The sequence below is a fragment of the Mycolicibacter kumamotonensis genome, from assembly GCF_002086285.1.
In the GTDB taxonomy this organism is placed as follows: domain Bacteria; phylum Actinomycetota; class Actinomycetes; order Mycobacteriales; family Mycobacteriaceae; genus Mycobacterium; species Mycobacterium kumamotonense.
In genome coordinates, this window is record NZ_MVHU01000023.1 from 1 (window position 1) to 55,977 (window position 55,977).

Below are 55,977 nucleotides of genomic sequence, written 5' to 3' on the forward strand. Positions count from 1 at the left end.
TCTGGACCAAAACCGCCGACCAAATCCTGACCAGCATCGGAAACTACTGCACCAAAATTAATGACTCAGGACACTAGGGATGTCCGCGCAGTCAGCCGCTCCACCGGGCGGTGAATGCGGCGAGCGAGCCCGCGGTTCGCTCTCGCACACCGTCGGGATCCGCTAGCGCGGCGGCGAGGCCCTCGACCGCCCGGTCGGCGCGCGGGCGCCAGACGTCGATCCAGGCGTCGATGACCGCGCGGTTGGTCGAGTTGGCACCCAGCGCGTAGCGGGCCAGGGCGGCGTGCCAGGCCTGATTGCGGGTGGTGTCGACCCGGGACTCCGACAGCAGCGCCGCTGTCAGGCCGTCGCCGTGGTCGGTGGCCAGCTCGGCGAACGCCTCCTTGAACAGCGCGTCAAGCACCGGCTTGACCACCAGGTTCAGCGCGGTGAACGCCTCGCCCCAGTCGTAGGCCACCAGCAGGCGTTCCAGCACCTCGCGGGCCGGCTGCCAGGCCTCGTCGGTCTCCCAGATCCGCCGTGTCGCTTCGGAATTGGCCAACTGGATGTCGTGGCTGCCCGACAATGACTTAACGCGATAGGCGATCCACTGCAGTGCCCGCAGTTCGTCGGCGGCTTGGAAGAACGCCGCGTTGGTGATGTAGGCGCTCGGCGCCAGTTGCCCCAGGTAGAGGCTGGTGATCTGCAGGACGTGGAACAGGTAGCGGGCGGGCGCATAGATGCGGGCCAAGGTCTCGATCCAGCCGGGTTCGAGTGTGTCGTCGGCGGCGAGTGCCTCGTAGTGGTCCACCACGCCCTCGGCGTAGATCTCGCGGTCGTGCTGCAGCGCGATGTAGCGGCGGTAGTTCAGCGCGGCCGGGTCGCGGAACCCTTCCCAGCCTTCGGCCTGCAGCGGTGAGCCTTCGCGGTGTTTGAGATACCACCTGTTGATGGGACTGCGGGGGTCGAGGTCGAAGGGAGCCGGTTGCCGGTTGAAGTGATAGTGGAACCGGCCGGTGACCGCTTCGTACTCGGTGGGTTTGCGCCGGGTGTCGCCGGCGATGCTCCAGGTCTTGAGCGGCCGGGCTTTCGCGGTGGTCATGTGTCAGTCCTCTCGATCCAAGTACCAGTGCAATTCGTCGTCGCCGAGATAGCGGATCCGTCCGGCGAACGCCACCAGCGCCGGTTCCAGGGTTGCCAGCGGAAACGCTTGGCCCGCAGCTTCTTCCAGGCTCGCGCGGGTTACCCGCAGGGATCGCGGCGCGTGGATGCGGACGTAGCCGGCGTGGTCGTCGATGGTGATGGAGGCGTCGGGGTTGTCGGTGAGGATGGCGTCGGTCAGGGCGGCGACGACGTCGGGGTCGAAGCCACGGACTACCGGGCCGACGAGTTTGTCCTGTTCCACGGCGGTCATCGGTGGTCTCCTTCGGTGAGCAAGATGGTGATCTGGTCGCCGTCGAGGCGTACCGGATGGCTGCGTAGCCGGCAGTTGGCCGGGTTCACCCCGGCGCCGGTGGTCAGGTCGAATTCCCAGCTGTGGGCGCCGCAGGTCAAAATGTCGTCTTCGACATCGCCGTCGGCCAGCGGAAAACCGGCGTGCGGGCATAACCCGTCGTAGGCGCGGATCTCGCCGCCGCGCAGGTGGGCGATGAGGATCTGTCGATCGCCCACCGCGAATTCGGCCACCTCGCCCTCCCACAGCTCATCGAGGCTGGCCACCGGGGTCCAGGTGCTAACGCTGGTCATAGAAGGCCTCGACATGGTCCAGCGGGCCGACGCCGGCCGCGCCGATTCCCAGCGTGGGTTCCAGCACAGTGCCGTTGTGCCGCAGCCGGATCGGGGCATCGCGTTGCGCGACCCGGTGGCCGACCACGTGATGGGCGATCACCGCGCCGACGGCTTCGACGGTGTCGGCGTCATCGACCGGGATGAGCAGTTCCAGTACGTCGCCCTCGAACAGCGCGGTCAGGGGAAACAGCGCCATGATCCTCAGCTCCTCGATCCATTGCGGGCGTTGAGCGCCCACCGGTAGTTGTCGGCGTCTTGGCCCTGTTCCTCGGGCGAGAGCCCGAAGTACTGCAGCACCGTGCCCAGATCCGGTGGGCTGATCTCACCGGAGAGCACCCGGTCGATCAGCGACTGGTGGCCGGCGAACCGGTCGGGCCGTTGGGTGAAGATCCACCGGCACGGCTCCGAGCAGAACAGGTACTTGCGGTCGTTGTGCACGTGGGTCAGCGGGGCCGCGTCGGTGTGTGCACCGACGATCACCCCGGCGGCTCGCACGATGGGCAGTTGGCACAGGTTGCAGGTGATCGGCAGGGTTTCGGGCAGGGTGGCGGCGATGTCGCCGCCGCGGACGTTGTCGGTGATGACGTCCCAGTGCTTGCCGAAGTCGCGGTTCCACCCCGGGTATTTCTCCTCCAGCCACAACCGCTCCTCTGCGGAGACCCCGGCGTCAGGGTTCCACCACACCGTGGGCCGGTAGTACCACACCCCCAGATGGATGGCATGGTGATACCAGGTCAGCTCGTTGATGAATTCTTCCCAGTACCAAGGTAATTCGAGCCCATAGTCGCGGAACTGGTCGGCGAACTGCTTGACCACCCAGTCCTCGATGAACTCCTTGAAGCTCATTCGCCGACTCTCCAGCGGGGTGTAGTAATCCATCGACAGACCGGTCAGCAGGGCGAAGATGCGCCACGACCGCCAGAACATGTGGTCGATGAGGAACTGCCCCCACGCGGCCTCGCCGCTGTCGTTGAGCACCTTGATGGTGGGTTCCCCCTGCTGGGCGTGGCGTGCCTCGTCGGTCTGGATGGAACTGATCAGGGCGCCGAACTCCAGGTCTCCGACGTCGATGGCGTCGGCGGCCATCCCGAGGAACTGCAGATTGGTGAACCCGGTCTCCAGGGTGAAGGTCAGCTGCAGCGCGACCGACAGGGCGTCGTTGGCGACGAACATGTCGTCGAACAGATAGCGCACCGCCAGCACGATCCAGTTGTTGGTGTGAAACGCCTTGAGCGCCCAGTCGCCTCGCGGCTCCTTGTCGAGCAGGCCGTAGGGGAAGAACGCCTGGATCTGGCCGTGCCGGACCTCGTCGAGGGTGCCGAAGGTCGCGGTGTTGCGCCAGGCCGCCGAGCGGCCGAACCTGCCCATCCGCGCTTCACCGATCGAGGCCAGGTACTCGGGCATGGTGATGGCGCCGTAATGCGCCACGATGACCGACTTCCAGCCCGGGTCGAGTTGCTCGAACAGCTTCGATCGTCCGATGGCGTTCTTCAGCGAGTAGGTGGTGGTGTCCTTGGTGACCTGGTTGTGCACGTATTCGCGGTAACCGATCTTGTAGGGCTCGTCCCACTTGAGCCAGGCCTCCGCGGGGACCCGATGCGTTCCCGACAGGTCTTCGGGGAACACCTCCTCCTCGGTCACATAGCGAAACGTCCAGTTGGTGTCGCGCGCCAGGTCGTACCAATCACTGCGGGAAAGTTTGGGCATGTGTCGTCCTCGGTCGGGCATGAGCTGCGATCGCCAGCCGCGTCGAGCTGTGGTGATCGCCGGACGACACCATGATGCAGCAATTCCCGAGGACTCCTAAGTATTAGGATCACCATGATTCGCACCATGGGGTCCGGCCCGGGCGGCGGTTAGGCTCCGAGCCCGACACCACGCCGCCGAAACCGTGCACACGAGGGAGGTCGTGCTCTGAAATCCGAAGGCGCACGCCACCGAAGCCTGGACTCCAAGATCGTCGCCGCGCTCGACCGGGTCGGCGATGCCCTGCACGTGTTGGCCAGGCGGGCCGCCGAAAGCCACGACCTATCGAGTACCCAGATGCGGGTTCTCCATTGGCTTTACGTCGGCCCACCGCCCGCCGCGCACGCCAGCACGCTGGCCCGCGAACTCAACGTCTCCGAGCCCACCGTGAGCGACGCCATCGCGGCACTGATCCGCAAAAACATGGTGGTGCGCACCCCGGACCCCGATGACCGCCGCCGTCACGCTCTCGCCCTCACCCGGGCCGGTCGCAAGACCGCGGCCCAGCTCGCACGCTGGACCGCACCCGCCGAGATCGCCACGTCCAAACTCGACCACGCCGAAGCCGAACAGCTGCTCGACACGCTGCTGACCGTCATGGCGCGCCTGCATGACGCGCAGTTGCTGCCCGTCACCCGGGCCTGCAGCACCTGCACGCAACTGGAAACCCTCCAGGCCGGCCGCCGAAGCTACCGCTGCAAGTTCTACGACACCCCGATGACCGTCTCGGACCTGCGCGTCGACTGCCCCGACCACGTCCCAGCGTAGCCGGCCGTGCCTCGACGAACCCGCTAAGCGGCCAACACCGCGTCCAGCGCCGAGTAGAACAACCCCAGGCCGTCGTCACTGGGCCCGGTCAGCGCCTCGATGGCGTGCTCGGGGTGCGGCATCAGCCCCACCACCCGGCCGTCGGCCGAGCTGATCCCGGCGATGTCGCGCAGCGAGCCGTTGACGTTGTCGAGGTAGCGGAACACCACCCGGCCTTCGCCCTCCAGTTCGTCGAGCACCGCCTCGGAGGCCACGTAGCGACCCTCACCGGACTTCAGGGGCACCAGCAGGTCGGCGTCTGCGTCGAATCGGGAGGTCCAGGCCGTGGTGTTGGACGTCACCCGCAGCCAGACGTCGCGGCACACGAAGTGCAGCCCGGCATTGCGGGTCAAGGCCCCCGGCAGCAGCCCGGCCTCGCACAACACCTGGAAGCCGTTACAGATGCCCAGCACCGGCAGACCGCGCCCGGCCGCCGCGACGACCTCGCCCATCACCGGGGCGAACCGGGCGATGGCGCCGGCGCGCAGGTAATCGCCGTAGGAGAACCCGCCGGGCACGACGACGGCGTCGACCCCTTTGAGGTCGGCATCGGCATGCCAGAGGCTCACCGGTTCGGCACCGACGAACCGGACCGCGCGGGCGGCGTCGACGTCGTCAAGGGTGCCGGGGAAGGTGATGACACCGACACGGGCGCTCACGGCGTCTCCCGGCTGACGGTCCAATCCTCGATCACCGTGTTGGCCAGCAGCGTTTCGGCGATCTCGGCCAGCGCGGCATCGTCGACCGAATCGTCGACCTCGAGTTCGAAGCGCTTGCCCTGCCGCACGTCCGACACTCCGGTGTGTCCGAGCCGGGATAGCGCGCCGACGATCGCCTGACCCTGCGGATCGAGAATTTCGGCTTTGGGCATCACGTGCACAACCACCCGGGCCACGCGCGCTCCTACTGTCGACGGGAATCGGTCGGCTCAACAATACCGATGCCCGTCTGAGGCGCCGGAGCGCACAATCGATGGCATGCGACTGACCCACTTCGGCCACTCCTGCCTGCTCGCCGATTTCGTCGACACCACGGTGCTGTTCGACCCGGGCAACTTCTCGCACGGCTTCGAGGGCATCACCGGGCTGTCGGCGATCCTGATCACCCATCAGCACCCCGACCACGTCGACGTCGAGCGGTTACCGGCCCTGATCGACGCCAATCCGGAGGCGGCGCTCTACGCCGACCCGCAGACCGCCGCCCAGCTGGGGCCGCCGTGGCGACCGGTGCACGTCGGGGATGCCTTCGAGCTCGGGTCGCTGCGGGTGCGCGGGGTCGGTGGACAGCACGCGGTGATCCACCCGGAGATCCCGATGATCGACAACATCTCCTACCTGGTGGGCGACGCCGGGCATCCGGCCCGGTTGATGCACCCCGGCGATGCGCTGTTCGTGCCGGGCGAGCCGGTGGATGTGCTGGCCGCCCCGGCCGCCGCACCGTGGATGAAGATCTCCGAGGCGGTCGACTACCTGCGCGCCGTGGCGCCGCGCGCGGCGGTGCCGATCCACCAGGGCATCATCGCCGCCGACGCCCGCGGCATCTACCACGGTCGGCTGGCCGAGATGGGACGCACCGATTTCCAGGTGCTGCCCGCCGAGAGCGCCGTCGCCTTCTGACCCCCATTCCGCCCGACCCCCATTCCGCCGAGCGTGCGTGTTCGTCCGGCGACACGCCGGGTTAGAGCGTGCATCTACGCACGCTCGCGGCAGCGGCGAACCCCGATTCAGGCGATATCGCGGGCGGCGCCTCGGCCCGCGGCGCGGCCGGAGAAGATGCACCCACCCAGGAAGGTGCCCTCCAGCGCCCGGTAACCGTGCACCCCGCCACCCCCGAAGCCGGCCACCTCGCCCGCCGCATACAGCCCATCGATCGGCTTGCCGTCGGCGCCCAGCACCCGCGAGTCCAGGTCGGTCTCCAGACCACCCAGGGTCTTGCGGGTCAGGATGTGCAGCTTGACCGCGATCAACGGACCGGCGGCCGGATCGGTCAACCGGTGCGGGGCGACCACCCGGCCCAGGCGATCGCCCAGGTAGGCCCGGGCCCCGCGGATCGCGGTGATCTGGCCGTCCTTGCTGAACCGGTTTGCCACCTCGCGGTCGCGGGCGGTGACCTCAGCCTCAACCTTCGCGTAGTCCAAGGGCAGCACGTCGGGCAGGTCGTTCATCGCCGCGACCAGGTCACGCAGTGACGACGCCTGCACGAAGTCCACCCCGCGATCGACGAACGCCTGCACCGGCGGCGGCGGTCCAGAACGGACCCGAGAAGCAACCAGCTGACGCAGGCTGCGCCCGGTCAGGTCCGGGTTCTGCTCCTGACCCGACAGCGCGAACTCCTTCTCGATGATCTTCGCGTTCAGCACGAACCAGGTGTAGTCCTGCCCGGAGCGCGCGATGTGCTCCAAGGTGCCCAGGGTGTCGAAACCGGGATACAGCGGCCCGGGCAGGCGGGCGCCGGTGGCGTCGAGCCACAGCGGCGACGGTCCTGGGATGATCCGGATACCGTGGCCCGGCCAGATCGGGTCGTAATTGGTGATGCCCTCGGTGTAGTGCCACATCCGGTCGCGGTTGATCACCCGCCCGCCGGCCGCCTCGGTGATACCGATCATCCGGCCGTCGACGTGGGCGGGCACCCCGGCCAGGAGCTGGGCGGGGACGCGGCCCATGCGCTCCGGCCAGTTCTGCCGCACCAGGTCGAGATTGCCGCCGATGCCGCCGCTGGTCACCAGTACCGCCGAAGCGCGGAATTCGAACTGCCCCACCGTGTTCCGTGACGACGCCGCACCGCGCGGGGCGGACGACGGTTCCAGCACACTGCCCCGCACGCCGGTCACCCGGCCGTCTTCGACGATCAGCTCGTCGACCCGGTGCCGGTGCGCGAAGCCGACCCTCGACCGGCCCCGCAGCCGGCCCGCGAAGATCTCGACCAGGGCGGGTCCGGTCCCCCAGGTGATGTGGAACCGGGGCACCGAATTGCCGTGCCCGATCGCGCCGTAACCGCCGCGCTCGGCCCAGCCGACCAGTGGGAAGATCTTCAGCCCGCGCGCGGCCAGCCAGCTGCGTTTCTCACCGGCGGCGAAGTCGACGTAGGCGTGCGCCCATTGGCGCGGCCAGTGGTCGCACGCGCGGTCGAATCCGGCGGTGCCCAGCCAATCCTGCAGTGCCAGTTCGTGGCTGTCGCGTACCCCCAGCCGCCGCTGCTCGGGGCTGTCGACGAAGAACAGGCCGCCAAAGGACCAGAACGCCTGCCCGCCCAGGTTCGTGCTGTTCTCCTGGTCGACGATCAGCACCCGCTGGCCGCGGTCCACCAGTTCGCAGGCCGCCACCAGGCCGGCCAGACCCGCCCCGACGATGATTGCGTCGGCGTCCGCCCTATCGCTCATGGCGAACCAGGGTAACCAGTCAAGCGATCAGCTCGGAGGCCACGTCGGCCGCGACCGGCCAGCGGTAGCGCTCCGGCCGGCAGCCGTGACCCAACGCCGCATCCACCGCGTCCAGCATGGCCGCCACCACGCCCGGTTCGCTCAGCCGGCGAGCGCCCACTGACAGCCGCACCACACCGCCGCGTCGTGCGATGCGCTCGCTGCTCGCCACCACCATCCGGCACCACCAGGGTGCGCTCAGAAAGCCGGCCCCCACGCCGATCACCCGGGCTCGCACCGTTCGGTCCAGCATCAGATCGGTCACCGTGTGCAACCCGGCGAGCAGACGGAACCCGTTGCGCGGCAACACCCGCACGGTTCCCGGTGAGACGTTCCAGCCGGGAGCGGCGAACAGCCGGGTGCGCAAGCCCAGGTGCTCCAGCACGCGATCCGCCCCGAGCAGCCGCAGGTTGGCCTCGTGGGCCGGCAGGGTCGCGAACTCTCCGCGCCGTCTCTTGGTGGCGGCCTCGTCGAACCCGTGCAGGACGATGGCGGCGCCGTCGGCCCGCCGGCGCGTCAGCCAGTCGACGGTGCGCGGGTCGCGGTCCAGGCGGTAGTCCGCCCCCAGCCGCGGCGCCACCAGCAGCGACACCGGTACCGCACGCGCGTCCAGTTGCGCGCAGAACGCCTCGGCGTCGGCGCAGGTGCGTTCGCCGATCCCCGAGACGGAGACGATCAGCTGTCCGGTCACATCACCAGTGTGGCCGGCGCAGGTGTCCGGCCGGTGACATCGAGGAATACGCCCGCCGGCGCTACGGGGAGGTCCGGCGGCGACGGCTGTGGTTGGCCGGGTCGGTGCTGTTGGCGGCGATCGCCCGAAGTCGGGCCAGATCGCGGGGATGCAGATCCGGCGCTTGAGCCAGGGACTCCATCAGCAAGTCGGCCTGCTCACGCAGCGCGGGAATGTGTTCGGGCCGGCCCTGTTCTTCGACGTGGACGACCAACATCCGCACCACCCGCAGGATCGTCGCCGCCACCAGGGGCTGAGACGGTGCGACGTGACGGAGTTGATCGAAGCCGTGCGCGATGTACTCCTGGGCGTTGAGGCCCCACGGTCGCAGCAGTGTCCGACCCTCCGGTCCGGCCACGGCCACCGCCGGCAACGGCACCACCAGCAGGCGGCGCAGCAGGCTGCCGACCCGCAGCGTGGCCTCCACCGCGGTGGTGGGGTCGTTGATCGCCGAACTCAGCGCGCGCAGGCCGATATCGACGAGCTGGCGGAACGCGAAGTCGATGTCCTCCTGCATGGTGCGGCTGCCGCTGACGGCGATCGCCCGGGTCAGCTTGTGCCGCACCCGGTCTGGATGCGTCGGCGGCGGCCAGATGGTGACCAGCGGCTGACCCAGGTGGATGTAGGCGCCGACGCGTGTGTCCAACCGGATCTTGGTGTTCGGCGGGATGGCCGCCAGCAGCCGCTGCGTGTCGACCCGGCTGATCCAGCCGTTGCCCGGCGAAGTCAGCCGCAGCGCATCCGGCGGCGCGTCCATATCGGTTTCGGGGGCGGGTTGTTCGTCGATGGCGGCGGCCACCACGGTGTCGATCACCGCTGAGCCCTCCGCGGCGATCTCCCGCACCACCTGACCCACCTCGAGCCGATGAGCCAGGTGGTCGATGTGGGCGATGATGGTGATCACGGTGACGATCGTCAGCACCACTGCGACCGTCACCGTGACCGGTGGCGCGGGGATCGGCGAGGATCCGTCCAGATCCGGCAGGCTCAATACGCAATACACGAATGTGGCGACCAGCAGGCCGATCACGACCTGGCTGAGCCGGTCCCGGATGAACCAGCGCATCACTCGCGGGGACAGCTGCGTACTTGCCAGCTGCAGGCTCACGATGGTCAGCGAGAAGATGACCCCCGCGGTGGTGATGGTCGCACCGGCGATCGTGGACAGCAACGTGGTGGCGACCCCGCTGTCCATCTTCAGCAGGAAGCGGGGCGACGGCCCGATGCGCCGATCCACCGCGCGGGACAGAATGGCCAGCAGCATGCCGCCGAACACGATCAGTAACGGCAGGAGAAAAAGGCTCTCGCGGAACCGGTAAGCCAGCGCCAACGCCCTGATACTCGGGAAGCGCTCCGAGCGGGCGCGCATCAGTTCGGCAGTACCGCCTCGATGGCGGCGATGACCTCAGGCGCGTCCGGCACCGTGGTGGGCCGGAACCGATTGGCCACCGTCAGTCCCGGCGCGAGCAAGAACTTCTCAAAGTTCCATTGCACATCACCGGCGGAGCCCTCGGCGTCGGCGGTCTTGGTCAGTTCCGCATACAGCGGGTGCCGGTCATCGCCGTTGACGTCGGTCTTGGCCAGCAGCGGAAACGTCACCCCGTACGTGGTGGAGCAGAAAGTCTGGATCTCCGCAGGCGTTCCGGGTTCTTGGCCCATGAACTGGTTGCAGGGCACGCCGAGCACGGTCAGCCCGCGATCGGCATAGTCGCGGGCGAGCTTCTCCAGGGCGCTGTACTGCGGGGTGAGTCCGCATTTGGAGGCGACGTTGACGACCAGGACCGCGCGGTCGGCGAAGTCTGCCAGCGAAGTGGAGCGGCCGTCGAGGGTGGTCAGGGGGATATCAGCGAGGCTCATGGCCGCGAGGGTACCCGGTAACGGCGCCGGGGTCGCGGTGTTCGGTCGCCGCCGCGACCCGGGTGCCGTCGGGGCGGCATCGAACGGCGGCGGTCGGTTCGCCGGGTCAGGGTTCGCGCGTGACGTCGCAGCCGGCCGTCGCCAGCAGCCAGGCGTATTGGAAAGCGATCTCTTTCCAGCGTTCGTAACGCCCGGAGATGCCGCCGTGGCCGGCGTTCATCTGGATTTTCAGCAGCACCTGATTGGCGTCGGTCTTGGTATGCCGCAGCGCCGCAACCCACTTCGCCGGCTCGACGTAGTAGACCCGGGTGTCGTGCAGGGAGGTCATCGCCAGGATCGGCGGGTACTCCCGGCGGGCGATGTTCTCATAGGGCGAATAGGACTTCATATAGAAGTAGACGTCCTTGTCGTCCAACGGGTTTCCCCACTCGTCCCATTCGGTGACGGTCAGCGGCAGTGACGGGTCCAGGATGGTGGTCAGCGGGTCGACGAACGGAACCTGCGCGACCACGCCGGCGAACAGTTCCGGCGCCAGGTTGGTCACCGCACCCATCAACAGCCCGCCCGCGCTGCCGCCCATCGCCACCAGATGCGCCGGCTTGCAGATCCGGGCCTCGATCAGGTGGCGCGCCACGGCGACGAAGTCGGTGAAACTGTTCTTCTTCTCCAGCAGCTTGCCGTGTTCGTACCACAGCCGGCCCAGCTCGCCGCCGCCCCGGACGTGCGCAACGGCGAACACCATGCCTCGGTCCAGCAGGGACAGCCGAGCGATCGAGAACTGCGGGTCCTCGCACATCTCATAGGCGCCGTAACCGTAGAGCAGTGTGGGGGCCGGCAGTTCGATCCCGGCCCGGTGCACGACCGACACCGGCACACGGGTGCCGTCCTCGGCGTAGGCCCAGTCCCGGTACTCGACGTAGTCTTCGCGCCGATACTCCCCGAGCACCGGCTGCTCGCGCAGCAGGGCGCGTTCGCCGGTCGCGAGGTCGATGTCGTAGACCCGCACCGGGGTGATGAACGACGTCGCGCCCACCCGCAGTTTCGGGCAATCCCAGTTCGGGTTGGCCGCCAGGCCCGAGGAGGTCAGCTCGGTGTCGAACGTGATCTCCTGCGGCGGTAGGTATTCGCCGTCGTCGCCGATCGGCCACAATTGAAGCCGCGGCAGCCCCTCGGCGCGGTAGCCGACGACGAGGTGGTGAGCGAAGGCATCGACGGTATCGAGTCGCACATCGTCACGTCCGGCGATCAGGGTCTGCTGCGCGGTCGGATCATCCACCGGTGCCTGCACCAAGGTGAAGTTGACCGCACCGTCGTTGTGCAGGATGAGAAACCGGTCCCGGCCGTCGAGGATCGCATGCTCCACCGAGTACTCGACGCCGTCACGCCGCGGCAGCACCACGGTGAACTCCGCCTGCGGGTCGGTCGCGTCGGCATAGCGCACCTCGGAGGTGATCGACGAGCCGGCCGCGATCAGCACGTAGGCGTCGCTGCGGGTGCGCCCCACCGACAGCCAGAACCGTTCGTCTTCTTCGTGGTAGACCTGCTCGGCGGGCTGGCCGGCACCGATCCGGTAGCGCCACACGGTATCCGGGCGCCAGGCGGCGTCGACGGTGACGTAGTAGACGGTGCGGTTGTCGGTCGCCCAGGTCACCCCGGCGCCGATCCCGGCGATCTCGTCGGGAAACAGTTCCCCGGTGGATAAGTCCTTGAATCGCAGCGTGTACCGCTCGTCACCGACGACGTCGACGGAGTAGGCCAGGATATTGCCGTCCGGGCTGACGCCGGCGGCGCCGAGCGCGAAGAAGTCATGGCCCTGCGCCTCGGCGTTCTGGTCCAGCAGTATCTGCTCGGCGGGGATCTCGATGGCCTCATCGAGTCGGGGCGGGTCCCAATCGTCGGGAGAACCTACGGGACAGCGGCATTGGACGCCGTACTGCTTTCCCTCGAAGGTACGCGCGTAGTACCACCAGTCGCCGCGCCGGGCGGGCACCGACAGGTCGGTCTCCTTGGTACGGGCCTTGATCTCGTCGAAGATGCTCTGCCGCAGCGGTTCCAGGTGCGCTGTGGCGGCATCGGTGTAGGCGTTCTCGGCTTCCAGGTGGGCGACCACGGCGGGGTCGGACTTGTCACGCAGCCATTCATAGGGATCGACGAAGACGTCCCCGTGGTGGGTTCGGGTGGTTTCCACCCGCTTGGCCGAAGGGGGATCCGGCAGCGCGTGTGCGACGTCGGTCATGCCCCCGGGCCGACCCAGTCATCGAAGGACAGACCTGAGATGCGTTCGTAGGCCTCGACGTAACGGGCGCGTGTGGCGGCGATGATGTCGTCCGGCAGGGGCGGGGGCGGTTCGGTCCCGGCTCGATCCCAGCCGGATTCCGGACCGATGAGCCAATTGCGCACGAACTGCTTGTCGAAGCTTTCCTGCACGACGCCGGCCCGGTAGTGATCGGCGGGCCAGTACCGCGACGAGTCGGGGGTGAACACCTCGTCGGCCAGCACCAGATTGTCATGTTCGTCCACGCCGAACTCGAACTTGGTGTCGGCGATGATGATTCCCTTCGTCAGTGCGTGGTCGGCCGCCTGCACATAGGTCTGCAGGGTGCGGTCGCGCAGCTGGCCGGCCCGCACCGGCCCCACCAGGTCGATCACCCGCGCGAACGGGATGTTCTCGTCGTGCTCACCGATCTCGGCCTTGGTGGCCGGGGTGAACAACGGATTGGCGAACTTGCTGGCCTCCACCAGCCCGGGCGGCAGCGGGATGCCGCACACCGAGCCGCCGCGCTGGTAGTCCAGCAGGCCCGAGCCGGTCAGGTAGCCGCGCGCCACGCACTCGATCGGCATCATCTTCAGCTGACGCACGACCAGCGCGCGGCCCAGCACCTCGTCGGGGATGCGGGGGTCATCGGGCGGGCCGGCCAGGTGGTTGGGCGCCTCGACGAGGTCGAAGAAGAAAACACTCATCGCAGTCAGGATGCGGCCCTTGTCCGGGATCTGGCTGTCCAGGATGTAGTCGAACGCCGAGATCCGGTCGGTGGCGACGAACAGCAGGTGCTTGTCGTCGACCCGGTAGAGTTCGCGGACTTTGCCGCTGGCCAGGTGCTGGTAATCGGAGAGCGCGGGACGCGACATCAGGCCAGCTTAGCGGCGGTCGCAAGCGCGGCGGAGCCGGGCGCAGCGGGCCGCCGCCACCAAACCAGCGGCGGTCGCAAGCGCGGCGGAGCCGGGCGCAGCGGGCCGCCGCCATCGAAATCACCAGCACGAGACGGCGCGGGGTGTGTTGGGATCGGATCCATGAGCTCACGGTTGCTGCCCTACGCCACCTCCCCCGGCCGCCTGTTGGCCCAACTGCTCAGTGACGCCGTCGTCGCGGTGTGGACCTTCCTATGGGTGCTGGTCGCTCTCGCCGTGCACGGGGCGGTAGCCACCATCGCCGGGGTCGGCCGGCAGTTCGAGCGGGGCGCCAACGGCGTGGCCGAGAGTCTGGCCTCGGCCGGGCAGAGCGCGGATCGTATTCCGCTGGTGGGCGATGCGGTGAGCAAGCCGCTGACGGCGGCCGGTGAGGCGGCCGTCGACATCGCCGGCGCCGGCCACAACCTGAACACCACCGCGGGCTGGTTGGCCTACCTGCTGGCGATCGCGGTCGCCGCGCCGCCGATCCTGGCCGTGGCGATGCCGTGGCTGGCGCTGCGGCTGCGGTTCTTTCTGCGCAAGCGTGCGGTGCTGACACTGGCCGCCACCCCGGCCGGTCAGCAACTGTTGGCGCTGCGGGCGTTGACCAACCGGCCGCTGGGTCGACTCACCGCGGTCAGTCCCGATCCGGTCGGTGCGTGGCGGCACGCCGACGGTGCGGTGATCGCGGGCCTGGCCGCATTGGAGTTGCACTCCGCGGGTCTGGCCCGGCGGTCTCGGCGCGATCCCGCGCGTTAGCCCGCGCGGACCAGATCGCGCCGGAATCGCAGCAGCCCGGCGACCGCCACGATCACCCACGCGGTCAACGCGTTCCAGAAGAACACCAGCGACATGGTCTGCAGGGCGGGCACTTGTAGCTCCGCGGCGATGGCACCGGTGGCCGCCGAGTACATCCCCAACGGGAAGATCAGCGCCCACCAGGCGCCGGTGAGTTGCAGGACCGCCGGACGCCGGTTGACCCGGTGCAGCACGAAGTAGACCAGCGGCGGGATCCACCCGCCGGCCACCAACCAGGTCACGACGGTGACGACGCGCACCGGCGCGGCCAGCCAATCCGCTGTCACGCCACCGATGGTGTGACCGGCCAGGCTGGCGATCGCCAACGCCCCCATCAGGATCCAGTCATCGGGCTCGAAGCCCTCACGGTCTTTGCGTTCATGGGCGGTGCGCCACAGGATCAGCCAGGTCATCATGGCGTAGATCGCGATCGCCAGCAGCCAGACCATTACCGCGATCACCGCCCAACCGCGATCACCGGTGTGCCGGGCGACCTGCGCGGCGACGATCGCCAGCCCCGATGTGCCGACACCGGCCAGTTCCCAGGCGCCGTGGGCGCGAGCGCGCAGTTCGGCCAGGTCACGTGAAACCATGTTGCGGCAGGTCAGGGCCGTCAACGCCAGCCATGCCGTCAGCGCCAGTATGCCCAGGCCGCGCACCACCACCGGGTGGGCGACCAGCCGGGAATCGAGCACCGCGCAAGCGGCGACGAAGGTGAACAGCCGCAACGTCACGTCGGGGTCGCGAAGATCCCAGCGGCGAACGGCCCACACGGCGGTCACCGTCAGCACCATCAGCGCGATGGTCGCCAGCACGCCCAAAGTGTCGGAGAGCCAACGGTAGTGGTGGTCGAGCGCGGCGATCGACAGAATGCCGGTGGCCATCACCGCCGCAAAGGCATCCGGTGCCGGCCACCGCGTCACGCCCATGCGCGGTTAGAGAATCGCGCCCGGGGTGTAGGCGGCCGCCCCGGGATACCGGTCGGTCAGTTCGTTCACCGCCGCGGCGACCTGGTCGACCTGGTCGGCGGCCGCCCCGGTGAACGCCTGCCGGTCGGCGACCGCGGCCTCCAGCGCTTCCCGGCCCAGCGGCAGCCGCTCGTCGGCGGCCAGCCGGTCCAGCAGATCCGGTTCGGCGCCGCGTTCGCGCATCGCCAGGGCGACGGCCACCGCGTGTTCCTTGATCACCTCGTGCGCCGCTTCACGGCCCATCCCGGCACGCACCGCGGCGATCAGCACCTTGGTGGTAGCCAAGAACGGCAGGTAACGGTCCAGTTCCCGGGTGATCACCGCCGGGTAGGCGCCGAACTCGTCGAGCACGGTGAGAAACGTCTCGGTCTGTCCGTCGATGGCGAAGAACGCGTCGGGCAGCGCGACGCGGCGCACCACCGAGCAGAACACATCGCCCTCGTTCCACTGGGCTCCGGCCAGCTCGGCGGCCATCGACGCGTAGCCGCGCAGCACCACCTGCAGGCCGTTGACCCGCTCGCAGCTGCGGGTGTTCATCTTGTGCGGCATCGCCGAGGAGCCGACCTGGCCGGGCGCGAAGCCCTCGGTGACCAGTTCATGTCCGGCCATCAGGCGGATGGTGTGGGCCAACGACGACGGACCGGCGCCCAACTGCACCAGTGCGGAGATCACGTCGTGGTCCAGCGAACGCGGATAGACCTGCCCGACGCTGGTCAAAACGCTTGAGAAACCTAGGAATTCGGCGACCCGGCGTTCCAGTTCGGTGAGTTTGGCGGTGTCGCCGCCGAACAAGTCCAGCATGTCCTGGGCGGTGCCCATCGGCCCCTTGATGCCGCGCAGCGGGTAGCGGTCGATCAGCTCGCGCACCCGGGTCAGCGCCATCAGCGTCTCTTCGGCGGCCGAGGCGAACCGCTTGCCCAGCGTGGTGGCCTGCGCGGCGACGTTGTGGCTGCGCCCGGCCATGACCAGTTCGCGGTAGGCCACCGCGTGGTTGACCAGCCGGACCACCACCGCCAGCCCGTGGCTGAACACCAGTTCCAGCGACTGGCGGATCTGCAGTTGTTCGACGTTCTCGGTGAGGTCGCGGCTGGTCATCCCCTTGTGCACGTGCTCATGGCCGGCCAGCGCATTGAACTCCTCGATGCGGGCCTTGACGTCGTGGCGGGTCACGCGCTCGCGGGCGGCGATCGACGCCAGATCGACGTCTTCGAGGACGGCTTCGTAATCGGCGATCGCCTGTTCAGGTACCTGCACGCCCAACTCGGCTTGGGCGCGCAACACCGCCAGCCACAGCCGGCGTTCGGCGACGACTTTGGCCCGCGGCGACCAGATGTCGGTCATCGCGGTGCTGGCGTAACGGGCGGCCAGCACATTGGGGATGCTCACGAGCAGCTACCCTATCGCGATCGCCGTGTCCTACAGCGCGTGCAGGATGTCCTCGACCCGGTCTTTGGCGTCGCCGAACAGCATGGCGGAGTTCTGCCGGAAGAACAGGGGGTTCTGCACGCCCGCGTAGCCGGAAGCCATCGAGCGCTTGAAGACGATGACGTTGTCGGCCTCCCACACGGTCAGCACTGGCATGCCCGCGATCGGGCTGGACGGGTCTTCGGCGGCGGCCGGGTTGACGGTGTCGTTGGCGCCGATCACCAGAACGACGGAGGTGTCTTCGAAGTCGTCGTTGATCTCGTCCATCTCCAGCACGATGTCGTAGGGCACCTTGGCCTCGGCCAACAGCACGTTCATGTGCCCCGGGAGCCGGCCGGCGACCGGGTGGATGCCGAAGCGCACATTGACGCCGCGCTCACGCAGCTTGCGGGTCAGTTCGGCGACGCCGTACTGGGCCTGCGCGACGGCCATGCCGTAGCCCGGGGTGATGATCACCGAGTCGGCGCCGGACAGCAGCTCGGCCACCCCTTCGGCGGTGATCTCACGGTGCTCGCCGTAATCGGTGTCATCCGACGGGCCCGCCTCGATCCCGAAGCCACCGGCGATCACCGAGATGAACGAGCGATTCATCGCCTTGCACATGATGTAGGACAGGTAGGCACCCGAAGAGCCGACCAGCGCACCGGTGATGATCAGCAGGTCGTTGGAGAGCAGGAAGCCCGAGGCGGCCGCGGCCCAACCGGAGTAGCTGTTGAGCATCGAGACCACCACCGGCATGTCCCCACCGCCGATGGAGGCCACCAGGTGCCAGCCCAACGCCAGCGCCAGGACGGTGACCACGATCAGCAGCCACAGTTGTGGTTCGCGCACGAACCACACCGTCAGCGCGAAGAACACGATCAGGGCGCCGACGTTGAGGAAGTTCTTGCCGGGCAGCATCAGCGGGGCGGACTTCATCCGCGCCGAGAGCTTGAGGTTGGCCACGATCGAGCCGGTGAACGTCACCGCCCCGATGAACACCCCGATGAACACCTCGGCGGAGTGGATGCCGAACATGCCCGTGGCGGCCAATTCGCGGGCCGCGGACCCGTACGGACGGTGCTCGACGTGAAGGTAGCCGTTCCAGCCGACCAGCACGGCGGCCAACCCGACGAAGGAGTGCAGCAGCGCGATCAGTTCGGGCATGCCGGTCATCTCGACCACCTTCGCCCGCCACAGCCCGATCGCCGCGCCCACCACGGTGGCCCCGATCAGCAGTCCCAGGCCGACCGTTCCGATGTCGTGGTTTACCGCCAACGTGATCGTCGCGGCCAGCGCCACCGCCATACCGACGATGCCGAAGCTGTTGCCGGCCTTGGATGTTTCGTGCTTGCTGAGCCCGGCCAGCGCCAGGATGAACAACAGCGCCGCGACGATGTATGCCGCCGAGGCGGCGGTGTCAACAGAGAACATAAGCGGGTTCTACTCCAACTATTCGGGCGTCTTGGGCAGGCTCTAGCTGCGGGAGAACATGGCCAGCATGCGGCGCGTCACCGCGAAGCCGCCGAAGATGTTGATACTGGCCAGCAGGATCGCCGCGGCGGCCAAACTCGTGATGACGGGGTCGTCGTGGCCGATCTGCAGCAGCGCGCCCACCACGATGATCCCCGAGATGGCATTGGTCACCGACATCAGCGGGGTATGCAACGCGTGGTGCACATGCCCGATCACGTAGTAGCCGATCACGATCGCCAGCGCGAACACCGTCAGGTGCACCTGCAGCGCCGCGGGCGCCAGCGCCACCAGCGTGAACAGCACGGCCGCCGCGGAGACGACAAGTCCCAGCCGCCGCGCAGGCGTCATCGGCGCCTTCGCCGCCGGCGCGGCCACCGGCGCTTCGGCGGCCTTGGCCGGGGCGGCCGAGACCTGCACCGGCGGCGGCGGCCACGTCGACTCGCCGTCGCGCACCACGGTCATCGACCGCTGCACCACGTCGTCGAAGTTCAGCACCAGCTGGCCGTCCTTCTCCGGCGTCATCAACTTCATCAGGTTGACCAGGTTGGTGCCGTAGAGTTGGGAGGCCTGCGCGGGCAGCCGACCGGCGAGGTCGGTGTAGCCGATGATCGTCACTCCGTTGTCGGTGACGACGGCCTGGTCCTTGACGGTGCCCTCGACGTTGCCGCCGTTGGCCGCGGCCATGTCGACGATCACGCTGCCCGGCTTCATCGACGCCACCATCTCGGCGGTGATGATCCGCGGCGCGGGCTTACCCGGAATCAGGGCGGTGGTGATGATGATGTCGACGTCGGCGCACTGCTCGGCATACAGCGCCGCCTCACGCGCCTTGTAGTCGTCGCTCATCTCCTTGGCGTAGCCGGTCGCCGAGACCTCGGCCTCGGGGTCTTCGATCGACAGGTACTCGCCCCCGAGCGAGCGGACCTGATCGGCGACCTCGGGCCGCGGATCGGTGGCGCGCACGATCGCCCCCAGGCTGCCGGCCGCGCCGATCGCGGCCAGGCCGGCCACCCCGGCACCGACCACCAGCACCTTGGCCGGCGGTACCTTGCCGGCGGCGGTCACCTGGCCGGTGAAGAAGCGCCCGAACACGTGCGCGGCCTCCACCACGGCGCGGTAGCCGGCGATGTTGGCCATCGAGCTCAACACGTCCAGCGACTGCGCCCGCGAGATGCGCGGCACCGCGTCCATCGAGAGCGCCGTGATCGGCCGGCGGGCCAGATCCTCCACCCGGTCCGGGTTCAGCGCCGGCGCCAGCAGGCTGACCAGGGTGGCGCCCGGCTTCATCGCGTCCAGCTGTTCGGTCGAGGGGGCGTTGACCCCGAAGACGATGTCGGCGGCACGGGCGTCGCCGATGGTCGCGCCGGCTTCGACGTATGCCTCGTCGGGGAAGTCCGATGCGGCGCCAGCGCCGGCGTCCACCACCACGTCGTAGCCGAGCTTGGTCAGTTGAGCGACCGTCGCCGGCGTCGCCGACACACGCGTCTCACCGGCCTGCGCCTCGGATAGGACACCGATATTCATGACGTAGCTCTCCGCATTCGCTTCTCGTTGGCGTTTCCAGGTGTCTTGGCACCCCCGGTTTACCCGGCGGTAACAAATAGCCGCACCGGGGTCGCCGCAGCATACCGTGTGAGGTTCTCAGGCTGACACGGCGCGTTGGTCCAGCGGAGCGAGCAGGTCGATGACGTCGATTACCGCAGCCCGGGCAACGACCCGCGGGCCCTGCCGGTCATCGACCAGGGCCGCCATCACCGCTCCGTCGACCATGCAGACCAGGGCATATGCCATCTCAACCCGGGCGATCCGCCCGGAACGTTCGATGGCTTCGGCCACAGCGTCGGACCGCTGGTGCAGGACGCGGCGCTGGATTTCGCGCAGGGCGGGCTGCCGGGCGCAGACGATGGATCGCTCATAGCGGGAGATGAGCCGCTCGGCAACCTGCAGGCCGTTCTCCTCCCCGACCAACAGGTCCACCAGCATGTCCGCCGTGGTCTCGGCGCTGCGCCGCCGCCGGGACAGGCCGGCGATGCGGGCCCGCAACTGGGCGACCTCCAACATTCCGATGTGTTCCACCGCACGGGCGATCAGGTCGTCCAGTGATGAGAAGTAGTAGGTGGTCGACGCCAAAGGAAGACCTGCGCGCTGCGCCACCGCGCGATGCCGCACCGCTTCGAACCCGCCTTCGCGCAGGAGCTCGGCGGCGGCGCTGATCAGCGCATATCGCCGGCGTTCGCCCTTGGGCGTGACCGCTGTCATCACGCCTAGAGATGCTGCCAGCACAGCTATCGCCGCATCATGGGTTTCCGTCTTTTCGGACAAACGGTGCGTGCTGGCATGATGACCGCCATGCCGGAACTGAGCCGACGGGCGGTGCTGCGCCTCGGGGCCGCTATGAGCACAGCCGGCGCGGTGAGTTCACTGCTCGGCACCCGACTGGCCTCGGCCGTCCCGGAAACGACGGCCACCATGTCCGTGGGCTCGTTCGCCTCGGCGGCGCGCGGTGGAATCACCACCAACTGGGCGATCGCCCGACCACCGGGACAAACCGAGCCACTGCGCCCGCTGATCGCGTTGCACGGCAAAGGCAGCGACGCCGCCACGGTGATGGCCGGCGGAGTCGAACAGGGCCTGGCCGAGGCGGTCGCCGCCGGGCTGCCGCCGTTCGCGGTGGTGGCCGTCGACGGCGGGGGCAGTTACTGGCACCGGCGTGCATCCGGGGAAGACTCCGGCGCGATGGTCACCGACGAGTTGCTGCCGTTGCTGGCCGACCAGGGCCTGGACACCTCCCGGGTGGGTTTCATCGGTTGGTCGATGGGCGGTTACGGCGCGCTACTGCTGGGCGGCCGGCTCGGTGCGCGCCGGACCGCGGCCATCTGCGCGGTGAGCCCCGCACTGTGGCTCTCGCCGGGGGCCACCGCACCGGGAGCGTTCGACGGCGCGACGGATTTCGCAGCCAACTCGGTCTTCGGGATGCCGAGCCTGGGATCGATCCCGATCCGGGTGGACTGCGGCGACTCCGATCCGTTCTATTCGGCGACCCAGGCCTTCATCGCGCAGTTGCCCAGTCCCCCGGCAGGCGGATTCTCCCCGGGCGGCCATGACGGGGCCTACTGGAGTTCCCAGCTGCCGGCCGAGTTGACTTGGATCGCCCCGCACTTAACGGCGTAGTCAATTCCTCAGCCATTACCGCGCCGGAACCGAGTCCACAGCCAGCCGCGCGCGCCGCACGCCGGGCCGCAAATAGGCGTCTTTTGTCCGCGAATCCTCCGATTTGTCTCCTAAATCGGTCGAAATTTCCCGCATCATGACCCGAATAATCCTTGTGTGACCAAGAACACCCACGGTAATTTTTCTAAACGTACTCACGGGTAACTCAACCCTTCCTGAGCCCGACCAACAGATCGGAAGCCTGATGACGAATCGACGTGTGCAGGCGGCCGTTATTGCCGCCACTGCGGGTGGCGGACTCCTGACCGCAGCGTTTCTCCAGGCCGCGATCGGTGTCGCGGCACCCGGTGAGGACGCCTTCACCATCGACGGCACAACGTTCGACCCGACATCGGCCGACGGTGGCCAGGGCTTCGACCTTGTGGGTCCGCTCAGCCTGGCTCCGCCGCTGCTGGCCCTCGGCGGGGGGAAGGCTCTGGGCGTCCTCAATCTCGCCCCGCAGAGCTTCGACCTCTACAACGGCACCACCGCACTCGGCAGCATCGACACCAACGAAACCGTGTCCTACCTGTTCGGCCTGCCCAACACCGCGTTCACCGTGCTGGACAGCGCCCCCGCCGACGGTGTCGACGCCTCGACACTTCCGGTCGCCGGCACCGTCTACGACGTATTCAACCTGGGCGGCGGCTTCTACAACGTCTACATCGCCACCCCGGGCGAGGACGGTACCGTCACCGACACCCTGGTGACACCGTTCGGCAACACCGACCTGAGCTCGCTGTTCGCCGGGATGAACGCCGCCAACCCGCTGCAGCCCGGCGACGCCTTCGCCGCGCTACAGGCCGGCAACAGCAGCATCGGCGACGACGCCTTCAGCATCGGCAACTACACCTTCGACCCGTTCACCACATCCGACGGGACCACCACCGAGGGCTTTGCGCCGGTCGACTCGCTGGCCAGCATCCCGCCGCTGTTGAACCTCGGCGGCGGCCAGCTGACGCTGAGTACGTCTTTCCCCCAAACCCAGCCGACCCCCTTCGCCCCGCAAGACTTCACCGTTTACAGCGGAACCGGGTCGAGCGCCACCGAACTGGGCAGCATCAACACCGCCGTGGACGTGACCAATTTGCTGGGCATGACCAACACCGAGTTCATCGTCCAAGGCGCCACCCCGGCCGACGGTGTGGAGGCCGCGCAGCTACCCGTTGTGGGCACCGTCTACGACGCTTTCAACCTCGGCAACGGCTGGGCCAACGTCTACACCGCTACCCCGGACGTCGTCGCCGCTGACGGCACCGTCACCAGCGGTACCGTCACCGACACCCTGGTGACCCCGTTCGGCAACATGAGCCTGGACGCACTGTTCGGCGGCATCAATTTGGCCAACCCGCTCGACCCGGGCGAAGCCTTCACCGGCCTGCAGGCCGGCGACGATTCCTTCGGCGAGGATGCCTTCAGCCTCGGCGGCTACGTCTTCGACCCGTTCACCACCACCAACGGCGTCTCGGCCGAGGGCTTCCACGTCATTCCGGCATTGATCGGCGCAGCGCCGCTGTTGAACCTCGGCGGTGCCACAGTCGGTCTCGGCACCAGCAATCCGCCGATCAACTTTTCGCCGCAAGACTTCGACGTCTACGGCGGTTCCGACGACAGCGACCTCGGGACCATCAGAACCAGTGTGAATGTGTCGGAGCTGTTGGGCTTCACCAACACCGAGTTCACCGTCCAAAGTGTCACGGCCGCAGACGATATCGACGCTTCCGCACTGCCGGCGGTGGGCACGGTCTACGACGTCTTCAACCTGGGCGGCGGTTGGCAGAACATCTACATCGCCACACCCGGCGAGGACGGCACCATCACCGACACCCTGGTGACCCCGTTCGGCAACGTCGACCTGAGCTCGCTGTTCGGCGGCTTCAACGCCGCCGGCCTGCTCGATCCGGGCGACGCGTTCACCGGTCTCGACGACGCGGCGTCGGCGGCCGCAGGCAGCTTCGACCTCTTCGACCCGGGCAGCTGGTTCTGACGTTCGGTCCCCAGCTGACAGATTGGAAGGTGTGTGACTATGAATCGACGTATCCAAGCAGCAACGCTCGCCGCCACCGCCGGGGGCGGGCTGCTGACGGCAGCGTTTCTGCACGCGGCGGTCGCGATCGCCGACAGCTCTGACGCCGGCTTCACCATCGGCGATATCAGCTTCACCGACCCTGTGGCGATCGACGCGCTGACCGGCGGTCAGACCGACGGCTATGAAGCCCTCACGCCGATGTTCGCCAATTCCCCGCTGCTATCCCTGGGCAGCGACAGCCTGCTGGGCCTCTTTTCCCTCGGCTCGCAGCAGTTCACCATCGAGGACAGCAGCGGCGAAACGCTCGGGACACTGCTGACCTCGACCAACGTTCAGAATCTCCTGGGCATCGTCACCGCACAGTTCACCGTCACCAGCAGCACTGCGGCCGGCGGCCTGACCGCCGCTCAAGCCGCCGAGTTGCCCGCCGACGGCACGGTGTACAGCATCACCAACCTCGGCGGCGGCTTCGCGAACGTCTACGTGGCCGTCCCGAACGCCGACGGCACGGCTGCATCCAGCATCACCAACACGTTCGTCACCCCGTTCGGCAACTTCGACCTACCGACTCCCTATGACGCCATCGCACCGCTGGACCCGGGCGCCCCGCTGGAAAGCCTGGGCAACACGTCCGGCGTCAGCGGTCTCAGCGACAACGCGTTCACCATCGACGGCACCACCTTCGACCCGGGTAGCGACGGCATCGATCTCCCCACCCGGTTGTCCTTGTCCAGCTTCGCGCCGCTGCTGAGTTTGCAGGCCAGCGCCATCAATATCTCCGGTTCCGGCCTAGCAGGAACCCAAGCCGACCAGGAGTTCACGGTGTACGCCGATGGCGCCGACGCCGGCACCATCCACAGCTACCTCTGGTACTCCGACGTGCTGGGGATCGACAGCACACAGTTCACCGTCGGTGCCATCGCCCCGGCCAACTCCGCGCTCGAAAGCGCCCTGGCCGCCGGCCTCGACTTCGGCGGCGCCGAGTTCACTGCCCAAGAGTTAGCGGATGCCTTGTCCGCCAACAGTGCCATCCTGCGCTACGGCAGCGGCGACATCACCGGCAATGACGTTCTCGTCTCTCTTCTTCCCAGCGGCCTCAACCTCGCCGGCAGCGACATCACCAACGATGAAATAGCAAGCGTGCTCAACAACATCGACCTCGCCGACCTACCCGCCGTCGGGACGGTCTACAGCGTCACCGACCTCGGCGGCGGTTTCGCGAACGTCTACGAAGCTGTCCCGGGAGCCGGCGGCGGGTCGGCCACCATCACCGACACCCTGGTCACCCCGTTCGGCAACCTCAACATACCGACGACCTTTGACGCGACCAGCCCGCTGGATCCAGCTGCGCCGCTGGGTGCGCTGGCCGCGACGTCTGACAGCGCCGCCCTCAGTGACAACGCGTTCACCATCGGCGGCACCACCTTCGACCCGGGCAGCGACGGGTTCAGCACCGATGCCAGCTATCCGCTGTTCGGTATCGCACCGCTGCTGCAGATCGCCGGCGTCAACGCGCTCGGGGCTTTCCTGCCCACCCAGGACGGTATCTCGGTGTACGACGACGACGGCGCCACCCTGGGCACGGTCAGTTTCGGCGAGAACATGTCGAACATTCTCGGAATCGAGACCACCCAGTTCACCGTCACCTCGGTCGATGCCGCCTCCGGTCTCACCGACGCGCAGATCGCCGACCTGCCGACGCTGGGCACGGTCTACAGCGTCACCGACCTCTGGGGCTTCACCAACGTCTACGAGGCCATTCCGAACGCCGACGGCACGGCCGCCTCGAGCATCACCGACACGTTGATCACCCCGTTCGGCACCTTCGACCTGTCGGGCATGTTCAGCATGTTCGATGCCGTCGCACCGCTTGACGCCGGCGACGCGGTCTCGGGCCTCGACGCGGCCGGCGCCGCGGCGGCGGGCTTCGACCTGTTCGACCCGGGCAGCTGGTTCTAAGCCGAAACCTCACCCAGACAGTCGGCCCGGCGCGCTTACTGGCAGAGCTTGCCCAGTTCCGCTATCCGCGCGTCAAGGTCGCGTCCCAGCTGCTCGCGATCCGAGTTCGGTTGCCCGACAAGATAACTGAGATTCAGGTGCTCTAACTCGCCGGCCATCGCGTTGGCAGCTTTCACAACGTCCTGCGGAGCACCCGGGTTGGCTTCGAGGCGACCCCGCAGGTACGCGGCACCGGCGGTCAGTGACAGCCTCGCGTTGGCGGCCACCGCGAGTTGGGCAATTGGGTTCTGCGGATCCGGGTTCTTCAGGTGCATGTTGTTGGCCACCGCCTGACGCGCGAGCGCTGCCGCGGCGCATACGTCCTTGGTCGCATCGGCAGCACGCTGGCCGGAGGACTTGGCCGAGGCTCCGGATCCCGGGTGCCAAAAAGCGGCCACACCCGCCCCGCCGAGGGCTCCGGCGACCAGGGCGACCGCTGCTGCCGCGACAACCGGGCGCCAGCCCGGTGTCGCCGGCGTCGTGGCCGCCGGGGCCTTGGCCGCCGGCCTTTTCGGAGCTTCCGCCTGGTCGGTTGGGTGTTCCTGGGTGGCCGACTCCACGGAGTCCGGCTGACTTTGGTCAGACATACTGAGCCATCCTACCGTCACGGTTGCCGACGCTTCGGGCGCAACGACCGACCACCTGGGTGGGCCGGAGGCGGACAGCGCCCACGGGACGCCTGGGGTCCTCGGGGCAGGTGTGGCCGGTCAGACGTGGATCTTGCCCTCGGCGGCAGCCAAGCCGATGTCGGTGCGGAAGTGACTGCCCGGCAAGCGAATCGAGCTGAGCGTCCGGTAGGCGGCAGCGCGTGCCGCGGCCAGGTCGACGCCTGTACCCACCACCGAGAGCACCCGGCCACCGGAGGACACCACCGCCCCGTCGTCGCGGTGGGCCGTACCGGCATGCAACACGTGGTCGCCCTCTGCGCCCACGATCACGTCGCCGACCCGCGGCCGGCCCGGGTAGTTCTCGGCGGCCAGCACGACCGTCACCGCCGCGCCGTCGCGCCAGCGCAGCGCACCGAACTCACCGAGTCCGCCGGTGGCGGCGGCGTGCAGCAGCTGCCCAAGCGGCGACTCCAGCAAGGCCAGTACCGCTTGGGTCTCCGGATCACCGAAGCGGCAGTTGAATTCGACCACCGCGGGCCCGGTCGATGTCATCGCCAGACCGGCGTACAGCAGTCCGGCGAACCGGCTGCCACGGCGCACCAGCTCAGCCGCGACCGGCTTGACGATGTCGGCGACGATGGCCGCCACAGCCTCCCGGGACAGCCAGGGCAACGGGGCGTAAGCCCCCATACCGCCGGTGTTGGGACCGGTGTCGCCCTCGCCGACGCGTTTGAAGTCTTGTGCGGGCAGCAACGGCACCACCGTGTCGCCATCGACGATGCAGAACAGTGAGAGTTCGGGCCCGTCGAGAAAGGATTCCAACAGCACCGGATGGCCGGAATCGAGCAGCCCGGCGGCGTGCGCGCGCGCCGCGGCGCGATCGGGCGTCACCACCACCCCTTTTCCGGCCGCCAGCCCGTCGTCCTTGACCACCCAGGCCGCCTCGCCGGCGTCCGGGCCGAATCGGCCGAGAGCGGCGTCTAGGTCGGCGGGGCTGTCGACGATCTCCGAGCGGGCGGTGCGCACACCGGCTGCGGCCATCACGTCTTTGGCGAAGGCCTTCGAGCCCTCGATACGGGCCGCGTCCTTCGACGGCCCGAAGCAGGCGATCCCGGCGGCGCGTACCGCATCGGCGACGCCCAGCACCAATGGCACTTCCGGCCCGATCACCACCAGGTCGGCCTCGACCTCGCGAGCCAAGGCGGTGACCGCCGGACCGGAGGTGATGTCGACGTCGCGCTGCTCGGCCACCGCCGCGGTGCCCGCATTGCCGGGGGCGATCACCAGATGATCGACCTTGGGGTCGTTACGAAGGGCCGTGAGCAGCGCATGTTCCCGGGCGCCGGAACCGATCACCAGGACGCGCATGGGCGCCGCTCCTCTCGTTCCCCTCGCATCGTCGTCAGCGAGACGCGAGAAAAAGGATATCCAGGACCGTCGACCCGCCTGCCCGGGCGGCTCATTCCAGCGTGCCGGTCGGGTCAGGCGCCCGCCACCATGGCGTGCAGATCCTCGATAGACCACGGCGCCGAGCGTTGGTGATCGCGGTAGCCCAGCACCGCCGGGGTGGGGCGGTCGAATCGGCCGACAAAGCCCCCGGATGCCAGAAACACCGATCCGGTGACGCTGTTCGCCAGATCACTGGCCAGATAGGCGTACAGCGAGGCGACATAATCGGCCGGCGCGGGCTCCAGCGACGCCTGCATGGTGAACTCATCGAGTAAGCCCCGGGCGTGCAGGTCGCGAATGTGTTGCTCATAGTCTGCACCGGTCGACAGCCGTGTCTTCGCGCCCGGACAGATCACGTTGGCCCGCACACCGTACTCCGCCAGCTCGGCAGCGACCGCCAGTGTCAACGCGTTGACCGCCCCCTTGCCGGCGGGATATCCGGTGCCGCCGTAATCGCCCAGGAAGGCCACCGACCCGCTGTTGACGATCGAGCCCCGTCGCTGTTCGGCCATGATCGGAGCGGCGGCCCGGCAGGTCTGGAAAGCCGTGCCGAGGTGAGCGTCGAGCAGTTCACCGAATTCCGCGCTGGTGATCGACAGAATCGACGACCCGGGCGGTTCGGCGACACCGGCGCAGTTGATCAGAACGTCGACGCTGCCGTACTCCTCCCGACACACCGCCATCAGGGCCGCGGCGGTCGCCTCGTCGCTGGCGGCCCCGGCGACACCGATGGCCCGCCCGCCCGAGCCGGTGATGGCCTGCACTGCATTGTCAACGGCAGCGGGGTCCCGGCCGTTGACCACCACTCCCGCACCGCACACCGCGAGCTGTTCGGCGACAGCCCGGCCGATGCCCCGGCTGCCCCCGGCCACGACGGCTCCCCTTGCGGCCAGCAAGGTTTCGTCGGTCATGACGTCGAGGTAAACGCCGCCAGCGCCTCGGCGTTGGCGCCGGCGCCCATGAGCTCGACGAAGAAGGCGTTCTCCCGCTCGCGCGCGGCCGCCACCTCGGGCCGCGTCGGTGCGGTGATGCTCTGTTTGACCGCCATCAGGCTGGCCAGCGGTCGCGCAGCGAGGATTTCGGCGTGCCGAAGAGCCTGCCCCATCAGGTCATCGGGCTCGCAGACCTTCCAGACCAGGCCCATCTCGAGGGCCTGCTGGGCGGTGATCCACTCCGAGGACATCAACAGCCACGCGGCGTTCTGGCGACCGATCAACTGCGGCAACAGATATGACGACGCCGCCTCGGGTGCGACGCCGAGGCTGGTGAACGGGCACATCAGCCGCGCGGTCGTGGACATGAACGCCAGATCGGCAAACCCGAGGATCGTGGTGCCGATCCCGATGCCGAGTCCGTTGACCGCGCAGATCAACGGCTTGGCGAATGCGCTGAGCGCGTCGATCAGTCCCAGAAAGCCGTGGCGGCCCGGAGTGAAATCCGTTGCGGTGACCCGCGCCTGCATCTCCTTGAGGTCGGTGCCTGCGCTGAAGGCCCGGCCGGCGCCGGTGAGCACCACTACTGCCACCTCGGGATCCTCCGCTGCTTGCAGCAGCGCCTCGGTGGTGGCGTCGTAGAGCGCTTCGTTGAAGGCGTTGAGCGCCTCGGGCCTGGCCAAGGTCAGAATTCGCACTCGCCCGGCGGTGGTGATCTCCAGCGTCATTTCGTTCTCCGCATCCTCAACCGCTTCCATGCATGTCCAGCGCGGCGTCGACGTTGGCCTTCTTGTCTTCGGGCTTGCCCGCGGCGGCGGCCTTGCGGCGCTTGGCGATGACCTGCTCGACCACACCGTTGAGCACCGAACCGAGCGGGAAGCCGACGTAGTGGGTCAAGAAGATCGGCAGTTCGCGCAGCTCGTCCTCGGTCAGTTCCTCGTTGTGCAGTGCGGCGTTGACCTGGATCTCGGCCAGGTCTTTCAGCCCGAGGGCGGTGACCACCGACAGCGTCATCAATCGCTTGTCGCGCATGGAAAGTCCGGGCCGGGTCCAGATTCGTCCGAACAGGTGGTCGGCGGTGAGTGCGAAGTATTCGCCGGGCATGTCCGGCATCTCCCAGGCGTAGACCTCGTTCATCTTGGCCAGGCCGATACGGCGCAGTTCGTCCATCAGATCTCTCCTAGTCCTCGGTGTGCGGCACGCCCATGCCGGCAGCGAGCTCGGTCAGCGCCACCTGGGCGAGCGGAAGGTCGACCCCGGTGGCCCGCCCCAATCCCAGGGCCAGGCTCAGGTCCTTCTCCCCGAGCCCGCGGGTGTGGGTGAACGCCTCGCGCAGGAAGTGGTCAGCGGGCAGGGGCGCCGTGGAGTCGAGCAACATGATCGCTCCGGGCCCGCCGGTGAGCGCATCGGTGTGTCGCACGACGCGGCCCAGCGCCTGCAGATCCAGCCCGGCCGCCTCGGCCAATTTCATGGCCTCCCCGGCCGCGGCATAGGCGGTGAACGTCAACATGTTGCGGGCCAGCTTCATCCGGGTTCCGGCGCCGGGCTCCCCGGCGTGGATGACCAGTGACGCCCAACACTTGAACGCCGGCTTGATCTGTTCGTAGACCGCGCGTTCGGCGCCGACCATGGTAGCCAGCTGGCCCTTCTGGGCGGCACCGGCGCCACCGCTGACCGGGGCGTCGATGACATGAATGCCCTGCGGCTTGAGGGCCTCGGCCAGCTCGGCGGCCGTAGTGTCGGCGATCGTCGAATGGATGGCGATGACGGTGCCCGGCTTGGCGTTGGCCGCCAGTTCGGCGACGACTTCGCGCACCTGGGCGTCGTCGAGGACTGTGACGCTGATGATGTCGGCCGAGGCGGCGACGCCGGCGATGCTGTCGGCCTGCTTGGCCCCAGCTTCGGTCAGCGGGGCCATCGCTTCGGCCCGCACATCGAATACCGTTACGCCACCGGGCCAATCGACCAGGCGCTGGGCCATCGGCGCACCCATGTTCCCGAGCCCGATGTAGCCGAGGCGGGGCTGCGTGTCAGTCGTGCTCATGACCGGATGATCTGTCCGCCGTCGACATTGAAGATCTGCCCGGTGATCCACGATGCGGAATCCGACAACAGGAACAGGCACATCGGGACCAGGTCTTCGGGCGTACCCATCCGGGCCAGCGGCAGCTGCTGCACCATCTGCTTGACGATGGCCTGCGGGGTGGTGGTCCGGTTGGCCTCGGTGTCGATCGGACCGGGTGCGATCGCGTTGATCCGGATATTGCGCCAGCCCAGTTCGCGGGAGAGCTGCTGGGTCAGGCCGTTGATGCCGACCTTGGCCAGGCCGTAGAAGTTCGAGTAAACCCATGCCGCAGTGGAGGACTGGTTGACGATCGCACCGCCGCCGCGCTTGGCCATGTGCTCATAGACCGCGCGTGTGCAGATCAGCGCACCGTCCAGATTCACCCGCATGAACTTCTCGTAGTAGTCCCACGGCACGGTCAGCAGGCCGTCGAGCTTCATTCCACCGAAGATCGCGGCGTTGTTGACCAGATAGTCGATCCCGCCGAACTCCGCCACCGCCGCGTCGGCCATGGCCTGCGCCGACTCGGGATCTGAGACATCGACACGCACCGCGAGTGCCTTGCCTCCGTCGGCGACGATCTGCTTGGCCACACTTTGCGCACCCTCGGTGTTGATGTCGGCGACCACCACCGCGGCCCCCTCGGCGGCGAGCGCCTGGGCGTACGCCTGGCCGATCCCGCCTCCGGAACCGGTAACGATGGCCACCTTGCCGTCGAATTGCCCCATCTGCGCCATCTCCTTTGAATCCTGTGTTCGTAAGTCAGTTCGCTGCTGTCGCAATCGCTTTGGTTTCCAGATATTCCTCGAACCCGGCGACACCCATCTCCCGGCCGATGCCGGACTGCTTGTACCCGCCGAACGGCATGTCCGCGGAGTACCAGACCCCGCCGTTGACGTTGACGGTGCCGGCGCGCAGCCGGGCCGCCACCCCGGCCGCCCGGTCGGCGTCGGCACCGTAGACCGTTGCCGACAACCCGTAAGGCGAGTCGTTGGCGATGCGCACCGCGTCGTCGTCGCCGTCGTGGGCGATCACGGTCAGTACCGGGCCGAAGATCTCCTCGCGGGCCACCCGGGCCTCATTGGTCAGCCCCGCGATCACGGTGGGTTCGATGAAGAAGCCGGCGGGCTGGTCGGCCGGGCGCCCGCCACCGCAGGCGAACTCACCGCCCTCGGCCAGGGCCAGGTCCAGGTAGCTCTGCACCCGGTCACGCTGGCGTGCCGAGATGACCGGGCCACACACCGTGCCCGGCTTGGTGGGGTCGCCCGGCTTGATCGAGCCCATGGTGCCGGCCGCGATGGCGACCGCCTCGTCATAGCGCGCCCGCGGCACCACCAGCCGGGTGGTGATCGCGCAGCCCTGCCCGGCGTGCAGGCAGACCGAGAACCCCGCCACCGAACAGGCCGCGGCCAGGTCGGCGTCGTCGAGCACCACGAACGCGGACTTACCGCCCAACTCCAAGAAGACCTTCTTGACGGTGGCTGCCGCGTCGGCCATCACGCTGCGGCCGGTGGCCGTCGAGCCGGTGAACGAAACCATGTCCACCCGAGGGTCTTTGGCGAGCATGGCGCCCAGCGCGTGGTCGGTGGACGTGACGATGTTGACCACACCCGGGGGGATGTCGGTGTGCTCGGCGATCAGCTCGCCGATGACCGCCGCGACCCACGGGGTATCCGGTGCGGGCTTGAGCACCATGGTGTTGCCGGCGGCCAGTGCCGGGCCGAGCTTGGCCAGGTTGATCTGGTGCGGGAAGTTCCACGGGGTGATGGCGCCGACGACACCGACCGCCTCTCGCACCACCGACCGCCGGGTGGGGATACCCAGCGGGGCGGCCTGCCCGAGATCTTGGGTCCACTCATAGCGTTCGGCGGTGTCCGCGGCGAATCCCAGGTCGGCGATCGGGCCTTCGAGCTGGGCGCCGGCGGTGAGCATCCGCGGCGCGCCCACCTCGGAGATCGTCAGCTCCCGCAACTCTTCCAGGTGCTCGCCCAGCACGTCGCGGAGCTGGCGCACGCAGCGCACCCGCAGCTCGGTGTTGGTTGACCAGTCGGTGTCGTCGAAGGCCCGCCGGGCCGCGTCGATGGCGCGGTCCATGTCGGCGCCGTCGGCGTTGGCCGCCTCGCCGAGCACCTCCTCGGTGGCCGGGTTGACGGTGGCGAAGCCGCCGGCCCCGCCGGGGGTGAGCTTGCCGTCGATGAGCAGTCGGCTCACGCCGTCGATTAGCGCCATCAGTCACTCCCTCAGCGTGGTTACGGTGCCCCAGCAAAATTGGACACTTGTCCGGCATTACTCGATCGAACCCTAGCCTCAGCATCGACTATCCCGCAACCCGCCGGGCGTGAAACCGTGCTTTCCCAGCAGACTTGCCTAACCAAACCGTCTTCAGCTACGTTGGACAGGTGTCCAGCGAATCGGTGGCGGCAGTCACATCTACTGATGTCGCGACCCGTAACCGCCGCCAGGAGGAGACCTTTCGCAAGGTGCTGACCGCCGGCGTGGAGATGCTGCGCGAGAAGTCCTACGCGGATCTGACCGTTCGCGCTGTCGCCGCCCGGGCCAAGGTCGCCCCGGCGACCGCCTATACCTACTTCTCGTCGAAGAACCACCTGATCGCCGAGGTCTATCTGGACCTGGTCCGCCAGGTCCCCTACTTCACCGACGTCAACCAGCCGATGCCCACGCGCGTCAACGAGGCGCTGCGCCACTTGGCGCTGGTGGTGGCCGACGAGCCCGAGGTGGCGGCGGCCTGCACCGCGGCGCTGCTCGGCGGCGGCGGCGAGCCGGCGGTCCGCACGGTGCGCGACCGGATCGGCGCCGAGATCCACCGGCGCATCGCCTCGGCGATCGGACCGGGCGCGGACCCCCAGGTCGTCTCCGCGCTGGAGATGACGTTCTTCGGTGCCTTGGTCAACGCCGGCAGCGGCGCCTTCACCTACCACCAGATCACCGACCGGCTGGCCTACGTGGTCAGCCTGATCCTCGAATCAGGAGCATCACGATGAGCCTGCCGACCGTGATTTCCCAGACCTCCGGTCCGCCCGTCCTCAACCCGTACGACTACGACTTCCACGAGGATCCGTTTCCGTATTACCGGCGGCTGCGCGACGAAGCGCCGGTGTATCACAACGAGGAACTGAACTTCTGGGCGATCTCTCGGCATCAAGACGTCCTGCACGGATTCCGCAACAGTGACGCACTGTCCAACCGCGACGGTGTCTCCCTGGACCCCGTCTCCCGCGGCCCGCACGCCCAGCTGGTGATGTCGTTTCTGGCGATGGACGATCCGCAGCACCTGCGGCTTCGCACCCTGGTGTCCAAGGGGTTCACCCCGCGCCGGATCCGCGAGCTCGAGCCGCAGGTGGTTCGGCTGGCGCGCCAGCATCTGGACAGCGCGATCCAGCCGGGCTCCGACGGCACCTGCTCGTTCGACTTCATCAATGACTTCGCCGGCAAGCTGCCGATGGACGTCATCTCCGAGCTGATGGGTGTTCCCGAAGCGGACCGCGCGCGGATCCGAGAGCTGGCCGACGGGGTGCTGCACCGCGAGGACGGGGTCACCGATGTGCCCCCGTCGGCGATCCAGGCGTCGGTGGATCTGATGACCTACTACAACGAGATGATCGCCGACTTCAAGAAGAACCCGGCGGACAATCTGACCTCGGCGCTGCTGGAGACCGAGGTCGACGGCGACCGGCTCGGCGACCAGGAGATCCTGGCGTTCCTGTTCCTGATGGTGATCGCCGGCAACGAGACCACCACCAAGTTACTGGGCAGCTCCATCTACTGGGGGCACCGCAACCGTGACCAGCTGACGTCGGTGTTCGCCGACCGCTCCCGAATCCCGCTGTGGGTGGAGGAGACGCTGCGCTATGACACGCCCAGCCAGATCCTGGCGCGCACCGCCGCGCAGGACTACACCCTGCACGGCACCACCATCCCGGCCGGTGACGTGGTGCTGTTGCTTCCCGGCTCCGGAAATCGCGACGAGCGAATCTTCGATGACCCCGACGAATTCCGGATCGGCCGTGACATCGGTTCCAAGCTGCTCAGTTTCGGTAGCGGCGCCCACTTCTGCCTCGGTGCGCACCTGGCCCGGATGGAAGCTCGGGTGGCGCTCGACGAACTGTTCAATCGGATCAGCGACTACCAGGTCGACGAAGCCAACGCCGTGCGGGTGCATTCCTCCAACGTGCGCGGCTTCGCCGACCTGCCGATCACCGTCAAGGAGGCGTAAGTGCCACGTTTCGATCCACCCCCGGCCCGGCGGCCCGCGATCATCACGGGCGCATCCTCGGGCATCGGTGCCGCCACGGCTGAAGAGCTGGCCCGCCGCGGTTTCCCGGTGGCACTCGGAGCCCGCCGCGCGGATAAGCTGGCGGAGCTCGTCGACAAGATCCGCGCCGACGGCGGTGAGGCGGTCGCTTTTCCGCTGGATGTCACCGACGTCGAGTCAGTGAAATCTTTTGTGGCCCAGAGCATTGATGCGCTGGGTGAGATCGAGCTGCTGGTCTCCGGCGCCGGCGACATGTTCCCCGGCCGCATCCACGAGATGAGCACGGAGGCGTTCAACGACCAGATCCAGGTCCACCTGATCGGCGCCAACCGGCTCGCCACCGCAGTGGTGCCGGACATGGTGGCCCGCAGGCGCGGCGACGTGATCTTCGTCGGCTCCGATGTCGCACTGCAGCAGCGTCCACACATGGGTGCCTACGGCGCCGCCAAAGCGGCACTCGTGGCCATGGTGAGCAACATGCGAATGGAACTGGAAGGCACCGGGGTTCGCGCTTCGATCGTGCATCCCGGACCGACCCTTACCGAGATGGGCTGGAAGCTCTCCGCCGAGCAGGTGGGTCCGATGCTTGAGGACTGGGCCAAGTGGGGCCAGGCCCGGCACAGCTACTTCCTGCGGCCTGCCGACCTGGCCCGCGCCATCGCATTCGTCGCGGAGACACCGCGCGGTGCGCACATCGTCAACCTGGAGGTGCAGCCGGAGGCGCCGCTGCACGACACCGACTCCGACCGTCAGCACCTGCAATTGGGCGAGGAAGGAATGCCGTCATGACCGTCACGACTGAGGTTCCCCGGGTCTCCGGGGGCGAGGCCGAGCACGGCCACCTCGAAGAGTTCCGCACAGACCCGATCGGGTTGATGCAGCGAGTGCGCGACGAATGCGGCGACGTCGGCTGGTTCGACCTGGCCGGCCGCAAGGTGGTCTTGCTGACCGGTGCCGAAGCCAACGAGTTCTTCTTCCGATCCACCGACGACGAACTCGACCAGGCCGCGGCCTACCCGTTCATGACCCCGATCTTCGGCAACGGCGTGGTGTTCGACGCGCCGCCCGAGCGGCGCGCGGAGATGTTGCACAACACCGCACTTCGCGGCGACCACATGAAGCGGCACGCCAGCACCATCGAGCGCGAAGTGCGTCAGATGATCGCGAACTGGGGTGACAGCGGCGAAATCGACCTGCTGGAGTTCTTCGCCGAGCTGACCATCTACACCTCGACCGCCTGCCTGATCGGGCAGAAGTTCCGCGAGGAACTCGACCACCGGTTCGCCGAGCTGTACTACGAGCTCGAACGCGGCACCGACCCGCTGTGCTACGTCGACCCGTACCTTCCGATCGAGAGTTTCCGGCGCCGTGATGAGGCCCGCGTCAAGCTAGTCGAGCTGGTGCAGGGCATCATGAACGGTCGAATCGCCAATCCGGAGACCGACAAAAAGCGCCGGGACATGATCGACGTCATGATCTCCATCCCCGACGAGGACGGCAACCCGCGGTTCAGCGCCGATGAGATCACCGGGATCATCATCTCGATCATGTTCGCCGGGCATCACACCAGCTCGGGAACCAGCGCCTGGACGCTGATCGAGATGCTGCGCCACCCCGAGGCCCTCGCCGCCGTGATCAGCGAGCTCGACGAGCTCTACGCCGACGGCGGCGAGGTGAGTTTCCATGCGCTGCGCCAGATCCCCAACCTGGAGAATGTGCTCAAGGAGACCCTGCGCCTGCACCCGCCACTGATCATCCTGATGCGGGTGGCCCGCGGCGAATTCGAGGTCTGCGGGTACCCCATCCACGACGGCGACATGGTGGCGGCATCGCCGGCGGTCTCCAATCGGATCCCTGAATCGTTCCCCGAGCCGAACGAGTTCGTGCCGGAACGCTACAACGAGCCGCGCGAGGAAGACGTCATCCACCGCTGGACCTGGATTCCGTTCGGGGCCGGCCGGCACCGCTGCGTCGGTGCGGCGTTCGCCACCATGCAGATCAAGGCGATCTTCTCGGTGTTGCTGCGCGAGTACGAGTTCGCGATGTCGCAGCCGCCGGAGACCTACCGCAACGACCACTCCAAGATGGTGGTGCAGCTGGCCCGCCCGGCCAAGGTGCGCTACCGGCGCCGGAGCGCATAAGGAGGCCGGGGCCCATGACATTTCACGTCAGAGTGGACTTGGACTTGTGCCAGGGCCACGCCATGTGTGAGCTGGAAGCGCCCGACTATTTCCGGGTGCCCAAGCGCGGCAAGGTCGAGATCCTCAACGACGAGCCGCCCGAGGAGGACCGTCGCCAGATCGAAGATGCCGTACGGGCCTGTCCCACCAGAGCCCTGTCCATTCACGAGAAAGAGGATTGAGCGATGCCCCCCTTCCCCAGAGAAGAACTCGAAGATGTCGTCGAACGCTGGCTGCAGGCCAACCGGGACGCCGAAAAAGCCGGTGACTGGCGAAATCTGGCCTCCTTCTACACCGATGACGCGACCTACGGTTGGAACATCGGCCCCAAGGAGGACGTCATGTGCGTCGGTGTCGACGAGATTCGCGACATCGCGCTCGGCCAGGAGATGGAGGGCCTGCACGGCTGGACCTACCCGTATCAGAAGGTGATCATCGACGACCGGCAGGGCGAAGTGGTCGGCTTCTGGAAACAGGTCGCCACCGATGCCGAGGGCAACCAGGCCGAGATCTACGGGATCGGCGGCAGCTGGTTCCGGTACGCCGGCAACGGCAAGTTCAACTGGCAGCGGGACTTCTTCGACTTCGGCCACGTCTCGGCGCTGTACATGGAGCTGATCAAGGCGGGCAAGCTGTCGGAGGGTATGCAGAAGCGCATCGAACGCAGCTTGGCCGGCGAGAAGATTCCGGGCTACTACCCGCTGGGCCAGTCACCGGTTCCGCTCTGGTAGCCCACCACTGAAGCCCAGGAGGACACGTGGCCATCCGCGTCGCACTGATCGGCACCGGTAACGCAGGACGCATCGCCCTGCGCGGGCTGATCGGCAATCCCGCCTACGAGCTCACCGGGGTGTGGGTCTCCACAGCTGCCAAAGTGGGCCGAGACGCCGGTGAGCTGGCCGGCCTCGACGTCCACACCGGTATCGCAGCCACCGACGACTTCGATGCGATCATCGGCGCCAAGCCCGACGCTGCGGTCTACTGCGCCATGGGCGACACCCGGCTACCCGGTGCGCTGCGTGACGTCTGCCGGCTGCTCGCGGCCGGGATCAACGTCATCGGGACGGCTCCCGGGGTGCTGCAGTATCCCTGGGGGGTCATCCCCGACAAGTTCATCGATTCCGTCGAAGAGGCTGCTCGACAGGGAAATTCGAGCGTCTACGTCAATGGGGTCGACCCCGGGTTCATCAACGATCTGGTGCCGCTGGCCTTCACCAGCACGTGCCAGCACGTCGAGCAGATCCGCTGCCAGGAGATCGCCGACTACGCGACCTACGACGGCGCCGAGGTCATGTTCGACGTAATGGGCTTCGGCAATTCGCTCGACGACGTCCCGATGCTGCTGCGGCCCGGGATCTTGAGCATCGCGTGGGGCGCTGCGATCCGCGAGGTGGCCAAAGGGCTGGGCGTGACCCTGGACGCCATCACCGACTCATCCGAGCGTGAGCCGGCACCGGAGGCATTCGACATCGCGGCCGGGCACATCCCCAAGGGCGGTGTCGCCGCACTCAAATTCGAGATCCACGGCATCGTCGACGGGCACCCGCTGATCGTGGTGGAACACATCACCCGGCTGCGCAGCGACCTGCGGCCGGACTGGGCGCAGCCCGCCCAGCCGGGTGGCTCCTACCGGGTGGAGATCATCGGCGAGCCGTCCTACACCGTCGACATCCGCCCGACCAGCCGCCACGGCGACCACAACTACGCGGCGATCGCGGCCGGGGTGGGGAGGGTCGTCAACGCCGTTCCCGCCGTGGTGGCGGCGCCGGCCGGCATCATCACCACCCTCGACCTGCCGCTGGTCGCCGCACCCGCCGTCGTGGCGGGCCCCGGCGACTGACGGCACACCGGTACAACCACCATCATCGAAAGGCTGAGCAAACCATGGGGCGTGTGGACGGAAAAGTCGTTCTGATCAGTGGCGGCGCGCGCGGTATGGGCGCGTCGCATGCCCGAATGCTGGTGGCCGAGGGCGCCAAAGTCGTCATCGGCGATGTGCTCGATGATGAGGGCGCCGCGCTTGCCGGCGAACTCGGCGACGCCGCGGTCTACCGCCATCTCGACGTCCGGGACCCCGAGCAGTGGGCCGCCGCCGTGGAGGCCGCGCTGAGCGCGTTCGGCACGCTGAACGTGTTGGTCAACAATGCCGGCACCGTCGCGTTGGGTTCGCTGCGCAAATTCGATCTGGACCAGTGGCACAACGTGATCGACGTGAATCTCAACGGCACCTTTTTGGGCATGCGCGCGGTGATCGACTCGATGATCGCTGCGGGCGGCGGATCCATCATCAACGTGTCCTCGATCGAGGGTCTGCGTGGCGCACCGATGGTGCACCCCTACGTCGCCTCGAAGTGGGCAGTACGAGGATTGTCCAAATCCGCCGCACTTGAACTGGCGCGCCACAACATTCGGGTCAATTCGCTGCATCCCGGTTTCATCCGCACCCCGATGACCGAGCACCTGCCCGAGGACATGGTCACGATCCCGTTGGGCCGGCCCGGTGAGTCCGAGGAAGTCTCCACCTTCGTGGTGTTTTTGGCCAGTGACGAATCCTCTTACGCCACCGGCTCGGAGTTCGTCATGGACGGCGGTCTGGTCACCGACGTTCCGCACAAAACCGGTTGACATCAGGTCATACACATGAACATGATGTGTATGCCCGCCGCCGGCTCGGCGGCTCGCGACAATCAGAGGTGTTCGTCTTGACATCAACCCAATCAGCGTGTCCGTTCGGTCCCGGTTTCGACTTCACCGACCCGGATGTACTGCTGCACGGAATGCCGATCGCCGAGTTCGCCGAGCTGCGCAGGACCGCTCCGGTTTGGTGGAATGAACAGCCGGCCCACAGCAACATCTTCGACGACGGCGGCTACTGGGTCATCAGCAAACACCAACACATCAAAGAGATCTCGCGCGACAACGATGTGTGGTCGACCAACGCCAAGGGCGCGGTGATGCGATTGCCCGACGGCATCACCGCCGACCAGCTGGAGCTGACCAAGGCCCTGCTGATCAACCATGACCCGCCCGAGCACACCCGGCTGCGCAAGCTGGTGTCACGGCTGTTCACCCCGCGCTCGGTGGGCGCGCTGGAGGACAAGCTCGCGCAATCGGCCCGGGACATCGTTGCGGCCGCCGCCGAGAAGGACAGCGGCAACTTCGTCGATGACATCGCGATGAAGCTGCCGCTGTTGGCGATCGCTGATCTGATCGGGGTCCCCGAGGGGGACAGGGAAAAGCTTTTTCACTGGACCAACTCGATCATGAACACCGACGACCCGGATTTCGACTCCGACCCGGCGATGGCCAACGCCGAGTTGATGGGCTACGCCTACACCATGGCCGAGGAGCGGCGGCGCTGTCCGGCCGACGACATCGTCACGCGGTTGGTGCAGGCCGACATCGACGGCGAATCGCTCGGTGAAACCGAGTTCGCGTTCTTCGTGATCCTGTTGGCGGTGGCGGGCAACGAAACCACCCGCAACGCGATGACCCACGGCATCAACGCCTTCGCGGAGAACCCTGATCAATGGGAGCTCTACAAGCGCGAACGCCCCGAGACCGCAGTCGACGAGATCGTGCGTTGGGCCACCCCGGTGCACTGTTTCCAGCGCACCGCCAAGGTCGACACCGAGATCGGCGGGGTGTCCATCGCCCGGGGACAACGGGTCGGCCTGTTCTACAGCTCGGCCAACTACGACGAAGAGGTCTTCGAGCGGCCGTTCGACTTCGACATCCTGCGCGACCCCAATCCGCATCTGGCGTTCGGCGGGCAGGGCACGCACTACTGCATCGGCGCCAACCTGGCCCGCATGGAGATCCGGCTGATCTTCGACGAGATCGCCTCCCAGCTGCCCGACATCGCCAAACTCGCCGAACCGCAACGGCTCCGCTCCGGTTGGATCAACGGGGTCAAAGAATTACCGGTCTCCTACCACGGCTAGCGTCGGCGAGTGCCCAGTCAAACAGACAGTTGGTTGAAAGAGCCTTCCCCCGGGCACCGGCGGCCTATAGGCTCGACAGGTGGGCTGCCCGACGGCCCGAGCCAGGCCCGGGACCGTTCTCTAGCCGGATATCCGAGATGAAAGCAGGTTCGTGGTGAAGACAAAGGGTGCGTTGCTCTGGGAGTTCAACAAGCCGTGGTCGGTCGAAGAGATCGAGATCGGTGACCCCCAGAAAGACGAGGTCAAGATCCAGCTGGAAGCGGCCGGCATGTGCCACTCCGACCACCACCTGATGACCGGAGACATCCCGATGGCAGGCTTCCCGGTGCTGGGCGGCCACGAGGGCGCCGGCATCGTCACCGAGGTCGGCCCCGGCGTCGAGGACATCGCCCCCGGCGACCACGTCGTGCTGTCCTTCATCCCGTCGTGTGGCCGCTGTCCGACCTGTCAGGCCGGGATGCGCAACCTGTGCGACCTGGGCGCCGGCCTGCTCAACGGCGTGGCGGTCAGCGACGGGACCTTCCGGGTCACCGCCCGCGGCCAGGGCGTCTACCCGATGACGCTGCTCGGCACCTTCTCGCCGTGGATGGTGGTGCACAAGACGTCGGTGGTGAAGATCGACCCGTCGATCCCCTTCGAGGTGGCCTGCCTGGTGGGCTGCGGCGTGACCACCGGCTACGGCTCGGCGGTGCGCACCGCCGACATCCGCCCGGGCGAGGACGTCGCGATCGTCGGCGTCGGCGGGGTGGGCATGTCGGCCCTGCAAGGTGCGGTCAACGCCGGGGCCCGCAACATCTTCGTCATCGACCCGGTGGACTGGAAGCGTGACCAGGCGCTGAAGTTCGGTGCCACCCACGTCTATCCGGAGATCAACGCTGCAATGGGCGGGATGATGGAAGTCACCGCCGGGCTGATGGCCAAGAAGGTGATCGTCACCGTCGGCGAGGTGCACGGCGCCGACATCGACAACTACATGATCCTGACCTCTAAGGGCGGCACCTGCGTGCTCACCGCGATGGGGTCCATGCTCGAAAACCAGGTCACGCTCAACCTGTCGATGCTGACCCTGCTGCAGAAGAACCTGCAGGGCACCATCTTCGGCGGCGGCAACCCGCAGTACGACATCCCGCAGCTGCTGTCGATGTACAAGGCCGGCAAGCTCAACCTCGACGACATGGTGACCCGCCAGTACAAACTGGAGCAGATCAACGAGGGCTACCAGGACATGCTGGAAGGCAAGAACATTCGCGGCATCATCCGCTACACCGACTCGGACCGGTAGCCACGCCGACCCCTGCGCTCACCAGGCGACCCACTCGCATGTCTGCCTGGTAGGCGCAGGGTCAAGCGGGGGTCAGGCCTTCCGGAACACCAGGCTGGCCCGAAGCCTGGTCCGGTTACCGACCATGCCCAGGAAGTTGCCCTCCACAGCGAACTGCTTGCGGGTGACGGTCGTCTCGGTGGTCAGCCGCACAGCCCCGCCACCGAGCGGGGTGATGTCGACCTTGAGCGGCAACGATCCGGTGATGCCCTTGACGGTCAGCTCGGCGTCGAGTCGGGCGGTGTCCCCACCGGCCGGCTCCCCGCTGGTGACCACCACGGTGATGTCGGGATAGCGGTCGGTGTCGAAGAAGTTCGATCGGCGCAGGTCATTGTCGCGGGTCCCCAGGCCGGTATTCACCGACGCGGCCTTGATGTCGAGACGACCGGACACGGTCTTGGAGTCCTTGATCTCGCCGCTGCCGGAGAAGTCGGTGAAAGCGCCACGCACCTTCAGCGCGCCCCACATCGTGCCGTTCTCAAACCGGATACTCGACTGCCCGGCATCAAGATTCCAGACGCCGACCGCCTCGGGGCTACTGAGAAATGTTGTGACAGCTGACATCTCATCTCCTCTACCGTTGGCGTAGCCTGCACCGGGGGCACCAGCTTGCCCTCGATAATACGCAGCGGCGGCCGCTAAATCCGATAGTCGACGCATATGCTGAAGCTCATGAGCACCGTCTTCACCAAGATCATCAACCGGGAACTGCCGGGTCGGTTCGTTTACGAGGACGACGACGTCGTCGGTTTCCTGACCATCGAACCGATGACCCAGGGCCACACGCTGGTGGTACCGCGCGCCGAGATCGACCAGTGGCAGGACGTCGACGGCGCCGTCTTCGCCGGGGTGATGGCCGTGGCGCAGCGCATCGGCAAGGCGGTGTGCCGGGCATTCGACACCGAGCGCGCCGGCATGATCATCGCGGGTCTGGAGGTCCCACACCTGCACGTCCACGTCTTTCCGACCCGCAGCCTGGCGGACTTCGGTTTCGCCGGCGTGGACCGCAACCCGTCACCGGAATCCCTGGACGAGGCCCAGGCCAAGATCAAGGCCGCGCTGGCTGAACTTCCCTGAGACTCAGCGGGTCTCGGCAGGTATCTCGGTTCTGTCTACCGACGCGTCGGCATGACGCGGCACCGACACCCGGAAGGTGCAGCCCTGACCGGGAGGGGAGCTCACGGTGACGGTGCCGTCATGCGCCCGGGTCAGCGAGTCGACGATCGAGAGCCCCAGCCCGGTTCCGCCGCTGGCCCGGGCCCGCGACGAGTCGGTGCGGAAGAACCGCTCGAAGGCGCGCTGCACGTCCTGCTCGCTCATCCCGGGCCCCTGGTCGACAACCTCGAGGATCGCGTTGTCGGTGTCGGTGCCGACCCGCACGGTGATCGCGGCCTCTTCCGGGGTGTGCTGCAGCGCGTTGGACACCAGATTGCTCAGCACCTGGCGCAGCCGGGCTTCGTCACCGAGCACCTCCGGGGTGCCCGGGCCGTCGAAGACCTCCAGTTCGATGGTCCGGTTCGGCGCGATCGCCCGAGCGTCGTGCACCGCGTCGGTGGCCAGCACCAGCAGGTCGACCCAGTTCCGTTCCAGGGGCCGTTGGGCGTCCATCCGGGCCAACAGCAGGAGATCCTCGACCAGCAGGCCCATCCGGCTCGCTTCGCTTTCGATGCGCGACATCAGCAGCTCGACGTCGCGGGCCGCGCCCTGGCGATACAGCTCCGCGAAACCGCGGATCGTGGTCAGCGGCGTGCGTAGCTCGTGGCTGGCATCGGTGATGAACCGGCGCATCCGTTCTTCGGAGACGCGCGCGCTGTCCGCCGAGGCCACCGAGGACGCCACCGCCTGCTGAATCTGTGCCAGCATGCCGTTGAGCGCCAGCGAGAGCCGTCCCACTTCGGTACGCGGATCACGTTCGGGCACACGGCGATCCAACTGGCCGGCGGCGATCGCCGCCGCGGTCCGCTCGACCTCGGCCAGCGGGCGCAGACTGCGGTTGACCACCACGTAGCCGACGGCGCCCAGCACCAGCAGCACCCCGACGCCGATCGCCACCCGCGACCAGGCCAGGTAGCGCAGCGTGGCCCGCGGGTCGGACAGGTCCCTGGCCACGGTGATCAACCTGCCGTTCTCACCGTGCACCGACAAGGCACGCCACTGCACGCCCGACCCGTCGACCGAGCCGATCGTGACCGGTACCGATCCAACGTCGTTGTCGGGCGGCAACAGCGGCTCGGCGTTCTGGTCGTTGACAACCGTCCAGACGCTGCCGTCGGGGTCGACGTCGCGAACGTAGAAGCTCGTCGGCGGCCGGCCGGCGTTGGGGTCCTCGTCTTCCTTCGACGGCGGCCGCCCCCGCTGCTCCAGGGCCCAACCGTGCGCCGCGTCGATGAGCGTGGCGTCGATCCTGCTGATCAGCCGGTGCCGCAGGATCGTGGTGACGGCATACCCCTGTGCCAGCAATCCGATGGCCACCATGGCCAGGGTCGCGGCGACCAGACTGACCCGCAGGGGCAGAACATCGCGGGGGGGTTTGAGCATCGCCATCTTCTTGCCCTATGCCCCGCGCCCGGCCGTCACGGCCGACGTTCGTTCAGCGCGGCTCGCGCAGTACATATCCCACCCCGCGCAGCGTGTGCAGCAGGCGCTTCTCGCCGGTGTCGATCTTGCGGCGCAGATATGAGACGTAGGACTCCACCACGTTGACGTCACCACCGAAGTCGTAGCGCCAGACGTGGTCGAGGATCTTCGGCTTGCTCAGTACGGTGCCGGCGTTGATCACGAAATAGCGCAGCAGGGTGAACTCGGTGGGCGACAGCGATACCGGTTGGCCGGCCTTCCACACCTCGTGGGTGTCCTCGTCGAGTTCGATGTCGGCGAAGGTCAGCCGCGAGTTGCGCGGTTCCCCGGCGCCCTTTCCGGCCCGGCGAAGAATGACGCGCAGCCGGGCCACCACTTCCTCCAGACTGAACGGCTTGGTGACGTAGTCGTCGCCGCCGAGGGTCAGGCCGGTGATCTTGTCTTGCAGCGAGTCGCGTGCGGTCAAGAACAAGGCCGGGGCGTCGATGCCGTCGGCGCGCAGCCGGCGCAATACCCCGAATCCGTCCATCCCGGGCATCATCACGTCCAGGATCACCGCGTCCGGCCGCACCTCCCGCGCGCGGTCCAGCGCCGCCGGCCCGCTGGTGGCGGTGTAGACCTCGAACCCCTGGAATTTGAGGCTGACCGACAGCAGCTCGACGATGTTGGTCTCGTCGTCGACGACGAGGACACGAGCCTCTGGCGCAGCGTCTTGCGCAGCTGTTGCTCCCATAGGGTTTATTCCCTCGTGGTCGGGTGAAAATGAACTGGATATCGGCTGTGTGTTTGTTGTCAATCAAACTACCTGATATCGGCCCCGGATCGCCCCTACACTGGCCGGATGAGCCTGGCCAGACAGCTGATCACCGTAGCGACCGCTCCGGCACGGATCAGTCTGTCGATCGCCGACGCCGGGCTCGGTGTCGCCACGGCCGCGCTCGGGCTGGCCCGCCAGACGCTCGGGGAATCCCCGAACCAGGGGCCGGCCAACTCGATGGCGCACATGCTGGGCCTGGAGGACACGATCGCCCGGGCCAACCGGCTGGCCAAACTGATGGACGACGACGCCCCGCTGGGGCGCGCGCTAGCGCCCGGCGGCCCGGTGGACCGGCTGCTGAGCCCGGGCGGGCTGGTCGACCAGCTGACCGGGCCGGGAGGCGTGCTGGACCGCCTCACCGCGGAGGGCGGCGGGTTGCAGCGTGCCCTGCAGCCCGGTGGGCTGGTCGATCAGCTGACCGACGAGGACGGGTTGATCGAGCGACTGCTCTCCGAGGACGGCCTGGCGGACCGGCTGCTGGCCGAGGGCGGGCTGATCGACAAGCTCACCGCGCGCAACGGACCGCTGGAGCAGCTGGCCAACGTCGCCGACACGTTGAGCCGTCTGGCGCCGGGTATGGAGGCACTGGAGCCGGCCATCGAGACGCTGCAGGAGGCTGTCATCGCCCTGACGCTGGTGGTCAACCCGCTGAGCAATATCGCCGAGCGCATTCCGCTGCTGCCCCGCCGGTCCGCACGGCGCCCGTCGTCGCGGCCGGTGCGCTCCCAGCGGGTGATCGACACCGACCCCGCCGACATCGAGTGAAGCCCTAGTACGACCGGCCAGCGGCGTACCGCGGTCGCCGGTAATGGTGCCCCCTGCCGCGATTCCTCGAGCCGCAGATTCTCCCGGCGATTCTCGCTTGCATCTCCATTGATGTGGTCGACGATCAGCGTCAAGGTCATGCCGTTCCAGTTACGCTCGATACCGCAGATCGCACAGCAACCGTGCTGCTGCTCATCGCGGTAGTCCCGGACGTAGTTGCCCAGGTGCGACGTGCGACCACAGATTCCGGTGTCGAGCCAGGCCGCCAAGAGCAGGCGTCGTTGATGTGCTTGTTGGCATGCGTTGCTGCAGAACGCTCTTAGCCGACGTCCTTCGACATCGGCTCCGAAGCCGAGACAGGTCACTGTCACAGACGGACGCTATCCGCCGGTACCGACAGGAATGGAGCCGCGTGAGAGACTCGAACTCTCGACATCCGCTTTACAAGAGCGACGCTCTACCAACTGAGCTAACGCGGCTGGGGCCCGCTCGATGAGCCATGGCGATTGTACGACGGCCGGCGCCGTTCCTGCTTTGGCCACGGTGGAAACGCGACTGCCTAGTCGCGGGTCAGGTACTCCAACACCACCCGAGTGAAGGCGTCCTTGGCCTCGATCATGGCCCAGTGCCCGCAGTTTCCGAACACGTGCACCTCGGCGTTGGGGATGGTCCGCATCGGGACCAGCGCCATGTCCAGCGGGCTGACCCGGTCGTCGCGACCCCAGGTGACCAGCGTCGGCGTCGTGAGCCGGTGCATCGTCGCCCAGGGCAGCGGACCCTTGGACGCCTGCATCATCTTCACCATGTTGGTGAAGGCTTCCTTGCCGTACATCCGCCGGGCGCTGGCCAGGGTGTCGGGGTCGGTGGCCAGCGCCCACCGCTCCTCGATGAGCTCGTCGGTGATCACCGACGGGTCGTAGACCATCGAGTGCAGCCAGCGCACCAGCGCGTCGCGGCTGGGGTTGTCGACGAAGTCCTGCAGCAGCCGGATGCCCTCGGCCGGTCCCGGCGTGAGCAGGTTGGTGCCGATGCCACCGATGGTGACCAGCTTGTCGACCTTGTCGGGGTTGCCGATCGCGTAGCCGATCCCGACGCCGCCGCCCATCGAGTTGCCGACGATGCTGAACCGGTCCAGGCCCAGCGCGTCGGAGAACGCCGCCACCGCGCCGAACGCGGTCACCATCGGGTGCCCGCCGAAATCGTCGCTGACCCCGAACCCGGGGAACTCCAGCACCAGGCAGCGGAAGTGCTCGGCGAACGCGGGCAGCACCCCACGGTAGTTGCGCCAGCCGGTCACGCCCGGCCCGGAACCGTGCAGCAGCAGCAGCGTCGGCCCGTCCCCGGCTTCGTGGTAGCGCAGCACCCCTTGCTCGGTGGTGACCTCGCGCAGTGTCTCGTCGTGGCTCAGCTCTACCGCCATGTGTCTCCTCACAGGTCCCGGAATTCTTTAGACACGCTAACGCCGACCGCGCCGGTCACGGTGCCGGGGTCCGCTCTTGCCCGCGTTTGAACCGCATCAGGTAGCGCGGTACCCGCAGAATCCCGACGCTGCGCGGCCAGTCGTCGGCGCGGAAGTAGGCGTCCGACCCACCGTCGACGAAGATCACGCTGCCGCAGAGGAAGTCGGCGGCATCGGAGAGCATGAACAGCATCCAGTCGGCCAGTTGGCCCGGATCCCCGAAACCACCGACCGGTACCGGGAAGCTGCGGACGGCCTTCTCCTGGCCCGGGGTGGCGAGCTGCTTCTCCAGCAGCGGCGTCATGATCGCACCCGGCGCCAGCGCGTTGAGCCGGATACCCGCCCCCGCCCACGACGGCTCGACCGCCCGACGGCGCACCCAGCGCGACACCGCGATCTTGGAGGCCGCGTAGGCCAACGACGGCGCCCCCGGGCCGAACACGCGCAACCGGCGCACCGCCTTGGCCGCATTGCCGGTCAGCAGTGCCCGCACCGCGGATCGTGGCACCGCCGGCACCGTGGTGGTCGAATTACTGCCGATCACCACCACTTTGGCGGCACCGGTTGCGGCCAGCGCCGGTCGCCATGCCTCCAGCAGGTCGACGACCCCGAAGTAGTTGACCTGCAGGATCAGCCGCGTCGCCCGCGGAGTGGGGCCGACGCCGGCGGCCAGCACCGCCCCGTCGAGGCGGCCGCCGCAGAGCGCCAGCACCTGCTCGGACGCCGCCGCCCGCCCGTCCGGTCCGGACAGGTCGGCGACAACGTCGGCGTCGCGCAGGTCCACCCCGATCACGGTGTGCCCGGCCGCCCGCAGCTTCTCCGCCGCCTGCCGTCCCATACCGGAAGCCGATCCGGTGACCGCATACACGCCCACGCTTACTCCCCCACCACGCCGCGCAAACCGTCCGCGCCGAACGCCGGCTCGAGCATCGCCGAGAAGTCCGGGCCACGGCGCAACATCTGCCCGCCGTCGACGTTGATGACTTGACCGGTGATGTAGCCGGCGGCGTCGCTGAGCAGGAACAGCGCCAGGTTCGCGACGTCCTCGACCTCCCCGGGCCGGGGCAGCGGCGTGCAGACGCGGTAGTCCTCGCTCAGCTCCGGGGAGTCCAGGATCGGCGCTACCAGCTCCGTGCGAGTCAGGCCTGGGCGGATGCTGTTCACCCGCACCCATGACGCACCCAATTCATCGGCGGCCAATTGCATCAGGTGATCCAGTGCCGACTTGGTCGGCCCGTAGGCGCCGAACCAGCGATGGGTATTGCTGGCTGCGATCGAGGAGATCCCGACGAACGAGCCGCCGCCACCACGCACCAGCGCCCGTCCGGCGTGCTTGAGCACATACATCGAGCCGTTGATATTGAGGTCGACAGTGCGCCGCCACGCCTCCGAATCGATCTGGGTGATCGGCCCGATGGTCTGCGAACCGCCGGCACAGTGCACCACCCCGTGCAGCCGGCCGTGCTGCTGGACGGCCGTGTCGACGGCGGCGATAACGCTGTCTTCGTCGGTGACGTCCGCCGCGAAGTGGCGTACCCCGATCTCCGCGGCCACCGCCGCCAACCGCTCGGCGCCCCGGCCGACGATCACAACGTCGGCCCCGGCAGCGGCCAGCCCGGCTGCCACCGCCTTGCCGATGCCGCTGCCACCCCCGGTGATCAGGTAGCTGCGGTCTTCGAAGGAAAGCTGCACGCCGGCCCCTCACGTCGAAACTGAAACACGTTCTAACTATGGAACCACGTCCGCGTGCTCAGCGAAACGATGAGGAGTGGCGCCTGCTCACGGCCGGTCGCGGCGGGCCAAGTCGGTGGCCGTGGCGGTGCGCCAGTCGGGCACCTCCGGCGGCAGCGCGATCGGGAACTTGTTGTCGTTATGCGCCGACCAGTGCGCGTGGCCCAGCTGGTGGATGTGGAAGCCGTGCCGCAGCGCCTCGGAGAAACCCATGGCGTCGGCGGCCGCGTTCACCGAGTCCTTGATCAGCAGCGCGGCCATCGTCGGCAGCTGCGCGATGCGGCGGGCGAATTCAAGGGTCTTCTCGGCCAGCTCGTCGACGCCGAACACCTTGGAGACCATGCCCAGCCGGTAGGCCTCGTCGGCGTCCAGCGAATCCCCGGTCAGCAGCAGCTCCTTGGCTTTACGCGGCCCGAATTCCCAAGGGTGGGCATAGTATTCGACGCCGGGCATGCCCAACCGCACCCCGACCACGTCGGAGAATCGGGCGTTGTCGGCGGCGACGATCAGGTCGCACGCCCAGATCAGCATCAATCCGGCGGAGATGGTGTTGCCCTGCACCTGCGCGATGGTGATCTTGCGCAATTCCCGCCAGCGGCAGGTGTTGGCGAAGTAGTAGTGCCACTCCTGCAGGTAGGTCTTCTCCACGGCCGGTTCGCGGGTCCCGCCGTGGCTGCGGAACGTCGGGTGCTGGGCGGGCCCGGCCCGGCGCTCGGCCACCGCCGCTTCCGAGCCCAGGTCGTGGCCGGCGGAGAAATTCTTGCCGCGCGCCGCCAGAATCACCACCCGCACGGCGTCGTCGGCCTCGGCACGGCCGAAAGCTTCGTCCAGCTGCACCAGCAGGGTGCGGTTCTGCGCGTTGTGGGTCTCGGGGCGGTTCAGCCAGATCCGGGCGATGCGCCCGTCGTCGAGGGTTTCATACTCGACGAGATCGCCGACCTGCTCCGATGTGGTCTCCATGTGGCCCCTCAACCTCCGCCCTTGCTGTCGTCCGCCTCACAGGTTACGGCGCACTTCGCTAGAGTCGACTCATGCCTGCTAAATCCGAACACGCCGACATCGACGACGTGGAGCCGCTGGCCGACAGCACCGCACGCCAAGCCCGGCGGGTCGTGGCCGCCTACGCCGAGGACGCCGACGAGTGTCGGGTGTTTCTGTCCATGCTGGGGATCGGTCCCGCGAATACCGAGAAGCACGGGGCCTAAATGCCCGGGTCGGGAGGCCATGGCGCGTCGGAGACCGGAGATTCCGATTTCGTCGTGGTGGCCAACCGGCTGCCTATCGATATCGACGTCCTGCCCGACGGTACGACGGCGTGGAAGCGCAGTCCGGGCGGATTGGTCACCGCGCTGGAGCCGCTGCTACGTAAGCGCCGGGGCGCCTGGGTGGGCTGGCCGGGCAGCACGGAAGGCCCCGACGGGCCGATCGACATCGAAGACCTGCGGCTGCACCCGGTGGCATTGAGCGCCACCGACATCGCCGACTACTACGAGGGCTTCTCCAACGCCACCCTGTGGCCGCTGTATCACGACGTGATCGTCAGGCCGACCTACCACCGCCAGTGGTGGGAGCGCTACGTCGACGTCAATCGCCGGTTCGCCGAGGCGACGACTCGGGCCGCCGCCCCCGGGGCCACGGTGTGGGTTCAGGACTATCAGCTGCAGCTGGTGCCCAAGATGCTGCGGACCCTGCGTCCCGACCTGACCATCGGTTTCTTCCTGCACATCCCGTTCCCACCGGTGGAGCTGTTCATGCAGCTGCCGTGGCGCAAAGAGATCGTCGACGGCCTGCTCGGCGCCGACCTGGTCGGCTTCCATCTGGCGGGCGGCGCACAGAACTTCTTGTTCCTGGCCCGCAACCTGACCGGCGCCCCCACCTCACGGGGTGCGGTCGGGGTGCGCAGCCGGTTCGGCGAGGTGACCCTGGCCGACCGCACGGTGCGAGTCGGCGCCTTTCCGATCTCGATCGACTCGGGCGAACTCGACCGCAAGGCACGCGAGCGGGGAATTCGTCGGCGGGCCAAGGAGATCCGTGCCGAATTGGGCCACCCCCGCAAGATCCTGCTCGGAGTGGACCGCCTGGACTACACCAAGGGCATCGACGTGCGCCTCAAGGCGTTCAACGAACTGCTCGCCGAAGGCCGCGCCAAGCGGGACGACACGGTGCTGGTGCAGCTGGCAACGCCCAGCCGGGAGCGGGTGGAGAGCTACCAGATCCTGCGCGACGACATCGAGCGCCAGGTCGGCCATATCAACGGCGAGTACAGCGAAGTCGGCCACCCGGTGGTGCACTACCTGCACCGGCCGGTCCCCCGTGATGAGCTGATCGCGTTCTTCGTGGCCAGCGACGTCATGCTGGTCACCCCCCTGCGCGACGGAATGAACCTGGTCGCCAAGGAATACGTGGCATGCCGCAGCGACTTGGGCGGCGCTTTGGTGTTGAGTGAGTTCACCGGTGCCGCAGCCGAATTGCGCCAGGCCTACCTGGTCAACCCTCACGACCTCGAGGGCGTCAAGGACGTCATCGAGGCCGCGATCAACCAGAGTCCCGAAGAGGGCCGCCGACGCATGCGCGCACTGCGCCGCCAGGTACTGGCCCACGACGTCGACCGCTGGGCCCGGTCGTTCCTCGACGCGCTCGCGGACTCCGCGGAGTAGCTCAGCTGCACAGGTGGATCGGGTTGTCCTGACAGGTCAGCGGGTAGTGGATGACCGGGTTGGGCAGCGGCGCGACGAACGTCAAGGTGAACGGGGTCTTCTCCAGCCCCGGCTGCCAGCCGCAGACTGCGTTGTGCGAGTGGGTGTAGGTGCCGCGCAGCGAGGTGTCGAACTGGTACATCTCTTCACTGCCGGCCGTGCTGCCGTCCGGGCATCGGGTGCCGGCCAGCAGCGGCGTGTGGTAGGTCCATTGTCCGTTGGCCAGCCGGTAGGAACCGGCCTGCCCCGGCGGGCCGTTGCTTTCGACCTGCAGCCTGCAGCCGATCGCCAGCTCCAGCGGCACTCGCCCGTCGCCGACCGTCGGAACGCACAGCGGATAGATCTTCCACGTCGCCGTGGTACCGCCGCCACTGTAGGTGTAGAGCCCCTCCAGGGTGCCTTCCGGCGCCGCGTCGCCGTCGGCGCCGGCCTCGACCGCCAGACCGGTACCGGCCGCCATCGCGATACCGAAGGCGGCCAGACCGCGAACGAGCCTCCTCATGGGGAACATCCTCTCAGCTAGATCGGCACGATATTGCTGATCAGCCACTTGCGGTCGACCTTGCGGAAGTCGACCCGCAGGCGACTGCCCTCGTAGTACTTCTCCTTGGACTTGCCCGTCACGGTGCGGTTGACGAAGACCAGCACCGAACCGGTGGTCCGCTTGGCGTCCAGGGGCCCGACGCCGACGACGTCGACCTGATTCACCAGCTGCTTCTCCCGGGCCTGCGGGATGATCTCGTTGACGGCCCGGGTCTCGAACTCACGGCGGTAGTCGCCGGTGAACATCGGGAACGTCTCGGTCAGGCTGCGTTCCACCGTCTTGTACTCGTAGCCGAGCACTTTGGGAATCTCGTCGACCACGAGCTTGCTCAGTTCGCCGCGGGCCACTTCTCCGCCGCGCGTCTCGACCCGGCTCCAGTACAGCGATCCAGCTGTGGCGCCGAGAGCCACGAAGACACCGAGCAGGCCGGCCAGGGCGGCCAGCGTCAACCAGCGGCGGTTCATCGGCTGCCGTCCGGCCACTTGAGGTCGTAGGCGGTCATATTGCCGGCGTCGTCCTCGTGCACGATGATCCGCAGCGCGTACGGCTGGGACGGCTTGTTGACGCCGTCGGCATCGGTCGCCGTCGCGCGCATCGCCACCAGCACCGAGGCGTTGCCGGCGACCTCGTCCCGGCTCTCCAGGGCCGCGGCGTTGATCACGGCTTCCGAGCTGTGCTTGGTCTCGCGCAGCAGCGCCTTGAGGTTGTCGGCGTTGCCGGCCATGGTGTCGCGCAATGGGCCGCTGGTGCCCGCCACGAAGCGGTCCACCTGCTCGTTGATGGTGTCCGGCGTGTAGGTGTACATGTTCAGCACGGTCTGGACCGCGGTGTCGACGAAGCGCTGGTCGCGACTGTCGGCCGCGGCGGCGTGCCGATGCTGCAGCAGCAGTACGGCGACCAGCACACCCAGCACCGTGCTCGCCGCCAGGGCGGCGACTCCGGCAAACACCGCGACCTGCCGCGCGTTGGCCGGGCGGCGCGGTGGTGGGCCGACCGGGCGGGCGACCCGCACGGCGGGCCGACTGGGAACCGGCACCGCAACTTCGGCGGCATCACCGACCGGTCCGGCCGCCCGCGAGGCCCGACGACGACGGCGGGTGTCCTCGGGACCGGTCACGTCTGCCTCGGCTCGAGCATCAGGTCGGCCCAGTTCTCGGCCGGCAGCCATTTGTCGGCCCCCGAGACGAACACTCCGGTGCCGCCCGCCGGGTCGACGAACTTCCCGGTGCGTTGGTCATAGCTGCTGTAGGCGACCCCGTTGGCCTGCGCCTCGGCCGGCAATGGTCCGGGAGCGGGCCCGGGGGCCGGTCCCGGCGCGGGGTCCCGTCCGTAGGGCGGCAGGCCGCCGTTGCCGCCGGGGCCGGTCGGCATGTTCTGGTCCGGCGGCGCGTAGTAGGGCCACGGCGCCGGCGGGTTGGGTCCGAGCTGATTCGGCGGGTACGGCAGCGGGTAGGGCGGATTGGGCGCTGGGCCGGGGCCCGCGGGCACACCCGGCGGCAGCGCCGTCACCGGCGGGCCCGGGTCATAGTCCGCCGACGGCGGGATGTAGGGGAACTTGTTCATCGGATTCAGCATCCGAGGATCGGTGATCGGGGTGTCATACGGGACCGGCGGCCCGCGCCACGCGTTGCTGCCGATCGGGACGAAGCCCCGCGGGTCGCGGCAGAGCTGGATCGTGGGCGCCCGCTTGCCCGGATACTCCATGCACGGGTAGTTGCGGGCACCACGGACCGCGGTCGGATCGTTCTGCGCGGCTTTGCAGTACAGGTCCTTGGGCAGTTCCCGGACGGTTTCGTCGGCCGGTGTGCGCATTTCGGTGAACGGCAGGAAGCCGACCGTGCATGGCGGCGGGTCGTGCATGTCGATCTTGAAGTCCAGCTTCACGCCTTCATCCATCGGCACGCCGCCGGCGACGGTGATCAGTGCCGCCATCAGCGCGGGGAACACCACCAGCGCCTGCTCGATCGAGTTGCGGTAGATCACCCCGACCCGACCGAAGTTGGCGATGCTGGCCGCCAGCGTGGGGAAGGACGCGCGGATTCCGTCAAAAGTGGTGTTGGCCTCGTCGGCGACGCTGGGCAGGGTCTGCAGCACCTCGCGGAGCTGCGGGTCGGCCTTGTGCACCTCGGTGGTGACCGCCGCCAGCGACCGTGCCAGTTTCCTGATGTCGTCACCGCTGCGGATCTGGGCGTCCAAGAAGGGCTCGACTTGGTCGACCAATGCCGAGGTCGCGTCGAAATTGGCGTTGGCCTCGTCGACCAGCTGCCGCGACGAGGCGATCATTCGCGCCAGCTCCTGCCCGGAGCCGTTGAACCCCTCGAACGCGCTGCGCAGCAGATCGCGAAGACGGCTGTTGGCGACGCTGTTGACCAGCGACTGCGCCTGGTCGAGCAGTCCGGCGATGTCCTGACCAATAGCGGTGCGGTCCTGGCCGATGCGCGCGCCGTTGCGCAACGCGCCTGCGGCCGCATCCCCGGCGGGTGGCACGAGGTCGATGTACTGCTCACCGATCGCGGACATGCTCTTGACGGTGGCGGTGACGTTCCCGGGGATCTTGGTACTGCTGTTGAGCCGCATTGCGGCGTCGACGCCGTGGTCGCTGAGTTGAACAGATTCCACCCGGCCCACCGTCACGCCGCGGTAAGTGACATTGGCGCTCTGGTAGATACCGCCGCCACCGATGAAGTCGGCGGTCACCTTGTAGGTGCCGATACCGATCCGGCTCGGCGCGTGCAGGTAGAGGATCGAGATGGCACCGACGGCCAGCACGGTGACCACGGCGAAGATCCCGAGTTGGATTCGAACGAGGCGGGTCAGCATCGCAGGTCATTCCTCATAGTGGGGAGCCGTTCCGGGCGGGATCTTGAACGGGTCGGCGGCCTGTCCGGACAGGTTCGCCATCTCTCCGATCAAGAAATCGGGCGGGTTCAGAACGTCGTGCATGTGCGGCATGTTCGGGTCGAAACCGCCGGTGGTGAACACGGTTTCGCCGAATCGACGCAGTGTCATGTCAAAGGTGACGTAGACGTTGAGGAAGTCGCCACGCACGGCGTTACGCAGATACATCGACGGGAACGGGAACGTCGGGATGAACGGGAACGCCGTCACCAACTCGTTGGCGTTGTCAGCGAACGCCTTGATGACCGGGTACAGGTCCTTGATGTCGGCGGCGAAGTCTTCCTTGGTCTCGCTCATGATCCGCGCTCCGACCACGGCCAGCCGCTGCAGCGCCCCGAACGC

General features: G+C 67.8%; 58 protein-coding genes and 1 tRNA gene (1 of these 59 only partly in view). 20 read left to right on the forward strand and 39 right to left on the reverse strand.

Going from position 1 to position 55,977, the window contains the following annotated elements; translation table 11 throughout:
- Window positions 1–91 precede the first annotated feature (91 nt).
- From BST28_RS15115 to BST28_RS15135, 5 genes are read right to left on the reverse strand one after another with little or no spacing between them, the layout of a single operon-like run.
- On the reverse strand, window positions 92–1,081 hold the full coding sequence (locus tag BST28_RS15115; protein WP_083081710.1) for an aromatic/alkene monooxygenase hydroxylase subunit beta: 990 nt from the start codon (window positions 1,079–1,081) through the stop codon (window positions 92–94).
- 3 nt (window positions 1,082–1,084) lie between these two features.
- Window positions 1,085–1,393 (reverse strand): MmoB/DmpM family protein, encoded by a 309-nt coding sequence (locus tag BST28_RS15120; protein ID WP_083081712.1) that lies wholly within the window; start codon window positions 1,391–1,393, stop codon window positions 1,085–1,087.
- Window positions 1,390–1,725, reverse strand: coding sequence for a Rieske 2Fe-2S domain-containing protein (locus BST28_RS15125; RefSeq protein ID WP_065288226.1), 336 nt, complete (start codon window positions 1,723–1,725; stop codon window positions 1,390–1,392). Before BST28_RS15125 ends, BST28_RS15120 begins: the two co-directional genes overlap by 4 nt.
- On the reverse strand, window positions 1,712–1,963 hold the full coding sequence (locus BST28_RS15130) for a toluene-4-monooxygenase system B family protein (RefSeq protein ID WP_065288225.1): 252 nt from the start codon (window positions 1,961–1,963) through the stop codon (window positions 1,712–1,714). Before BST28_RS15130 ends, BST28_RS15125 begins: the two co-directional genes overlap by 14 nt.
- A 5-nt stretch (window positions 1,964–1,968) precedes the next feature.
- Window positions 1,969–3,474 carry an aromatic/alkene/methane monooxygenase hydroxylase/oxygenase subunit alpha gene (locus BST28_RS15135; RefSeq protein WP_065288224.1) on the reverse strand — a complete coding sequence of 502 codons (1,506 nt, stop codon included), beginning with the start codon at window positions 3,472–3,474 and terminating at the stop codon, window positions 1,969–1,971.
- 288 nt (window positions 3,475–3,762) lie between these two features.
- Here BST28_RS15135 and BST28_RS15140 point away from each other — a divergent pair, with 288 nt between their 5' ends.
- The gene (locus tag BST28_RS15140; RefSeq protein ID WP_083081713.1) at window positions 3,763–4,281 is read left to right on the forward strand and encodes a MarR family winged helix-turn-helix transcriptional regulator; all 519 of its coding nucleotides are present in this window, start codon (window positions 3,763–3,765) and stop codon (window positions 4,279–4,281) included.
- Window positions 4,282–4,304: 23 nt separating this feature from the next.
- Here the strand turns inward: BST28_RS15140 and purQ are convergent, their stop codons facing one another.
- Together purQ and purS are read right to left on the reverse strand one after the other, a co-directional pair.
- Complete coding sequence (purQ, locus tag BST28_RS15145; RefSeq protein ID WP_019737535.1) at window positions 4,305–4,979, reverse strand: phosphoribosylformylglycinamidine synthase subunit PurQ; 675 nt, start codon at window positions 4,977–4,979, stop codon at window positions 4,305–4,307.
- A complete protein-coding gene (purS, locus tag BST28_RS15150; RefSeq protein ID WP_019737534.1) occupies window positions 4,976–5,215 on the reverse strand; it encodes a phosphoribosylformylglycinamidine synthase subunit PurS in 240 nt (79 codons plus the stop codon). The genes purQ and purS overlap by 4 nt, the downstream gene beginning before the upstream one ends.
- 82 nt (window positions 5,216–5,297) lie before the next feature.
- Here purS and BST28_RS15155 point away from each other — a divergent pair, with 82 nt between their 5' ends.
- Window positions 5,298–5,936, forward strand: coding sequence for an MBL fold metallo-hydrolase (locus BST28_RS15155; protein ID WP_065288222.1), 639 nt, complete (start codon window positions 5,298–5,300; stop codon window positions 5,934–5,936).
- Window positions 5,937–6,043: 107 nt separating this feature from the next.
- On the opposite strand, the gene BST28_RS15160 is transcribed toward BST28_RS15155, so the two are convergent.
- From BST28_RS15160 to BST28_RS15185, 6 genes are all read right to left on the reverse strand, one after another.
- Window positions 6,044–7,699: an FAD-binding dehydrogenase gene (locus tag BST28_RS15160; protein ID WP_083081714.1), complete on the reverse strand. Its 1,656-nt coding sequence runs from the start codon at window positions 7,697–7,699 to the stop codon at window positions 6,044–6,046.
- Between the two features lie 19 nt (window positions 7,700–7,718).
- Complete coding sequence (locus BST28_RS15165) at window positions 7,719–8,429, reverse strand: DUF2334 domain-containing protein (RefSeq protein WP_065288220.1); 711 nt, start codon at window positions 8,427–8,429, stop codon at window positions 7,719–7,721.
- Window positions 8,430–8,490: 61 nt separating this feature from the next.
- Window positions 8,491–9,837, reverse strand: coding sequence for a DUF2254 domain-containing protein (locus tag BST28_RS15170; RefSeq protein ID WP_019738299.1), 1,347 nt, complete (start codon window positions 9,835–9,837; stop codon window positions 8,491–8,493).
- Entirely contained in the window at window positions 9,837–10,325 is a 489-nt protein-coding gene (locus BST28_RS15175; protein WP_019738300.1) for a glutathione peroxidase, read from the reverse strand. Before BST28_RS15175 ends, BST28_RS15170 begins: the two co-directional genes overlap by 1 nt.
- 106 nt (window positions 10,326–10,431) lie before the next feature.
- Window positions 10,432–12,561: a S9 family peptidase gene (locus BST28_RS15180; protein WP_019738301.1), complete on the reverse strand. Its 2,130-nt coding sequence runs from the start codon at window positions 12,559–12,561 to the stop codon at window positions 10,432–10,434.
- Window positions 12,558–13,454, reverse strand: a complete 897-nt coding sequence (locus BST28_RS15185; protein WP_019738302.1) for a phosphoribosylaminoimidazolesuccinocarboxamide synthase — start codon at window positions 13,452–13,454, stop codon at window positions 12,558–12,560. Before BST28_RS15185 ends, BST28_RS15180 begins: the two co-directional genes overlap by 4 nt.
- Before the next feature lie 162 nt (window positions 13,455–13,616).
- On the opposite strand from BST28_RS15185, the gene BST28_RS15190 reads away from it, so the two are divergent.
- Entirely contained in the window at window positions 13,617–14,252 is a 636-nt protein-coding gene (locus tag BST28_RS15190) for a hypothetical protein (RefSeq protein WP_019735648.1), read from the forward strand.
- Here the strand turns inward: BST28_RS15190 and BST28_RS15195 are convergent.
- From BST28_RS15195 to BST28_RS15215, 5 genes are all read right to left on the reverse strand, one after another.
- The gene (locus BST28_RS15195; RefSeq protein ID WP_083081715.1) at window positions 14,249–15,220 is read right to left on the reverse strand and encodes a tellurite resistance/C4-dicarboxylate transporter family protein; all 972 of its coding nucleotides are present in this window, start codon (window positions 15,218–15,220) and stop codon (window positions 14,249–14,251) included. The two genes, BST28_RS15190 and BST28_RS15195, sit on opposite strands and share 4 nt — an antisense overlap.
- A gap of 6 nt (window positions 15,221–15,226) precedes the next feature.
- Window positions 15,227–16,645, reverse strand: a complete 1,419-nt coding sequence (purB, locus tag BST28_RS15200; protein WP_065288215.1) for an adenylosuccinate lyase — start codon at window positions 16,643–16,645, stop codon at window positions 15,227–15,229.
- 30 nt (window positions 16,646–16,675) lie between these two features.
- Entirely contained in the window at window positions 16,676–18,097 is a 1,422-nt protein-coding gene (gene pntB / locus BST28_RS15205) for a Re/Si-specific NAD(P)(+) transhydrogenase subunit beta (RefSeq protein ID WP_065288214.1), read from the reverse strand.
- 42 nt (window positions 18,098–18,139) lie between these two features.
- Window positions 18,140–19,663, reverse strand: coding sequence for a Re/Si-specific NAD(P)(+) transhydrogenase subunit alpha (locus BST28_RS15210; protein WP_083081716.1), 1,524 nt, complete (start codon window positions 19,661–19,663; stop codon window positions 18,140–18,142).
- Window positions 19,664–19,780: 117 nt separating this feature from the next.
- On the reverse strand, window positions 19,781–20,398 hold the full coding sequence (locus tag BST28_RS15215) for a TetR/AcrR family transcriptional regulator (protein WP_065288212.1): 618 nt from the start codon (window positions 20,396–20,398) through the stop codon (window positions 19,781–19,783).
- A 78-nt stretch (window positions 20,399–20,476) separates the two neighbouring features.
- Between BST28_RS15215 and BST28_RS15220 the strand changes: the two genes are divergently transcribed.
- From BST28_RS15220 to BST28_RS15230, 3 genes are all read left to right on the forward strand, one after another.
- The gene (locus BST28_RS15220; RefSeq protein WP_065288211.1) at window positions 20,477–21,310 is read left to right on the forward strand and encodes an alpha/beta hydrolase-fold protein; all 834 of its coding nucleotides are present in this window, start codon (window positions 20,477–20,479) and stop codon (window positions 21,308–21,310) included.
- Between the two features lie 244 nt (window positions 21,311–21,554).
- Window positions 21,555–23,336, forward strand: a complete 1,782-nt coding sequence (locus tag BST28_RS15225; RefSeq protein WP_133054305.1) for a hypothetical protein — start codon at window positions 21,555–21,557, stop codon at window positions 23,334–23,336.
- Between the two features lie 39 nt (window positions 23,337–23,375).
- Complete coding sequence (locus BST28_RS15230) at window positions 23,376–25,337, forward strand: hypothetical protein (RefSeq protein WP_019736000.1); 1,962 nt, start codon at window positions 23,376–23,378, stop codon at window positions 25,335–25,337.
- Between the two features lie 35 nt (window positions 25,338–25,372).
- Here BST28_RS15230 and BST28_RS15235 read toward each other — a convergent pair whose 3' ends face one another.
- From BST28_RS15235 to BST28_RS15270, 8 genes are all read right to left on the reverse strand, one after another.
- Window positions 25,373–25,936: a hypothetical protein gene (locus BST28_RS15235; protein ID WP_019735999.1), complete on the reverse strand. Its 564-nt coding sequence runs from the start codon at window positions 25,934–25,936 to the stop codon at window positions 25,373–25,375.
- 147 nt (window positions 25,937–26,083) lie between these two features.
- Window positions 26,084–27,352 carry a phosphoribosylamine--glycine ligase gene (purD, locus tag BST28_RS15240; RefSeq protein ID WP_083081719.1) on the reverse strand — a complete coding sequence of 423 codons (1,269 nt, stop codon included), beginning with the start codon at window positions 27,350–27,352 and terminating at the stop codon, window positions 26,084–26,086.
- Between the two features lie 113 nt (window positions 27,353–27,465).
- Complete coding sequence (locus tag BST28_RS15245; RefSeq protein ID WP_083081722.1) at window positions 27,466–28,344, reverse strand: SDR family NAD(P)-dependent oxidoreductase; 879 nt, start codon at window positions 28,342–28,344, stop codon at window positions 27,466–27,468.
- A complete protein-coding gene (locus BST28_RS15250) occupies window positions 28,341–29,093 on the reverse strand; it encodes an enoyl-CoA hydratase/isomerase family protein (RefSeq protein ID WP_083081753.1) in 753 nt (250 codons plus the stop codon). Before BST28_RS15250 ends, BST28_RS15245 begins: the two co-directional genes overlap by 4 nt.
- A 16-nt stretch (window positions 29,094–29,109) precedes the next feature.
- Window positions 29,110–29,535, reverse strand: coding sequence for a carboxymuconolactone decarboxylase family protein (locus BST28_RS15255; RefSeq protein ID WP_065288206.1), 426 nt, complete (start codon window positions 29,533–29,535; stop codon window positions 29,110–29,112).
- A 10-nt stretch (window positions 29,536–29,545) separates the two neighbouring features.
- Window positions 29,546–30,409 carry an NAD(P)-dependent oxidoreductase gene (locus BST28_RS15260; protein ID WP_065288205.1) on the reverse strand — a complete coding sequence of 288 codons (864 nt, stop codon included), beginning with the start codon at window positions 30,407–30,409 and terminating at the stop codon, window positions 29,546–29,548.
- A complete protein-coding gene (locus tag BST28_RS15265) occupies window positions 30,406–31,158 on the reverse strand; it encodes an SDR family oxidoreductase (RefSeq protein ID WP_029249483.1) in 753 nt (250 codons plus the stop codon). The genes BST28_RS15260 and BST28_RS15265 overlap by 4 nt, the downstream gene beginning before the upstream one ends.
- Window positions 31,159–31,192: 34 nt before the next feature.
- Window positions 31,193–32,659: an aldehyde dehydrogenase gene (locus BST28_RS15270; RefSeq protein WP_029249484.1), complete on the reverse strand. Its 1,467-nt coding sequence runs from the start codon at window positions 32,657–32,659 to the stop codon at window positions 31,193–31,195.
- A gap of 170 nt (window positions 32,660–32,829) precedes the next feature.
- Here BST28_RS15270 and BST28_RS15275 point away from each other — a divergent pair, with 170 nt between their 5' ends.
- From BST28_RS15275 to BST28_RS15320, 10 genes are all read left to right on the forward strand, one after another.
- Window positions 32,830–33,432, forward strand: a complete 603-nt coding sequence (locus BST28_RS15275) for a TetR family transcriptional regulator (protein WP_065288204.1) — start codon at window positions 32,830–32,832, stop codon at window positions 33,430–33,432.
- A complete protein-coding gene (locus tag BST28_RS15280; protein ID WP_019734706.1) occupies window positions 33,429–34,664 on the forward strand; it encodes a cytochrome P450 in 1,236 nt (411 codons plus the stop codon). Before BST28_RS15275 ends, BST28_RS15280 begins: the two co-directional genes overlap by 4 nt.
- Entirely contained in the window at window positions 34,665–35,492 is an 828-nt protein-coding gene (locus BST28_RS15285; protein ID WP_083081725.1) for an SDR family oxidoreductase, read from the forward strand.
- Window positions 35,489–36,844, forward strand: a complete 1,356-nt coding sequence (cyp51, locus tag BST28_RS15290) for a lanosterol 14-alpha demethylase (RefSeq protein WP_019734708.1) — start codon at window positions 35,489–35,491, stop codon at window positions 36,842–36,844. Before BST28_RS15285 ends, cyp51 begins: the two co-directional genes overlap by 4 nt.
- Window positions 36,845–36,858: 14 nt before the next feature.
- Entirely contained in the window at window positions 36,859–37,065 is a 207-nt protein-coding gene (gene fdx, locus BST28_RS15295) for a ferredoxin Fdx (RefSeq protein WP_019734709.1), read from the forward strand.
- 3 nt (window positions 37,066–37,068) lie between these two features.
- Window positions 37,069–37,614 (forward strand): Cif family virulence factor, encoded by a 546-nt coding sequence (locus BST28_RS15300; RefSeq protein WP_019734710.1) that lies wholly within the window; start codon window positions 37,069–37,071, stop codon window positions 37,612–37,614.
- Window positions 37,615–37,640: 26 nt separating this feature from the next.
- Window positions 37,641–38,723 (forward strand): NAD(P)H-dependent amine dehydrogenase family protein, encoded by a 1,083-nt coding sequence (locus BST28_RS15305; protein ID WP_019734711.1) that lies wholly within the window; start codon window positions 37,641–37,643, stop codon window positions 38,721–38,723.
- 44 nt (window positions 38,724–38,767) lie between these two features.
- Window positions 38,768–39,508 (forward strand): glucose 1-dehydrogenase, encoded by a 741-nt coding sequence (locus BST28_RS15310; RefSeq protein WP_029248702.1) that lies wholly within the window; start codon window positions 38,768–38,770, stop codon window positions 39,506–39,508.
- Between the two features lie 77 nt (window positions 39,509–39,585).
- Window positions 39,586–40,827 carry a cytochrome P450 gene (locus BST28_RS15315; RefSeq protein WP_083081755.1) on the forward strand — a complete coding sequence of 414 codons (1,242 nt, stop codon included), beginning with the start codon at window positions 39,586–39,588 and terminating at the stop codon, window positions 40,825–40,827.
- A gap of 154 nt (window positions 40,828–40,981) precedes the next feature.
- Window positions 40,982–42,109, forward strand: a complete 1,128-nt coding sequence (locus BST28_RS15320) for an NDMA-dependent alcohol dehydrogenase (protein WP_083081758.1) — start codon at window positions 40,982–40,984, stop codon at window positions 42,107–42,109.
- A gap of 72 nt (window positions 42,110–42,181) precedes the next feature.
- Here the strand turns inward: BST28_RS15320 and BST28_RS15325 are convergent, their stop codons facing one another.
- A complete protein-coding gene (locus tag BST28_RS15325) occupies window positions 42,182–42,712 on the reverse strand; it encodes a YceI family protein (RefSeq protein ID WP_019736186.1) in 531 nt (176 codons plus the stop codon).
- A gap of 108 nt (window positions 42,713–42,820) precedes the next feature.
- On the opposite strand from BST28_RS15325, the gene BST28_RS15330 reads away from it, so the two are divergent.
- On the forward strand, window positions 42,821–43,225 hold the full coding sequence (locus tag BST28_RS15330; RefSeq protein ID WP_065288238.1) for an HIT family protein: 405 nt from the start codon (window positions 42,821–42,823) through the stop codon (window positions 43,223–43,225).
- 3 nt (window positions 43,226–43,228) lie between these two features.
- Here the strand turns inward: BST28_RS15330 and BST28_RS15335 are convergent, their stop codons facing one another.
- Together BST28_RS15335 and BST28_RS15340 are read right to left on the reverse strand one after the other, a co-directional pair.
- Window positions 43,229–44,686 (reverse strand): sensor histidine kinase, encoded by a 1,458-nt coding sequence (locus BST28_RS15335; RefSeq protein ID WP_065288237.1) that lies wholly within the window; start codon window positions 44,684–44,686, stop codon window positions 43,229–43,231.
- 52 nt (window positions 44,687–44,738) lie between these two features.
- Window positions 44,739–45,458, reverse strand: coding sequence for a response regulator transcription factor (locus BST28_RS15340; protein WP_019736183.1), 720 nt, complete (start codon window positions 45,456–45,458; stop codon window positions 44,739–44,741).
- A 108-nt stretch (window positions 45,459–45,566) separates the two neighbouring features.
- Here BST28_RS15340 and BST28_RS15345 point away from each other — a divergent pair, with 108 nt between their 5' ends.
- The gene (locus tag BST28_RS15345; RefSeq protein WP_083081727.1) at window positions 45,567–46,307 is read left to right on the forward strand and encodes a hypothetical protein; all 741 of its coding nucleotides are present in this window, start codon (window positions 45,567–45,569) and stop codon (window positions 46,305–46,307) included.
- A 403-nt stretch (window positions 46,308–46,710) separates the two neighbouring features.
- Here BST28_RS15345 and BST28_RS15355 read toward each other — a convergent pair.
- The 5 genes from BST28_RS15355 to BST28_RS15375 all read right to left on the reverse strand — a co-directional run bounded on the left by BST28_RS15355 (window position 46,711) and on the right by BST28_RS15375 (window position 50,457).
- Window positions 46,711–46,786: transfer RNA gene (locus BST28_RS15355), tRNA-Thr, on the reverse strand.
- A gap of 80 nt (window positions 46,787–46,866) precedes the next feature.
- Window positions 46,867–47,727, reverse strand: a complete 861-nt coding sequence (locus BST28_RS15360; RefSeq protein WP_019736181.1) for an alpha/beta fold hydrolase — start codon at window positions 47,725–47,727, stop codon at window positions 46,867–46,869.
- 55 nt (window positions 47,728–47,782) lie between these two features.
- Window positions 47,783–48,640: an SDR family oxidoreductase gene (locus BST28_RS15365; protein WP_083081730.1), complete on the reverse strand. Its 858-nt coding sequence runs from the start codon at window positions 48,638–48,640 to the stop codon at window positions 47,783–47,785.
- 2 nt (window positions 48,641–48,642) lie between these two features.
- Window positions 48,643–49,458 carry an SDR family oxidoreductase gene (locus BST28_RS15370; protein WP_083081733.1) on the reverse strand — a complete coding sequence of 272 codons (816 nt, stop codon included), beginning with the start codon at window positions 49,456–49,458 and terminating at the stop codon, window positions 48,643–48,645.
- Window positions 49,459–49,545: 87 nt separating this feature from the next.
- On the reverse strand, window positions 49,546–50,457 hold the full coding sequence (locus tag BST28_RS15375) for an enoyl-CoA hydratase (protein WP_019736178.1): 912 nt from the start codon (window positions 50,455–50,457) through the stop codon (window positions 49,546–49,548).
- A gap of 71 nt (window positions 50,458–50,528) precedes the next feature.
- Here BST28_RS15375 and BST28_RS23330 point away from each other — a divergent pair, with 71 nt between their 5' ends.
- Window positions 50,529–50,702 carry a hypothetical protein gene (locus BST28_RS23330; protein ID WP_019736177.1) on the forward strand — a complete coding sequence of 58 codons (174 nt, stop codon included), beginning with the start codon at window positions 50,529–50,531 and terminating at the stop codon, window positions 50,700–50,702.
- Window positions 50,703–52,154, forward strand: coding sequence for an alpha,alpha-trehalose-phosphate synthase (UDP-forming) (locus BST28_RS15380; RefSeq protein ID WP_083081736.1), 1,452 nt, complete (start codon window positions 50,703–50,705; stop codon window positions 52,152–52,154).
- 1 nt (window position 52,155) lies between these two features.
- Here the strand turns inward: BST28_RS15380 and BST28_RS15385 are convergent, their stop codons facing one another.
- The 5 genes in view from BST28_RS15385 to BST28_RS15405 are tightly spaced (at most 17 nt apart) and all read right to left on the reverse strand, a layout consistent with a single transcriptional unit that may run on beyond the window.
- Window positions 52,156–52,695 (reverse strand): hypothetical protein, encoded by a 540-nt coding sequence (locus BST28_RS15385; RefSeq protein ID WP_083081739.1) that lies wholly within the window; start codon window positions 52,693–52,695, stop codon window positions 52,156–52,158.
- 17 nt (window positions 52,696–52,712) lie between these two features.
- Window positions 52,713–53,201, reverse strand: a complete 489-nt coding sequence (locus BST28_RS15390; protein WP_083081760.1) for a mammalian cell entry protein — start codon at window positions 53,199–53,201, stop codon at window positions 52,713–52,715.
- Window positions 53,198–53,854 (reverse strand): Rv1363c family protein, encoded by a 657-nt coding sequence (locus BST28_RS15395; RefSeq protein WP_083081741.1) that lies wholly within the window; start codon window positions 53,852–53,854, stop codon window positions 53,198–53,200. The genes BST28_RS15390 and BST28_RS15395 overlap by 4 nt, the downstream gene beginning before the upstream one ends.
- Window positions 53,851–55,557 carry an MCE family protein gene (locus BST28_RS15400; protein WP_083081744.1) on the reverse strand — a complete coding sequence of 569 codons (1,707 nt, stop codon included), beginning with the start codon at window positions 55,555–55,557 and terminating at the stop codon, window positions 53,851–53,853. Before BST28_RS15400 ends, BST28_RS15395 begins: the two co-directional genes overlap by 4 nt.
- Before the next feature lie 6 nt (window positions 55,558–55,563).
- On the reverse strand, window positions 55,564–55,977 hold the final stretch of the coding sequence (locus tag BST28_RS15405) for an MCE family protein (protein ID WP_047320551.1). Its footprint extends 774 nt past the window's final position; the window shows 414 of its 1,188 coding nt (coding positions 775–1,188); its start codon lies beyond the right edge, outside the window — the gene reads right to left on this strand; it ends in the stop codon at window positions 55,564–55,566.

Bases quoted from the DNA above. Each gene is read 5' to 3' on its own strand.
- BST28_RS15115 (WP_083081710.1), bottom strand. From the start codon at position 1,081: ATGACCACCGCGAAAGCCCGGCCGCTCAAGACCTGGAGCATCGCCGGC.
- BST28_RS15120 (WP_083081712.1), bottom strand. From the start codon at position 1,393: ATGACCGCCGTGGAACAGGACAAACTCGTCGGCCCGGTAGTCCGTGGC.
- BST28_RS15125 (WP_065288226.1), bottom strand. From the start codon at position 1,725: ATGACCAGCGTTAGCACCTGGACCCCGGTGGCCAGCCTCGATGAGCTG.
- BST28_RS15130 (WP_065288225.1), bottom strand. From the start codon at position 1,963: ATGGCGCTGTTTCCCCTGACCGCGCTGTTCGAGGGCGACGTACTGGAA.
- BST28_RS15135 (WP_065288224.1), bottom strand. From the start codon at position 3,474: ATGCCCAAACTTTCCCGCAGTGATTGGTACGACCTGGCGCGCGACACC.
- BST28_RS15155 (WP_065288222.1), top strand. From the start codon at position 5,298: ATGCGACTGACCCACTTCGGCCACTCCTGCCTGCTCGCCGATTTCGTC.
- BST28_RS15160 (WP_083081714.1), bottom strand. From the start codon at position 7,699: ATGAGCGATAGGGCGGACGCCGACGCAATCATCGTCGGGGCGGGTCTG.
- BST28_RS15170 (WP_019738299.1), bottom strand. From the start codon at position 9,837: ATGCGCGCCCGCTCGGAGCGCTTCCCGAGTATCAGGGCGTTGGCGCTG.
- BST28_RS15175 (WP_019738300.1), bottom strand. From the start codon at position 10,325: ATGAGCCTCGCTGATATCCCCCTGACCACCCTCGACGGCCGCTCCACT.
- BST28_RS15180 (WP_019738301.1), bottom strand. From the start codon at position 12,561: ATGACCGACGTCGCACACGCGCTGCCGGATCCCCCTTCGGCCAAGCGG.
- BST28_RS15185 (WP_019738302.1), bottom strand. From the start codon at position 13,454: ATGTCGCGTCCCGCGCTCTCCGATTACCAGCACCTGGCCAGCGGCAAA.
- BST28_RS15190 (WP_019735648.1), top strand. From the start codon at position 13,617: ATGAGCTCACGGTTGCTGCCCTACGCCACCTCCCCCGGCCGCCTGTTG.
- BST28_RS15195 (WP_083081715.1), bottom strand. From the start codon at position 15,220: ATGGGCGTGACGCGGTGGCCGGCACCGGATGCCTTTGCGGCGGTGATG.
- pntB (WP_065288214.1), bottom strand. From the start codon at position 18,097: ATGTTCTCTGTTGACACCGCCGCCTCGGCGGCATACATCGTCGCGGCG.
- BST28_RS15210 (WP_083081716.1), bottom strand. From the start codon at position 19,663: ATGAATATCGGTGTCCTATCCGAGGCGCAGGCCGGTGAGACGCGTGTG.
- BST28_RS15215 (WP_065288212.1), bottom strand. From the start codon at position 20,398: ATGACAGCGGTCACGCCCAAGGGCGAACGCCGGCGATATGCGCTGATC.
- BST28_RS15220 (WP_065288211.1), top strand. From the start codon at position 20,477: ATGATGACCGCCATGCCGGAACTGAGCCGACGGGCGGTGCTGCGCCTC.
- BST28_RS15225 (WP_133054305.1), top strand. From the start codon at position 21,555: ATGACGAATCGACGTGTGCAGGCGGCCGTTATTGCCGCCACTGCGGGT.
- BST28_RS15230 (WP_019736000.1), top strand. From the start codon at position 23,376: ATGAATCGACGTATCCAAGCAGCAACGCTCGCCGCCACCGCCGGGGGC.
- purD (WP_083081719.1), bottom strand. From the start codon at position 27,352: ATGCGCGTCCTGGTGATCGGTTCCGGCGCCCGGGAACATGCGCTGCTC.
- BST28_RS15245 (WP_083081722.1), bottom strand. From the start codon at position 28,344: ATGACCGACGAAACCTTGCTGGCCGCAAGGGGAGCCGTCGTGGCCGGG.
- BST28_RS15250 (WP_083081753.1), bottom strand. From the start codon at position 29,093: ATGACGCTGGAGATCACCACCGCCGGGCGAGTGCGAATTCTGACCTTG.
- BST28_RS15255 (WP_065288206.1), bottom strand. From the start codon at position 29,535: ATGGACGAACTGCGCCGTATCGGCCTGGCCAAGATGAACGAGGTCTAC.
- BST28_RS15260 (WP_065288205.1), bottom strand. From the start codon at position 30,409: ATGAGCACGACTGACACGCAGCCCCGCCTCGGCTACATCGGGCTCGGG.
- BST28_RS15265 (WP_029249483.1), bottom strand. From the start codon at position 31,158: ATGGGGCAATTCGACGGCAAGGTGGCCATCGTTACCGGTTCCGGAGGC.
- BST28_RS15270 (WP_029249484.1), bottom strand. From the start codon at position 32,659: ATGGCGCTAATCGACGGCGTGAGCCGACTGCTCATCGACGGCAAGCTC.
- BST28_RS15280 (WP_019734706.1), top strand. From the start codon at position 33,429: ATGAGCCTGCCGACCGTGATTTCCCAGACCTCCGGTCCGCCCGTCCTC.
- cyp51 (WP_019734708.1), top strand. From the start codon at position 35,489: ATGACCGTCACGACTGAGGTTCCCCGGGTCTCCGGGGGCGAGGCCGAG.
- fdx (WP_019734709.1), top strand. From the start codon at position 36,859: ATGACATTTCACGTCAGAGTGGACTTGGACTTGTGCCAGGGCCACGCC.
- BST28_RS15300 (WP_019734710.1), top strand. From the start codon at position 37,069: ATGCCCCCCTTCCCCAGAGAAGAACTCGAAGATGTCGTCGAACGCTGG.
- BST28_RS15310 (WP_029248702.1), top strand. From the start codon at position 38,768: ATGGGGCGTGTGGACGGAAAAGTCGTTCTGATCAGTGGCGGCGCGCGC.
- BST28_RS15325 (WP_019736186.1), bottom strand. From the start codon at position 42,712: ATGTCAGCTGTCACAACATTTCTCAGTAGCCCCGAGGCGGTCGGCGTC.
- BST28_RS15330 (WP_065288238.1), top strand. From the start codon at position 42,821: ATGAGCACCGTCTTCACCAAGATCATCAACCGGGAACTGCCGGGTCGG.
- BST28_RS15335 (WP_065288237.1), bottom strand. From the start codon at position 44,686: ATGCTCAAACCCCCCCGCGATGTTCTGCCCCTGCGGGTCAGTCTGGTC.
- BST28_RS15340 (WP_019736183.1), bottom strand. From the start codon at position 45,458: ATGGGAGCAACAGCTGCGCAAGACGCTGCGCCAGAGGCTCGTGTCCTC.
- BST28_RS15345 (WP_083081727.1), top strand. From the start codon at position 45,567: ATGAGCCTGGCCAGACAGCTGATCACCGTAGCGACCGCTCCGGCACGG.
- BST28_RS15360 (WP_019736181.1), bottom strand. From the start codon at position 47,727: ATGGCGGTAGAGCTGAGCCACGACGAGACACTGCGCGAGGTCACCACC.
- BST28_RS15375 (WP_019736178.1), bottom strand. From the start codon at position 50,457: ATGGAGACCACATCGGAGCAGGTCGGCGATCTCGTCGAGTATGAAACC.
- BST28_RS23330 (WP_019736177.1), top strand. From the start codon at position 50,529: ATGCCTGCTAAATCCGAACACGCCGACATCGACGACGTGGAGCCGCTG.
- BST28_RS15380 (WP_083081736.1), top strand. From the start codon at position 50,703: ATGCCCGGGTCGGGAGGCCATGGCGCGTCGGAGACCGGAGATTCCGAT.
- BST28_RS15385 (WP_083081739.1), bottom strand. From the start codon at position 52,695: ATGAGGAGGCTCGTTCGCGGTCTGGCCGCCTTCGGTATCGCGATGGCG.
- BST28_RS15390 (WP_083081760.1), bottom strand. From the start codon at position 53,201: ATGAACCGCCGCTGGTTGACGCTGGCCGCCCTGGCCGGCCTGCTCGGT.
- BST28_RS15400 (WP_083081744.1), bottom strand. From the start codon at position 55,557: ATGCTGACCCGCCTCGTTCGAATCCAACTCGGGATCTTCGCCGTGGTC.